The 57184-nt window shown below is 64.7% G+C and carries 53 protein-coding genes (2 of these 53 only partly in view); 27 read left to right on the forward strand and 26 right to left on the reverse strand.

Annotation, left to right across the window (positions count from 1 at the left end; translation table 11 throughout):
- The 12 genes from KBA48_RS02890 to KBA48_RS02945 all read left to right on the forward strand — a co-directional run.
- Positions 1-162, forward strand: the end of a protein-coding gene (locus KBA48_RS02890) for a Zn-dependent hydrolase (protein ID WP_292903480.1). The gene continues 1101 nt to the left of window position 1, outside the view; only the last 162 of its 1263 coding nucleotides appear in the window; its start codon lies off the left edge, out of view; it ends in the stop codon at positions 160-162.
- 114 nt (positions 163-276) lie between these two features.
- Positions 277-1425: a M20 family metallopeptidase gene (locus KBA48_RS02895; protein WP_292903481.1), complete on the forward strand. Its 1149-nt coding sequence runs from the start codon at positions 277-279 to the stop codon at positions 1423-1425.
- Positions 1426-1566: 141 nt separating this feature from the next.
- Positions 1567-1743, forward strand: a complete 177-nt coding sequence (locus tag KBA48_RS02900; RefSeq protein ID WP_292903542.1) for a type II toxin-antitoxin system RelE/ParE family toxin — start codon at positions 1567-1569, stop codon at positions 1741-1743.
- 63 nt (positions 1744-1806) lie between these two features.
- A complete protein-coding gene (locus KBA48_RS02905) occupies positions 1807-2124 on the forward strand; it encodes a DNA-binding transcriptional regulator (RefSeq protein WP_292903482.1) in 318 nt (105 codons plus the stop codon).
- A 132-nt stretch (positions 2125-2256) separates the two neighbouring features.
- Complete coding sequence (locus KBA48_RS02910) at positions 2257-2874, forward strand: PepSY-associated TM helix domain-containing protein (RefSeq protein WP_292903483.1); 618 nt, start codon at positions 2257-2259, stop codon at positions 2872-2874.
- 18 nt (positions 2875-2892) lie between these two features.
- Positions 2893-3402, forward strand: coding sequence for a DUF2271 domain-containing protein (locus KBA48_RS02915; RefSeq protein ID WP_292903484.1), 510 nt, complete (start codon positions 2893-2895; stop codon positions 3400-3402).
- 45 nt (positions 3403-3447) lie between these two features.
- Positions 3448-4263, forward strand: coding sequence for a DUF4198 domain-containing protein (locus KBA48_RS02920; protein ID WP_292903485.1), 816 nt, complete (start codon positions 3448-3450; stop codon positions 4261-4263).
- Between the two features lie 69 nt (positions 4264-4332).
- Positions 4333-5361, forward strand: a complete 1029-nt coding sequence (locus tag KBA48_RS02925; RefSeq protein WP_292903486.1) for an FAD:protein FMN transferase — start codon at positions 4333-4335, stop codon at positions 5359-5361.
- Positions 5361-6815, forward strand: coding sequence for a sulfite reductase subunit alpha (locus KBA48_RS02930; protein ID WP_292903487.1), 1455 nt, complete (start codon positions 5361-5363; stop codon positions 6813-6815). The genes KBA48_RS02925 and KBA48_RS02930 overlap by 1 nt, the downstream gene beginning before the upstream one ends.
- An 87-nt stretch (positions 6816-6902) precedes the next feature.
- Entirely contained in the window at positions 6903-7682 is a 780-nt protein-coding gene (locus KBA48_RS02935; protein WP_292903488.1) for a DUF4198 domain-containing protein, read from the forward strand.
- A gap of 85 nt (positions 7683-7767) precedes the next feature.
- Positions 7768-8877: a hypothetical protein gene (locus KBA48_RS02940; protein WP_292903489.1), complete on the forward strand. Its 1110-nt coding sequence runs from the start codon at positions 7768-7770 to the stop codon at positions 8875-8877.
- A gap of 8 nt (positions 8878-8885) precedes the next feature.
- A complete protein-coding gene (locus tag KBA48_RS02945) occupies positions 8886-9383 on the forward strand; it encodes a hypothetical protein (RefSeq protein ID WP_292903490.1) in 498 nt (165 codons plus the stop codon).
- Between the two features lie 88 nt (positions 9384-9471).
- Here the strand turns inward: KBA48_RS02945 and cysC are convergent, their stop codons facing one another.
- The 7 genes from cysC to cysG form a co-directional block, all read right to left on the reverse strand.
- A complete protein-coding gene (gene cysC / locus KBA48_RS02950; protein ID WP_292903491.1) occupies positions 9472-11340 on the reverse strand; it encodes an adenylyl-sulfate kinase in 1869 nt (622 codons plus the stop codon).
- A gap of 81 nt (positions 11341-11421) precedes the next feature.
- Positions 11422-12237, reverse strand: coding sequence for a sulfate adenylyltransferase subunit CysD (cysD, locus tag KBA48_RS02955; RefSeq protein WP_292903492.1), 816 nt, complete (start codon positions 12235-12237; stop codon positions 11422-11424).
- Complete coding sequence (locus KBA48_RS02960) at positions 12237-12962, reverse strand: phosphoadenylyl-sulfate reductase (RefSeq protein WP_292903493.1); 726 nt, start codon at positions 12960-12962, stop codon at positions 12237-12239. Before KBA48_RS02960 ends, cysD begins: the two co-directional genes overlap by 1 nt.
- Positions 12959-13468, reverse strand: a complete 510-nt coding sequence (locus tag KBA48_RS02965; RefSeq protein WP_292903494.1) for a DUF934 domain-containing protein — start codon at positions 13466-13468, stop codon at positions 12959-12961. The genes KBA48_RS02960 and KBA48_RS02965 overlap by 4 nt, the downstream gene beginning before the upstream one ends.
- Positions 13455-15173, reverse strand: a complete 1719-nt coding sequence (locus tag KBA48_RS02970; RefSeq protein WP_292903495.1) for a nitrite/sulfite reductase — start codon at positions 15171-15173, stop codon at positions 13455-13457. The genes KBA48_RS02965 and KBA48_RS02970 overlap by 14 nt, the downstream gene beginning before the upstream one ends.
- 37 nt (positions 15174-15210) lie before the next feature.
- Positions 15211-15531: a DUF2849 domain-containing protein gene (locus KBA48_RS02975; RefSeq protein WP_292903496.1), complete on the reverse strand. Its 321-nt coding sequence runs from the start codon at positions 15529-15531 to the stop codon at positions 15211-15213.
- A gap of 17 nt (positions 15532-15548) precedes the next feature.
- A complete protein-coding gene (cysG, locus tag KBA48_RS02980; protein WP_292903497.1) occupies positions 15549-16955 on the reverse strand; it encodes a siroheme synthase CysG in 1407 nt (468 codons plus the stop codon).
- Positions 16956-17292: 337 nt separating this feature from the next.
- Here cysG and KBA48_RS02985 point away from each other — a divergent pair, with 337 nt between their 5' ends.
- Positions 17293-18066, forward strand: a complete 774-nt coding sequence (locus KBA48_RS02985) for a ferredoxin--NADP reductase (protein WP_292903498.1) — start codon at positions 17293-17295, stop codon at positions 18064-18066.
- 50 nt (positions 18067-18116) lie between these two features.
- On the opposite strand, the gene cysE is transcribed toward KBA48_RS02985, so the two are convergent.
- Positions 18117-18959: a serine O-acetyltransferase gene (gene cysE, locus KBA48_RS02990; RefSeq protein WP_292903499.1), complete on the reverse strand. Its 843-nt coding sequence runs from the start codon at positions 18957-18959 to the stop codon at positions 18117-18119.
- 285 nt (positions 18960-19244) lie between these two features.
- On the opposite strand from cysE, the gene KBA48_RS02995 reads away from it, so the two are divergent.
- The 3 genes from KBA48_RS02995 to KBA48_RS03005 are packed head-to-tail and all read left to right on the forward strand — an operon-like array spanning position 19245 to position 21207.
- Positions 19245-19658, forward strand: coding sequence for an acyl-CoA thioesterase (locus tag KBA48_RS02995; RefSeq protein ID WP_292903500.1), 414 nt, complete (start codon positions 19245-19247; stop codon positions 19656-19658).
- A 4-nt stretch (positions 19659-19662) separates the two neighbouring features.
- Entirely contained in the window at positions 19663-20556 is an 894-nt protein-coding gene (locus KBA48_RS03000; RefSeq protein WP_292903501.1) for a pirin family protein, read from the forward strand.
- Positions 20557-20574: 18 nt separating this feature from the next.
- Positions 20575-21207: a glutathione S-transferase gene (locus KBA48_RS03005; protein WP_292903502.1), complete on the forward strand. Its 633-nt coding sequence runs from the start codon at positions 20575-20577 to the stop codon at positions 21205-21207.
- Between the two features lie 4 nt (positions 21208-21211).
- Here KBA48_RS03005 and KBA48_RS03010 read toward each other — a convergent pair whose 3' ends face one another.
- The 3 genes from KBA48_RS03010 to KBA48_RS03020 form a co-directional block, all read right to left on the reverse strand.
- Positions 21212-22492, reverse strand: coding sequence for an MFS transporter (locus KBA48_RS03010; RefSeq protein ID WP_292903503.1), 1281 nt, complete (start codon positions 22490-22492; stop codon positions 21212-21214).
- A gap of 229 nt (positions 22493-22721) precedes the next feature.
- Positions 22722-24956 carry a TonB-dependent receptor gene (locus KBA48_RS03015; RefSeq protein ID WP_292903504.1) on the reverse strand — a complete coding sequence of 745 codons (2235 nt, stop codon included), beginning with the start codon at positions 24954-24956 and terminating at the stop codon, positions 22722-22724.
- A gap of 17 nt (positions 24957-24973) precedes the next feature.
- A complete protein-coding gene (locus KBA48_RS03020; protein WP_292903505.1) occupies positions 24974-25855 on the reverse strand; it encodes an alpha/beta hydrolase in 882 nt (293 codons plus the stop codon).
- Positions 25856-26049: 194 nt separating this feature from the next.
- Between KBA48_RS03020 and KBA48_RS03025 the strand changes: the two genes are divergently transcribed.
- Genes KBA48_RS03025 through KBA48_RS03040 form a run of 4 tightly spaced genes read left to right on the forward strand, consistent with a single transcriptional unit; the run spans position 26050 to position 28940 of the window.
- Positions 26050-26688 carry a TetR/AcrR family transcriptional regulator gene (locus tag KBA48_RS03025; protein ID WP_292903506.1) on the forward strand — a complete coding sequence of 213 codons (639 nt, stop codon included), beginning with the start codon at positions 26050-26052 and terminating at the stop codon, positions 26686-26688.
- Complete coding sequence (locus KBA48_RS03030) at positions 26685-28169, forward strand: AMP-binding protein (RefSeq protein WP_292903507.1); 1485 nt, start codon at positions 26685-26687, stop codon at positions 28167-28169. The genes KBA48_RS03025 and KBA48_RS03030 overlap by 4 nt, the downstream gene beginning before the upstream one ends.
- A gap of 16 nt (positions 28170-28185) precedes the next feature.
- Positions 28186-28572, forward strand: coding sequence for a MaoC family dehydratase (locus tag KBA48_RS03035; protein WP_292903508.1), 387 nt, complete (start codon positions 28186-28188; stop codon positions 28570-28572).
- Complete coding sequence (locus KBA48_RS03040; RefSeq protein WP_292903509.1) at positions 28569-28940, forward strand: hypothetical protein; 372 nt, start codon at positions 28569-28571, stop codon at positions 28938-28940. Before KBA48_RS03035 ends, KBA48_RS03040 begins: the two co-directional genes overlap by 4 nt.
- A 56-nt stretch (positions 28941-28996) precedes the next feature.
- Here KBA48_RS03040 and KBA48_RS03045 read toward each other — a convergent pair whose 3' ends face one another.
- Positions 28997-29776, reverse strand: coding sequence for a class II aldolase/adducin family protein (locus KBA48_RS03045; RefSeq protein ID WP_292903510.1), 780 nt, complete (start codon positions 29774-29776; stop codon positions 28997-28999).
- A 466-nt stretch (positions 29777-30242) separates the two neighbouring features.
- On the opposite strand from KBA48_RS03045, the gene KBA48_RS03050 reads away from it, so the two are divergent.
- The 5 genes from KBA48_RS03050 (at position 30243) to KBA48_RS03070 (ending at position 35446) form a co-directional block, all read left to right on the forward strand.
- Positions 30243-31496 carry a porin gene (locus KBA48_RS03050; RefSeq protein ID WP_292903511.1) on the forward strand — a complete coding sequence of 418 codons (1254 nt, stop codon included), beginning with the start codon at positions 30243-30245 and terminating at the stop codon, positions 31494-31496.
- An 82-nt stretch (positions 31497-31578) separates the two neighbouring features.
- On the forward strand, positions 31579-32622 hold the full coding sequence (locus KBA48_RS03055; RefSeq protein ID WP_292903512.1) for an alpha/beta hydrolase: 1044 nt from the start codon (positions 31579-31581) through the stop codon (positions 32620-32622).
- Positions 32623-32718: 96 nt separating this feature from the next.
- The gene (locus KBA48_RS03060) at positions 32719-33717 is read left to right on the forward strand and encodes an MBL fold metallo-hydrolase (RefSeq protein WP_292903513.1); all 999 of its coding nucleotides are present in this window, start codon (positions 32719-32721) and stop codon (positions 33715-33717) included.
- A gap of 60 nt (positions 33718-33777) precedes the next feature.
- The gene (locus KBA48_RS03065) at positions 33778-35067 is read left to right on the forward strand and encodes a class I SAM-dependent methyltransferase (protein WP_292903514.1); all 1290 of its coding nucleotides are present in this window, start codon (positions 33778-33780) and stop codon (positions 35065-35067) included.
- Between the two features lie 139 nt (positions 35068-35206).
- The gene (locus KBA48_RS03070) at positions 35207-35446 is read left to right on the forward strand and encodes a DUF1272 domain-containing protein (RefSeq protein ID WP_292903543.1); all 240 of its coding nucleotides are present in this window, start codon (positions 35207-35209) and stop codon (positions 35444-35446) included.
- Between the two features lie 9 nt (positions 35447-35455).
- On the opposite strand, the gene KBA48_RS03075 is transcribed toward KBA48_RS03070, so the two are convergent.
- The 13 genes from KBA48_RS03075 to KBA48_RS03135 all read right to left on the reverse strand — a co-directional run bounded on the left by KBA48_RS03075 (position 35456) and on the right by KBA48_RS03135 (position 53007).
- On the reverse strand, positions 35456-36163 hold the full coding sequence (locus KBA48_RS03075) for an energy transducer TonB (RefSeq protein WP_292903515.1): 708 nt from the start codon (positions 36161-36163) through the stop codon (positions 35456-35458).
- Positions 36160-36600, reverse strand: a complete 441-nt coding sequence (gene exbD, locus KBA48_RS03080) for a TonB system transport protein ExbD (protein WP_292903516.1) — start codon at positions 36598-36600, stop codon at positions 36160-36162. The genes KBA48_RS03075 and exbD overlap by 4 nt, the downstream gene beginning before the upstream one ends.
- Before the next feature lie 5 nt (positions 36601-36605).
- Positions 36606-37382 carry a tonB-system energizer ExbB gene (gene exbB / locus KBA48_RS03085; protein WP_292903517.1) on the reverse strand — a complete coding sequence of 259 codons (777 nt, stop codon included), beginning with the start codon at positions 37380-37382 and terminating at the stop codon, positions 36606-36608.
- A 116-nt stretch (positions 37383-37498) separates the two neighbouring features.
- Positions 37499-38314: an enoyl-CoA hydratase-related protein gene (locus tag KBA48_RS03090; RefSeq protein ID WP_292903518.1), complete on the reverse strand. Its 816-nt coding sequence runs from the start codon at positions 38312-38314 to the stop codon at positions 37499-37501.
- A gap of 129 nt (positions 38315-38443) precedes the next feature.
- Entirely contained in the window at positions 38444-39223 is a 780-nt protein-coding gene (locus tag KBA48_RS03095; protein ID WP_292903519.1) for an amino acid ABC transporter permease, read from the reverse strand.
- Entirely contained in the window at positions 39220-40029 is an 810-nt protein-coding gene (locus tag KBA48_RS03100; RefSeq protein WP_292903520.1) for a transporter substrate-binding domain-containing protein, read from the reverse strand. The genes KBA48_RS03095 and KBA48_RS03100 overlap by 4 nt, the downstream gene beginning before the upstream one ends.
- 70 nt (positions 40030-40099) lie before the next feature.
- Positions 40100-41533 (reverse strand): mannose-1-phosphate guanylyltransferase/mannose-6-phosphate isomerase, encoded by a 1434-nt coding sequence (locus tag KBA48_RS03105; RefSeq protein ID WP_292903521.1) that lies wholly within the window; start codon positions 41531-41533, stop codon positions 40100-40102.
- Between the two features lie 85 nt (positions 41534-41618).
- The gene (locus KBA48_RS03110; RefSeq protein WP_292903522.1) at positions 41619-43136 is read right to left on the reverse strand and encodes a tetratricopeptide repeat protein; all 1518 of its coding nucleotides are present in this window, start codon (positions 43134-43136) and stop codon (positions 41619-41621) included.
- A 187-nt stretch (positions 43137-43323) separates the two neighbouring features.
- Positions 43324-43518 (reverse strand): hypothetical protein, encoded by a 195-nt coding sequence (locus KBA48_RS03115; RefSeq protein ID WP_292903523.1) that lies wholly within the window; start codon positions 43516-43518, stop codon positions 43324-43326.
- Between the two features lie 124 nt (positions 43519-43642).
- Positions 43643-43966, reverse strand: a complete 324-nt coding sequence (locus KBA48_RS03120) for a hypothetical protein (protein WP_292903524.1) — start codon at positions 43964-43966, stop codon at positions 43643-43645.
- A gap of 21 nt (positions 43967-43987) precedes the next feature.
- Positions 43988-45592, reverse strand: coding sequence for a sigma-54 dependent transcriptional regulator (locus tag KBA48_RS03125; RefSeq protein WP_292903525.1), 1605 nt, complete (start codon positions 45590-45592; stop codon positions 43988-43990).
- 334 nt (positions 45593-45926) lie between these two features.
- The gene (locus tag KBA48_RS03130; RefSeq protein ID WP_292903526.1) at positions 45927-46346 is read right to left on the reverse strand and encodes a hypothetical protein; all 420 of its coding nucleotides are present in this window, start codon (positions 46344-46346) and stop codon (positions 45927-45929) included.
- 172 nt (positions 46347-46518) lie between these two features.
- Positions 46519-53007 (reverse strand): hypothetical protein, encoded by a 6489-nt coding sequence (locus KBA48_RS03135; protein WP_292903527.1) that lies wholly within the window; start codon positions 53005-53007, stop codon positions 46519-46521.
- A 486-nt stretch (positions 53008-53493) separates the two neighbouring features.
- Between KBA48_RS03135 and KBA48_RS03140 the strand changes: the two genes are divergently transcribed.
- Positions 53494-55626: a peptidase domain-containing ABC transporter gene (locus tag KBA48_RS03140; protein WP_292903528.1), complete on the forward strand. Its 2133-nt coding sequence runs from the start codon at positions 53494-53496 to the stop codon at positions 55624-55626.
- Complete coding sequence (locus tag KBA48_RS03145; RefSeq protein WP_292903529.1) at positions 55626-57041, forward strand: HlyD family type I secretion periplasmic adaptor subunit; 1416 nt, start codon at positions 55626-55628, stop codon at positions 57039-57041. Before KBA48_RS03140 ends, KBA48_RS03145 begins: the two co-directional genes overlap by 1 nt.
- Positions 57042-57068: 27 nt before the next feature.
- Here the strand turns inward: KBA48_RS03145 and KBA48_RS03150 are convergent, their stop codons facing one another.
- A protein-coding gene (locus tag KBA48_RS03150) for a glycosyl transferase family 1 (RefSeq protein WP_292903530.1) crosses the window boundary here: on the reverse strand, positions 57069-57184 show its 3' end. 1729 nt of this gene lie beyond the right edge of the window; the window shows 116 of its 1845 coding nt (coding positions 1730-1845); its start codon lies off the right edge, out of view — the gene reads right to left on this strand; it ends in the stop codon at positions 57069-57071.

Genomic DNA, 57184 nt, shown 5'->3' on the forward strand with positions numbered 1-57184 from the left:
AATCACGATGCCAAGTTCATGGCCCCGCGCTGCCCCACCGGCATGATCTTTATCCCGTGCAAGGATGGGATCAGCCATAATGAAGTGGAATATGCCTCGCCCGAGGATTGCCATGCGGGGGCGGCCGTGCTGGCGGAAACGCTGGCAAAGCTGGCGGGTTAGGGCGCCGGTCGCATAAGGGGGCGGCACCCGCATGCCGCCCGCCGTCAAGGCCGCCAATGTCGCATGCGCTGACGCTGATGCGACCTGCCAAACCATGAATGTCCAGGTCCCCCCATGCCCCATCCCGTCCTTGCCATCCTGTCCGACCTGATCGCCATCCCCAGCACCTTTCCCCCGGGCGACACGGCGGCCATCTGCGCCTATGCCGCCGACCGGCTGGAGAAGGCGGGCTATCATGTGCAGATCCTGCACCGCGACCGGCCGCAGATCGCCAATGTGGTGGCGGAGTGGGACGGGGCCGCACCCGGCCCGACCCTGATGTTTAATGCCCATGCCGACACCGTGGGTATCGGCGAACGCGCCATGTGGGAGACGGAACCGCTGGTGGCCACCGTCATTGACGGGCGCGTCCACGGCTTGGGTGCGGGCAATTGCAAGGGATCGATGGCGGCCCAGCTTTGGCTGGCGGAGCAGGTGGCGCGGCGCGGTGGGCCGGCGCGCGGCCGGATTGTCTTCACCTTCTGCGGGGATGAGGAGAATCTGGGCCCCGACGGTGCCTATTACCTGCGCGAGGTCGGGGCCGTGAAGCCCGACATGCTGGTGGTCGGTACGCAGACGGAAAATCAGTTGATCACAGCCGAACGCGGGGTGATGTGGGTGGAGGTGACGGCGCGCGGGCTTTCGGCCCATGCCGGCAACCCGGCGGCGGGCGACAATGCCATCCTGCGCCTGATGCGGGTGATGACCCATATTGATGCCGTGATGGCGGAGCGGCTGCGGGATCGAAAGGTCGGCGACCAGCAATCGACCATGAATATCGGCATCTTCCGCGGCGGCGAGAACACCAATGTTGTGCCCAACCTGGCCCGCGTGGAGATCGACCGCCGGCTGCTGCCGGAGGAGAAGATCGCCGAGGCCTTTGCCGAGATCGAAGCGCTGGTCAAGGCGCATCCCGAGGCCGAGCATCTGTCCTGCCGCCTGCTGACCGGCACCAACGGCTTCCGCGCCCCGTATAAGGGACCGCTGGTGTCGGCACTCTGTGCGTCGATCGAAGGGGTGACGGGCGCGCCGGCCCGGTTCCTGAAAGATACCGGCGCCAGCGACGGCCGCTATTTCGCCGATGACGGGATCGAGATCGTCAATTTCGGGCCGGGTGCCGGCTGGCAGGGGCACAAGGCCAACGAATATGTGCCGCTGGATGAACTGGTGGCGGCGACGGCCATCCTGGAAGGGGTAGTGGAGCGGGTGTTGGGGGTGGGGTGACGTGGCTCTGGGGTATAATGCAGAGTGTTATAGTAAGGACTGTCTGACCGACGATGGGTCAATGTGCGGATATTCAGGAGCAAGTCCTTTACCCGCTTTGCCCGAAAGGCCGGCATTTCTGATGCCGACCTTGGCGGCGGCGTGATCAAGCAGCGTGTTGCCCGTCCGGTTGCTGGAAAATCCGGCGGATTCCGTAACATCATCTTGTTGAGAGTGGGGAGTCTGGCGTTCTTCGTCCATGGGTTTGCCAAGATTGATCTGGGAATATCCATCGGGATGAAGTGGATATGTTCAAGGTCTTGGCTCAGCAGATTCTGAGTCTTGACGACGAACGACTGGAGGCTGCGCTGCGGTCCGGAACATTTGTGGAGATTTCACGGGATGCCGAAGCAATATCGTAGCGACGTGATGGCGTCCATTCATGAAACCGCCGAAGGTCTGTACGGCGCTGGCCTGATAGATAAGCAGACCATGCGTCAGTTCGATGACGGATGTCTGACCCCGGTGACGCCGCTTGCACCCGAAGAGATCAAGGCGTTGCGCGAACGTGAAGGTGCCAGCCAGGCCGTCTTCGCCCGCTATCTGAACGTAACGACCGGCTTGGTGAGCCAGTGGGAGCGCGGCGAGCGTCATCCGCAGGGCGCATCATTAAAGTTGCTGTCGCTCGTCGCGCGACGGGGTTTGTCGGCGGTCGCCTGAACACGCCCTACGCCCCGCCCCACCAAACCCTTCATCTGATTTGCGAATACCCAGCCCGCCGTTTCGCTATTGCGAATAACTCGCACCCGTGCTTTCTTGCGAGCCATTATCAATCGCGGGTGAAGCGGGGACATGGCGACGGGGGTGGAGCAGCAGGGGCGGCGGTCCTTCTGGTTGAAGCATCTGCACCAATGGCATTGGGTCAGTTCGGCCCTGTGCCTGATCGGCATGCTGCTGTTCGCCGTGACCGGCATCACCCTGAACAATGCCCGCCATGTGGAGGCCAAGCCGAAGACCGTGACGGTGGAGGCTGTCCTGCCCGAGACGCTGCGTCCCGCACTGGAGATCGGTGCGGGACCGGTGCCGGCTGTCATCGTGGATTGGTTCCGGACCGAATTGCGGCTGGACGTTGCCGCCGGTGTACCCGAATGGTCCGATGACGAGCTTTACATCGCCCTGCCGCGCCCCGGCGGTGACGGTTGGGCGACGATCGCCCGCGCGGATGGCGCCGTCCTCCATGAGGTGACGGACCGGGGCTGGGTCTCCTACCTCAACGATCTGCACAAGGGACGGGGGACGGGGGCGATCTGGTCCTGGTTCCTGGACATCTTCGCCGTAGCCTGCCTGGTCTTCTGCATTACCGGCCTTTTCCTTCTGCACCTGCATGCGGGCAATCGCCCCAGCACCTGGCCGCTGGTCGGGCTGGGGCTGGTGGCGCCTGTCCTGCTGCTGATCCTTCTTATCCACTGATCTTTCAGGATTGAACCCATGCGCACGCTTCTGTCGCTTTCGCTGACCGGTCTGGCCGTCACCCCTGCGCTTGCCGGGGAACTGGCGGTGACGGTGGAGATCCCCAAGCTGGAGGTGGCGGAATATCACCGCCCCTATGTCGCGGCCTGGATCGAGACGCCGGACCAGCAGTTCGTCGCCAACCTGACCGTCCGCTATGACGTGAAGATGCGCGACAATGAGGGGACGAAATGGCTGAAGGACATGCGCCAATGGTGGCGCCGGTCGGGTCGCGACCTGACCATGCCGGTGGATGGCGTGTCGGCACCGACCCTGCCAGTGGGTGAGAACCGGCTGACCTGGGACAGCGCCAAGGCCCCCCTGAACGGCCTGAAGCCCGGTTCCTACGCCCTGGTGGTGGAGGCCGCGCGCGAGGTGGGCGGGCGTGAACTGATCCGCGTGCCGTTCGACTGGAACGGCAAGGACACCAAGACCGAGGCCAAGGGTGAGACCGAGTTGGGCCGTATCGCGGTCGAAGTGAAGGGTTGAACGCCCCACCGTCCAATTGACATCAAGATCACAGGAGCCTGCCCCATGAAGTCGCTGCTTACTCGCGCCACCCTGGCCCTGACGCTGGCCGTTTCCATCGCCGGTCCGGCGGCGGCCCACCGGCAATGGATGCTGCCTTCGGCCACCGTCCTGTCGGGCCAGGACCCGTGGATCACGGTCGATGCCGCCGTGTCCAACGACCTGTTCTATTTCGAACATGTGCCGCTGCGCCTGGACGGGTTGGCTGTCACCAATCCCGACGGCTCGGTCGGCACGGCCGAGAACCAGGCGACGGGCAAGTATCGCAGCACCTTCGATGTGCATCTGACGCAGCCGGGCACCTATAAGGTGGCGCTGGCCAGCGGTGGCGTCATGGCCAGTTGGGAAGAAAACGGGCAGCGCAAGCGCTGGCGCGGCACGGCGGAGAGCTTCGCCAAGGAAGTGCCGGCCAATGCCGAAAAGCTGCAGGTGACCGAAGGGGCCCGCCGTCTGGAATTCTTCGCCACGGCCGGCAAGCCGACAGACACGGTGCTGAAGCCCACGGGCAAGGGCCTGGAACTGTCCCCCGTCACCCATCCGAACGACCTGTTCGCGGGTGAGAAGGCCAGCTTCAAGCTGCTGCTGGACGGCAAGCCCGCCGCCAATATCGACGTCACGGTTATTCCCGGCGGCATCCGTTACCGCAACGACCTGGGCGAAATGAAGGTGAAGACCGACAAGGATGGCGCCTTCACCATCACCTGGCCTAACCCCGGTATGTACTGGCTGACCGCCCAGGCCGAGGACAACAAGACCAGCGTGCCGCAGGCGACCAAGCGGTCCGCCAGCTATACGGCCACGTTCGAGGTGCTGGCGCAGTAAGGGCTGTTACCGTTCCGCCCCTCTGCCCCGTGCATGGGCGGGGGGGCGGCAACTGCCGGCGTCACATCGATGAAGATCCATCCCAGCATCCCCCTGCGCCTGATCCTGCCGCTGGACGCACCGGCAGCCGCCCTGCCGCCGGCACAAACGCCGGTGGTGCGGTTGTCGGGCACGACCATGGGCACCTATTGGTCCGTGGCGGCCATCGCCCCGAAGGGGCCGGAGCCGCTGAGCCTGCGTCGGGGGATCGTCGCCATCCTGGACCGGGTCGTGGCGGTGATGAGCCATTGGGAACCGGCCAGCGACCTTTGCCGCTATAACCGCGCGCCGCAGGGTTGGGTGAGTGTGGACCCGATGCTGTCGGACGTTCTGTCGGCCGCACTGACGGTGGCGGCAGACAGTGGCGGGGCCTGTGATCCGGCCATCGGCGGACTGGTCGATGCCTGGGGTTTCGGGCCGCCCGGCCCCGTCACCGGCCCGCCGGAGGAGGGGTATATCCAAACCCTGCTGTCCGGTCCGCGCTGGACCGACCTGCGGGTACAGCCGGGGCGGATCTGGCAGCCGGGCGGCCTTCGCCTGGATCTGTCGGCCATCGCCAAGGGTTACGCCGTGGACCTTGTCGCCCGTTTTCTGGACGAACAGGGGGTGATGAGCCATCTGGTCGATATTGGCGGCGAGTTGCGGGGGTGGGGCATCAAGCACGATGCCACGCCCTGGTGGGTCGATCTGGAACAGGCGGCGGGCCGCGACGGCCGACCGGGCGGTCGCGCCAACCGGATCGCGCTGCATGGTCTGTCGGTGGCGACCAGCGGCGACAGCCGCCGCTTCATGGTGGGACAAGACGGGCGGCGCCTGTCCCATACGCTGGACCCCAGAACCGGTTGGCCGGTGCCCGATGATCTGGCAGCGGTGACCGTGCTGCATACCGACTGCATGATGGCTGACATGCTGGCCACGGCCCTGACCGTGATGGGCGCTGATGCCGGTCCCACCTGGGCCGCCGAACGCGGCATCATGGCCCTGTTTGTCCGGCGTCGGGGGAATGGGATCACCGAAACAGTGACGCCTGCGCTGGCAGCGCTGGTGGAGGATGCGTGATGGACCCGCTGAGCCAGCGCTATCTCTGGGCCGGGCTGGTAATGGCAATCTATGCCCTGTTCTGCGCGGTCATTTTCCGCCGGCATGCCCTGCGCAACCGCCCCGTGGGTGTGGGAGAGGGTATCCTGGTCGCCTATGCATCCCAGACCGGATTCGCCGAAAACCTGGCCCGGCACACGGTCGCTGGCCTGATCGGGGCTGGCCAGTCGGCCTGGGCCGAAGCCATCGACCGCATCGATGCGGCCCGCCTGTCGGGACTGACCCGCGCCCTGTTCATCGTTTCCACGACGGGGGAGGGTGATGCACCTGACCACGCGGCCGGCTTTGTGCGGCGGGTCATGGGCGCGTCGGCACCGCTGCCGACCCTGAAATACGGGCTGCTGGCGCTGGGTGACCGTGATTACACGAAATTCTGCGCCTTTGGTCACGCGCTGGACGGCTGGCTGCGCCATCAGGGGGCGGTGCCGCTGTTCGACATGGTGGAGGTGGATGACGGTGATGCCGGCGCCCTGCGCCATTGGCAGCATCATCTGGGACAGATCGCCGGCCACGTGCATCTGCCCGACTGGACCGCGCCCGACTATCAGGAATGGCTGCTGACGGACCGCCGTCACCTTAACCCCGGCAGTCCGGGGGCGCCGATCTTCCATCTGCGCCTGACCCCGCCCCCGGGCGCCAAGGCCGACTGGCAGGCCGGCGACATCGCGGAGGTGGGGCCGTGCAATCCCCCCGACCTGATCGCCGCCGCCCTGGTCGATGCCGGGGGCGACCGGGCCGAGACCCGTGACGGCACAACCCGCCCCCTGTCGCACTGGCTGGCCGAAACCATTCTGCCGGCGGGGCGGGAACCCTTGCCGCACCGGGAATATTCCATCGCCTCTCTGCCGGCCGACGGCACCCTGGACCTTGTGGTGCGGCGCATGGCGGGACCGGACGGACGCTTGGGGCTGGGGTCGGGCTGGTTGACGCGGCATGCCCCGATCGGCGGCCCGATCCGGCTGCGTCTGCGCCGCAATCCCGGTTTTCACCCGCCTGTTGACGACCGGCCCCTGATCCTGATCGGCAATGGCACCGGCATCGCGGGCCTGCGTGCCCATCTGAAGGCGCGGGCGGCGGCAGGCTACGGGCGCAACTGGCTGCTGTTCGGGGAGCGCACGGCGACACATGACAGCCTGTTCGCCGATGAACTGGCCGCGTGGCAGGCCTCGGGCATGCTCACCCGCCTGGACCGCGCCTTTTCCCGTGATGGCGACCGTCCCGTCTATGTCCAGCACCTGCTGGCCGCAGCCGGCGACACGGTTGCCCGATGGGCGGAGGATGGTGCCGCCCTCTATGTCTGCGGCAGCCTGGAGGGCATGGCCGCCGGAGTGCATGCGGCCCTGACCGATATTCTGGGGCCGGAGATGCTGGAAGAAATGGCCACACAGCGGCGTTATTGCCGCGATGTCTATTGATCCCCTCGTGACTCTCACTGACGGATTTGAATTGATAATAAGAATGATTCTTATTAATAAGTGAGGGCATCTTTCACGGAGACCATCATGCACCGTCCCGCCGCCGCCCTTGCCGTCCTGCTGCTGATCGCCGGCCCCGCCGCCGCGCACACGGGCTATCTGAAACCCAACCTGTTCAACACGCCGCAGCGGGATCACATCACCGTGGAGGGGGCGTTCGCGGAGGAAATGTTTGTTCCCGACGTGGTGATGAAGGCGGATGATTATCATGTCGTCACCCCCTCGGGCGCCAAGGTGAAGCTGCCCGCCGTCACCTATCTGCGCGATCTGGCCCTGTTCGAGGTGGACCTGCCGGAGACGGGTACCTACCGCATCTCCACCGGCGTGCGGGAAGGGGCGAAGCGCAAGATGGCGCTGGTCAATGGCAAATGGGAACCGCTGCGCGAGCGGGAGGGGGCGCCCGCCGGAGCCCGCGTTGCCGAAGCGCAAAGCATCACCCGGTCGGATGTCTATGTCAGCAAGGGACCTGCCAGCGACAAGGCGCTGACGCCGGCCGGCACGGGGCTGGAAATCATCCCGCTGGCGCATCCCAACCGCCTGGATGCCGGGGCCGCGCTGCCGGTGCGGTTGCTGCTGGATGGCAAGCCGGTGGCGGGTGTCGCCATCAGCCTGCACGGTCCCGGCCTGCCGGATGAGGAGCATGCCAAGGCCGTGACGGTAACCACCGACAAGGATGGCAAGGCCAGCATCGCCCTGCCCGGGGAAGGCGCCTTCCTGTTGCTGGCCCGGCACCGGGTAGAGGCCGCGGACGGCCCCGTGGCGGTGAAAAGCCACAGCGCCACCCTGACCTTCGCCGTGGGCGCGTAAAAGAGAACCGGCACCATCGCCATATACACCTTCCGGTATCGTCTCTGCTAAGCTGCCCGGAGGATCAACACCGGGAGCGGGTGGAATGCTGACGGGCACGGCCGGGTTGCTTCGGCTGCTGGGCGAGGGGAACAGCCGGGGCACGGCCGTGGTCGTGGACCTGGCGGAGGTTCCCTATGCCGAGAACCCGCTGTTCCGGCAATCCATCGTGCATCTGCTGGACAGTTTTGCAGCGCAGTTCCAGCCCGAAGTGGTGGATGTCGGCCGTTACACTCAGGTTTTCCTGTTCGAGACGACGAACGCCCATCCTTTCATCAACAAGTTGAAGGCGGTGGCCGCCGATTTTGCCGAACAGCATATGGGAGCGCCGCGCTTCACCATCCACCATCTGCCGCACGATGCCAGCCGGCTGGCCGCGCTGTTGAAGCGTGTGGCGCCCATGACGGTGGAGGAACCGCCCCCGACCCTCAGCGCGGCCGAGCAACAGCAACTGGCTGCGGTGCATAAGCTGGCGGTTTACGAGCAGGTGTTGGGCGGGGCCGACGTGTCGGCCCTGGTGCGGGAAAGCCCGGTCTGGCGCCGGGGACGGGACGGGCGCTGGGAGCTGGAATTTGCCGAGGTCACGGTGGCGCTGGACCATCTGGAACGGGCCGTGGGCACGCCGTTGCGCCGCGATCCCTGGCTGTTGCAGCAGATTACGCCCGTCCTGGACCGCCGCGTCATCCGGCATTTTCAGCATGAACCGTCACGGCTGGCCACACCGCACAGCCTGAACCTGCAATGGCGATCCGTTCTGGGACCGGTATTCCTGGAATTTGTGCGCGACCTGACCTATGACCAGCGCCGCAACATGATCGTCGAGATATCGGCCCTTGATGCCGACCTGACGGCGGATGGTCTTGCCGATGCCGTGGATACGCTGCGCCTGTGGGATTGCCGTGTCGCCATCGATCATCTGTCCCTGCGCCATACCGACCCCGGCTATCTGCCGCTGAATGCGCTGGATTATCTGAAGCTGGACATTGGCGGCCTGCCGCTGGATGCCGACGGGGCGGCACCGCCGCTGCCCGGCTGGATGGTGGCGTTCGGGGTGGACCGGATCGTCGCCATCCATCCGCGCAGCAATGAGGCGTTGCGGGCGTGTTTGATGCTGGGGCTGGGGCTGGTTGAGCAGCGTGACCGGCCGGTCGGGTGAGGGGAACGATGACGCGTTTGCTGGTGCTGCTACTTCTGTCCATAGTGGCCTCACGCAGTGGCGCGAAGGAAATTGCACCGACGCCCGAGCATTGCTTTGTCGAGAAAATATACGATACGGCGCCGGTCATGGCGTATGTCGGAGATCGCAAATGTCTGGCATTTGAACCGGCAAGAGTAATGACGGGTATCTGGATCAACCAGTTTGAAGGATCAATCTTTCGCGAAAATGCGAAGATAATGGCTGAAGCCAATGTCAGCCGGCACAATGCATGGCTGCAATTTGATGAAGAAACCCAGATGCCGGATGGTTTTAAACCTGTGGCTGGGCATGGTTACCGGCTCCGATTTATCGGCCTCATACCAAAGGCAGGTCAGTCCAGTCAGTATGGTCACTTAGGCATGTGGAAGCGGATGGTTCTGGTCGATCGCGTGATCGCCTGGGAGGACCTTGGGTCGTTCAATCCTTGTGGGGAAGCAAGGAGGGCGGCCGGGCTGTGCCAGTAACCTCGGGCTTGATGCGATAGCCAGGGTGACAATGTAAAAAAAGGCCCGTGTGGGTTTCCCCACGCGAGCCTTTTTTATCAGGTCTGGATCAGATGCCGACGGCGTGACCGTCAGCCTGGCTCAGGGCGAAGTGGCGGCGGATATGGGCGACCAGCACTTCATTGCTTGTCGGGATATCCATCTCCGACGTGTCCAGCACCAGATCGGGCTTCACCGGCGCCTCGAACGGGGCCGAAACGCCGGTGAATTGCTGGATCTTGCCGGCCTGGGCAGCGGCATAAAGGCCCTTGGGGTCGCGGGCGGCACAGGTGGAGACGTCCGCCTTGACCCAGACCTCATGGAAGCCCTCGCCAATCGTGGCGCGGGCCAGATCGCGCAGTTCGACGGTGGGGGAGATCAAGCTGACCAGCACGACGCTGCCCGTCTCCGCCATCAGCTTCGCCACCTCGGCCACGCGGCGCACATTCTCCAGCCGTTCGGCGGGGGAGAAGCCGAGATCCTTGTTCAGGCCCTTGCGCATATTGTCGCCATCCAGCACGGCCACGCGCCAGCCATCATCGAACAGACGCCGCTGCGTGCCCATGGACAGGGTAGACTTGCCGGCCCCAGACAGGCCCGTCAGCCAGATCACGCCACCACGATGGCCGTTACGCGCCTCGAACGCCTCGCGGTTGACGGAGCTGTTCACGGCGGTGACGGGGCCGGTCACGGTAACATTGGCGGCGGCCCCCAGCACGATGCAGCCGCCGACAATGCGACCACCGCGCGCCAGACCGGCACGGCCCGTGATGGGCAACTCGCCGGCATGGTCAAAGGCGATGGGAGCCGAGGAGCGCAGCACGATCTCCGCGATACCGCCCTGACCCAGTTCGGAGCCTTCGCCGTCGGTCAGATGTTCGACATCCACCAGACGCTCGAACTTCTCCACCACCACCGGATGTTCGGAAGTGGCCAGACGCAGGCTGATGCGGCTGCCGGCCGTCAGGCTTTCCGGGTCCAGCCAGAAGGCGCGGACGCGGATGGTGGTGGCGATATGCGGCATGTGGCCGGCAAGCGCGATGATCTGCCCGCGGTTCAGCGCCGCATCCTCGATGAAGGAGACGGCGACCGATTGTCCGGCCCGCGCCTCGTTCACCGGGCCCTTGCCGGCATCGATGCTGGCCACCGTGGCAGGCTGGCCGGTCGGCGCGATTTCCACCTTGTCGCCGATCTTCAGGCGGCCCGTCTCGATACGGCCCACGGCCAGACGGGTGTCACCCTTGCGGTACACGTCCTGGATGGGCAGGCGCAAGGCGGCTTCGGTGCGCGGGGCGGCGGGGACCAGCAGGTCCAGCGCCTCCAGCAGCGTCGGGCCGCGATACCACGCCATCTTGTCCGACCGGTCGGCGATATTGTCGCCATGACGGGCCGACAGCGGGATCACGTAAAGCGGTTCGATGCCCAGCTTCTGCAGATAGTCGCTGACATCGCCGGCGACACCCTTCCAGGCGTCTTCGGCATGGCCGACCAGATCCATCTTGTTGACGGCCACGATCACCTTGCGCACGCCCAGCAGCGACAGGAGATAGGCATGGCGTCGCGTCTGTTCGGAAATGCCGCGTTCGGCATCGGTGACCAGGACGGCGGCGTCGGCAGCGGCGGCCCCCGTCACCATGTTGCGCAGGAATTCGCGGTGGCCCGGCGCATCGATGATGACATAGGGGCGCTTGGGCGTCCTGAACCAGATGCGCGTGGTGTCCAGCGTGATGCCCTGGTCACGCTCGATCTGCAGCGCGTCCAGCAGGAACGACCATTCCATATGCAGACCGCGCTGCTCGGACACTTTCTTCAGTTCCGCCAGACGGCCCTCGGGCAGGCTGTCGGTATCGTGCAGCAGGCGGCCGATCAGCGTGGACTTGCCATGATCGACATGGCCGACAATGACGATGGGGTAGGGGGCCAGCGGGGCCTTTTTCACAATTCCACCTTGGGACGGTGTCGCGGCCGACAATGTATCGATCCGGAGTGCGGCGTTCGCCATAATCTTTACATCCACTTCTTACAGGTAACCAGTCGCGCGCAGCCGTTCGAACGCATCTTCGGCCTCATGGTCCATGGACCGGCCGGCGCGTTCGGGCGTGCGCGTGGTTTCAAGCTCGTCGATGATCTCGTCGATGGTGCTGGCATTGCTGTCCACCGGGAAGGTGATGCCGATTTCACCCAGCGACCGGAAGCGCTTGCCATCCTTGGCGAAATAGAGCGGCACCAGGGGGATTTCCTCCCGCTTGATGTAGCGCCAGACGTCAACCTCGGTCCAGGCCAGCAGCGGATGCACGCGGGTATGGGTGCCGGGATGGCGTTCGATCGTGTACTGGTCCCAGAATTCGGGCGGCTGGTGGGCCGCCTGCCAGGCGCCGTCCAGCCCGCGCGGGCTGAAGATGCGTTCCTTGGCGCGGGTGGCCTGCTCATCACGGCGGATGCCGGTGATCAGCCCGTCGAACTGATACTTCTCCAGGGCGGCGGCCAGACCCAGCGACTTGCGGGCCGCGATGCGCGTGCCAGGCGGCAGGGTCGGGTCCGTCATCTCGATGGGCGGGCACTCATCCTTGATCAGGTTGAGGCCCCATTCTTCGGCATAACGGTTCCGGAACTCATAGCTTTCCGGGAATTCCAGGCCGGTATCCAGGTGCGCCACGGGGAAGGGCAGTTCGCCCATGAAGGCCTTGCGGCACAGCCAGATCAGGACGTTGCTGTCCTTGCCCAGCGACCAGAGCAGGCTCAGACGCTTCAGGCGCACACGCGCCTCGCGCAGGATATAGATGCTCTGGGCTTCAAGCTGGTCGAGATGGTCGAGATGTTGATCGGTGCTGCTCATCAGGAGGCTCCCACCAGATTTGTTGCGGACGAAAGCGGCAGGTGGATTCCGCATTCCGTCTTTTCCTGACCGCGCCAGCGGCCTGCTCTTATATCTTCACCCTGCGCGACCCGGTCTGTACAGGGCATACAGCCGATGGACAGGTATCCGTCTTCTTCAAGCGGGTGACGCGGCAGGTCATGCCGGTCAAGATAGGCTTCCACATCGGCACGGGTATAGCCGGCCAAGGGGTTGACCTTGATCCGCCCGTCGGCCGCTTCGAACAAGGGTAGTTCGATGCGGGTCGTGGCCTGGTAACGCTTGCGGCCTGTGATCCAGGCCCCGAACGGCGCCAGACCGGCATCCAGCACACGCACCTTGCGGAAATCACAGCAAGCCGTGTTGTTGGTGCGCCAGAGCAGGCCGTCCTTGTCGTGCGCCGCTTCCGCCTCAACCGTCGGCGACAGTTCGCGCACGCCGGTCAGACCCAGCGTTTCGACCAGCTTGCGCTTGTAACGCAGGGTCTCGCCAAACAGCTTACGGGTGTTCACGAACAGCACGGGCAGCGCCTTGTCGATCTGTGCAACCTGATGCAACAAGATTGCACTTTCCGTGCCGAAGGATGAAACCAGCGCCAGTTGATCCTTGAACTCCGTTTCGATCAGGGGGCGCAGAAGCTCCACCCCCGTCAGATGACCATAGCGCGCGTTCAGGTCGCGGGCGCGGGCCTGAAGATCGGTGATCATGCCGGGACCGTGCCTTTCAGGTGACGGCGCAGCAGGGAGCTGCCTTCCTCCCGGCCCAGCGCCGGCTGGAACGCCACCGAGATTTCCTTCAGCGCATGCGCCCAGGCGGGGCCGACACGGTCCGCCGGCACCACCACCGTATCCACGCCCACACGGGTCAGGAACAGGTACTGGTCGGGGATGATATGGCCGAAGGCGCGAATCTCTCCCTTGTAATCGAACCGTTCCCGCAGTTCGCGGGCGGCAGAGAAGGCGCGGCCATCGCGGAATTTCGGGAATTCCAGGGCGACCAGCGACAGGGACCCCAGATCATCCGCGATTTCGGTCGCCAGTTGGTTGGATTTCAGCCGCACGCCCACGGCATCGCGACGGGCCGTCAGCGCGTCGCGTTCGGCGCGCCAGCGTTCCAGCGACACGATGACGGCGCCCTCGGCGGGGATGTCCTGGTCATCGGCAAGGTCGGTCCAGCGGTCGTCGATGGGCAGACCACGATCAAGCACGGGCATAGAGGGCCTCCTTGAACGGGGCGTGGCCGGTGCGGGCCAGCGTCTGAATAAAAATCTCGCCGGGCTGGCGCAGCTTCACGAAGGTGTTCACCACCGTTTCGACCGCATCGATGATGCCGTCATAATCGAAGCCGGGGCCGACGATCTCGCCCAGGGCCGCGTTGGTGCCGGCATCGCCGCCCAACAGGATCTGGAACAGTTCCTCGCCCTTCTTGTCCACGCCCAGAATGCCGATATGGCCGACATGGTGATGGCCGCAGGCATTGATGCAGCCGCTGATCTTGATCTTCAGCTCACCCAGATCATGCTGCCGGTCCAGGTCGGCGAAGCGTTCGGCAATACGCTGCGCCACCGGGATGGCGCGTGTATTGGCCAGCGCGCAGTAATCCAGGCCCGGGCAGGCGATGATGTCGGAGATCAACCCGGCATTGGCCGTGCCTAGGCCGGCCTTGTCCAGCGCCTGCCACAGGGCATAGAGATCGTCCTGGCGCACATGGGCCAGAACGAGGTTCTGCTCATGCGTCACGCGGACTTCGCCGAAGCTGTAAAGGTCAGCCAGATCGGCGACGGTTTCCAACTGATCCGCATCCGCATCGCCGGGAATGCCGCCGATGGGCTTCAGGCTGATGGTGGCGATGGCGTAGCCCTGGGTCTTGTGCGCCGTCAGGTTGGTGCGGGTCCAGCGGGCAAAGGCCGGGTCGGCTTCCTTGGCAGCCTCGAAGCCCTCCGACACGGCGGGCAGGTCAGCCCAGGGCGGCGGCGCGAAATGGCTCTGGATCGCGTCCACGATGGCGGGGTCGACATGGAATTTCTGCCGCGGCAGGCGGGCATATTCCTCTTCGATCAGGCCGATGAACTTATCGGCGCCCATCTCGTTCACGGTGATCTTGATGCGCGCCTTGTAGATATTGTCGCGCCGTCCAAGCTGGTTATAGACGCGCAGGATGGCTTCCAGATAGCCGATGATCTCTTCCACCGGTACAAACTCACGGGCCTTCACCGCCAGATAGGGCGTGCGGCCCTGGCCGCCACCAACATAGACGGTGAAGCCGACACGGCCCGTCTTCTCGTCCTTGCGTGCGATCAGGCCGATATCATGGACCTGTACCGCGGCGCGGTCGTTGGGACTGCCGGTGATGGCGATCTTGAATTTGCGCGGCAGATAGGTGAATTCCGGGTGCAGCGTGGACCATTGCCGCAGGATTTCGGCATAGACGCGGGGATCCACCAGCTCATCCGCCGCCGCGCCACAGAACTGATCCGTGGTGACGTTGCGGATGCAGTTGCCGCTGGTCTGGATGGCATGCATGTCCACTTCGGCCAGTTCGCGCAGGATGGCGGGCACATCCTCCAGCTTGGGCCAGTTGAACTGGATGTTCTGGCGCGTCGTGAAATGGCCGTAACCCTTGTCATAGACGCGGGCGATGCGGGCCAGACGGCGCACCTGCGTGGAAGACAGCATGCCGTAGGGCACGGCCACGCGCAGCATATAGGCGTGAAGCTGGAGATAGAGACCGTTCATCAGCCGGATGGGCTTGAACTCCTCCTCCGTGATCTCACCCTTCAGGCGGCGTTCGACCTGGGCGCGGAACTGCTCCACCCGTTCGAAGATGAAGGTCTTGTCGAACTCGTCATAGCGATAGACGGCGGCATGCGCATCGGCCGGCTGATTGCTGCGGAGGGCGGGGGCGTGCGTATCAGGCATGGGGGTCGGGCCTGTCTTTTCTGTCAATCGTGTGGGGTCAGGCGGCGGGCTGGCGGGCCTGCTTGCCCAGGTCGCGGCGAACGGTGGGGCCGATGCCCTTCAGTCGCTCGCGCAGATGGGTGGGGCGGGTGCCAGCCTCGGTGATCTCCACATCCAGCGGATAGACATCGACCACGGTCTGGCGCTTTTCCTCGGCCTTGGCGAAATCAAGCGCCTGGGCGATGGCGTCGCCTTCGAACACGGCCGCCTGGGCCACATCCTCCACCCAAGTGTTGCCGGCGCCCAGCCAGACGGCCTCCCCGTCCAGAAGACGGCTGGCAGCGACGGATTGCTGGGTTCCCTTGGCTTTGACCAACATCTCTTCGGACTTCCCTGTCAAACGGCTTCGCGCAGGTGTTCGGGCACCAGCGTGGTGATAAGGGCGGGGTCGGCCAGACGGACGACATCGCCGATGATGATGATCGCCGGTCCCACCAGCCCGTGCGCCGCCGCCAGCGGCGCCAGGGTTGCAAGCGTGCCCGTGATCAGCTTCTGATCCGGCCTTGTGCCCTTTTCGATCAGGGCGGCCGGGGTGTCGGCCGGCATCCCGGCCTCGGTCAGGCGGCGGGCGATGGTTTCCGCCGCCGACAGACCCATATAAACAACCAGCGTATGGCGCAGCCGGGCCAGCGCCTGCCAATCCAGATCCGGCTCCCCATCCTTGCCATGACCGGTCACGAAGGTGACGCCGGCGGCATGGTCACGATGGGTAACGGGGATGGCGGTGGAGGCGCCGCAGCCCAGGGCCGCCGTGATGCCGGGGACGATTTCCACCGGAATGTCGGCGGCGCGCAGGGCCTGCATCTCTTCCCCACCGCGCCCAAACAGGAACGGGTCGCCACCCTTCAGCCGGACCACGCGGTGGCCGGCCTTGGCCTCGGCCACCAGAAGCTGGTTGATGGCATCCTGGCTCATCGTGTGGTGCGACTTGGACTTGCCTACATAGACGCGGCGGGCGTCGCGGCGGACATAATCCATGATCCGCTCATCCACCAGCTTGTCATGCACCACCACGTCGGCATCCTGCAGCACGCGCAGGGCACGCAGCGTCAACAGGTCCGGGTCACCAGGGCCCGCGCCGACCAGGGCGACGGTGCCCGTCCTGGACTGGCCATAGGCCGGATTATTGACGGCGGCCAGCAGGCACTCGCGCGCGGCCTGTTCACGGCCGGCCAGGAAGTCGCGGGCCACGGGGCCATCGATCACCGCCTCCCAGAAGCGGCGGCGGGCCGTCTCGCTGTCGCGCGTGGCCTTCACGGCGGTGCGGAAACTGTCCAGCAGACTGGTCAGCCGGCCCAGGCCTGGCTCCAGGGCCGCCTCCAGCCGTTCCCGCAAACGGCGGACCAGCACGGGGCTGGCCCCACCGGAGGAGAGGGCGATGGTGATCGGCTCGCGGTCGATGATGGCCGGCATGATGAAGCTGGACAAAGCCGGCTTGTCCGGCACGTTGACCAGGATGCCGGCCTTGTTCGCGGCCTCGGCCACCGCGCGGTCGATCTCTCCGATATCGGTGGCGGCAAAAATGATCCGGTGATCTTCCACATCTTTCGGTGTGAAATCCCGGTCAATCACCTTGTCGGCCAATTTGGCGAGGTCGGGATGGATTTCCGTGGCGATAATAGTCAGGCGGCAACCGGCCTTGGTCACCAGCCGCGCCTTGCGCAGGGCCAGTTCGCCGCCGCCAACCACCAGAACCTTCTGCCCTTCCAAAGGCAGCGTCACCGGAAAACCACGTAAAGCCATTGTTCAGCTCCACCCATACCGCACCTGCGGAATAACGGAGATTTGAGCCCGTTTTTACGGCGTGTCGAGGTGAAATATTATTTCTCCAATAATCCTAGGTTAAATATAGGGATTAAATCCGGAGGAGAATTTTGATATTTATCAATGACATGAGGTTAGAGGTAAAGTAGATGTTAAGAGCACTTATCAGAGGTGTTCACGGCAGCCATGCGCCGATGGGGCATGTTGGTGTGAAATACCCGGTTGAACGCCCGACCTATGTACATTAGCTGTCGTGGCAATGCGGAATCATGGCCGGGACTCTGCGCCGGCCCCCTCGTGACGAAGGAAGTGGGATATGAGCGCGTTCATCGAAAGCAAGGTGCTGTCCGTCCATCACTGGACCGACACGCTGTTCAGCTTCACCTGCGAACGCGAACCCGCCTTTCGCTTTGAGAACGGCCATTTCGTGATGATCGGTCTGACGGTGGATGGCAAGCCGCTGACGCGGGCCTATTCCATCGTGTCGCCCAACTATGCCGAACATCTGGAATTCCTGTCGATCAAGGTGCCCAACGGCCCCCTGACCAGCCGTTTGCAGCATATAAAGGTGGGCGACACCGTCATCCATGGCCGCAAGTCGGTGGGCACCCTGGTGACCAGCAGCCTGGTCCCCGCCAAGAACCTTTACATGTTCTCCACCGGCACGGGCTTGGCCCCGTTCATGAGCATCATCCGGGACCCGGAGGTCTATGCCAAGTATGACCGCCTGATCCTGACCCATACCTGCCGTACCGTGGGTGAGTTGGCCTATCACGACTACATCACCAACGACCTGCCCAATGATGAGTTCCTGGGCGAGGATGCACGGGCCAAGCTGACCTATTACCCGACCGTCACGCGGGAGCCGTTCCGCAATCAGGGCCGCATCACCGATCTGATCCGGAACCATAAGCTGTTCGAGGATATCAAGGCCGCCCCGCTGGACCCCGCCAACGACGTTGCCATGATCTGCGGCGGCCCGGACGTGCTGGCCGAGACGGTGGAACTGCTGAAGGAACGCGGATTCACGGAAGGGGCCGGGCATACGCCGGGCAATTACGTGATCGAAAAGGCGTTCGTGGAGAAGTGAGGAAACCGGGGCACCCAAGGGTGCCCCGGTTTGGTTTTGGGATTGACCCCTCAAATATCCGCGCCCTGGTCCTTGTAGTCTGCCGCGAACACATGGTCCATGACGCGGGCGGGGTTGGAGCAGCCGGCTTCACCCACGACCTTGGCGGGCACGCCGGCCACCGTCACGCCGCGGGGCACATCGCGCAGGACGACGGAGCCGGCAGCGATGCGGGCGCAGTCGCCGACATGGATATTGCCCAGCACCTTGGCATTCGCCCCCAGCAACACGCCCGACCCGATCTTCGGGTGGCGGTCGCCATGTTCCTTGCCGTTGCCGCCCAGGTTCACGCCGTGCAGCATGGAGACATTGTCCCCCACCACCGCCGTCTCACCCACCACCACGCCGGTGGCGTGGTCGATCATCACGCCGCGCCCGAACCGGGCATTGGGGTGGATATCAACGCCGAAGACCACCGATGAGCGGCTTTGCAGATACAGCGCCATGTCCCGGCGGCCCAGATGCCAGAGGCGGTGGGCCATGCGGTGGGTCTCCAGCGCCTGGAAGCCCTTGAAATACAGGACCGGTTCGATATGCCGATAGCAGGCCGGGTCACGGTCCAGCACGGCGGCCACGTCGGCGCGGAAATCCTGGCCCATCTCCGGCTCAGCGTTCAGCGCATCGGTAAAGGCCTGTACCAGCAACTCACCCTGCACATCCTGATGTGCCAGACGGGTGGCGATGCGATGGATGATGGCCATTTCCAGCGAGGGCTGGTTCAGGATCGCGCCATAGAACAGGGCTGCCAGCAACGGTTCGTCGGCTACAGCCTGAGCCGCTTCGGTACGCAGGGCGGCCCAGATCGGATCCAGGTTGGCAAGCGTCTGGGAAACGGGGGCGACACGCGCGGACATGGGCCTGCCTCGAAATATTGGCCAATTCTTGACGGCTATTTGATCATAGCGGGGGGGCGGTGCAAGGGAGATTATCGGGCGTTTGTGGCATGGGTGGTACGCTGGAGCGTATTTGCGGTGCCCGGAAACACGCCCCAGCCTTTGTTTGCCTCAATCGCCGGGCGCCACCATCTGGCGGCTTGGCTTTCGCGGCATGGGCTGCGCTGAGGCCCTTGCCAACAGGGTCGACAGGTTACGGTCAGGCGTGCATCATGCTGTTTCAAAAAGGAAAACAGGGAGCGGGGCATGGGAGACGAGGTGATGCGGGCCAGCGACGGCTGTCCCATCGAACCGGCGGTGCGAACCATCGCCATGCCGGCCGACACCAACCCGGCGGGCGATATTTTCGGCGGCTGGCTGATGGCACAGATGGATCTGGCCGCCGGCAATGCTGCGGCCAGGCGGGCGCGCGGACGCTGTGCGACCGTGGCCGTGGACGGGATGGTTTTCCACCGGCCCGTGTCGGTGGGCGACGAGGTCAGTCTTTACGCCATCATCGAACATATCGGCCGCACGTCCATGAAAATCCATGTCGAGGCCTGGCGCCGGTCGCGGTTTGACGAGGCGCGGTTCAAGGTGACGGAGGCCCTGTTCACCTTTGTCGCCATCGACGAAAATGGCCGCCCCCGCGCCATCCCACCCGCCGAAACCCAGGAGTAGAACCATGACCCTGCCGGCCAGCAGCCCCGTTGAGCTGATCATCGTCCCCAAAAGCCATGATGTGGGCGGGTTCGAGGTGCGCCGTGCCCTGCCCAGCGTGAAGCGCCGCATGGTCGGTCCCTTCATCTTCTGGGATCAGATGGGCCCCGGCTACTTCCCCCCCGGCACCGGCCTGGATGTGCGCCCGCACCCGCATATCGGCCTGTCCACTGTCACCTACCTGACGGAAGGCGAGATCATGCACCGCGACAGCGTGGGCAGTGTGCAGGCCATCCGGCCCGGCGCCATCAACTGGATGACCGCCGGCAAGGGCATCGTGCATTCCGAACGCACCGAGGCGGGGCTGCGCGCCAACGGCAACCATCTGGCTGGTATCCAGAGCTGGGTGGCCCTGCCGCAGCGGTTTGAGGAGATCGACCCCGGCTTTTCGCATTACCCCGCCGAGGACCTGCCCATCATCAGCGACCAAGGCGTCTGGATGCGCCTGATCGCGGGGGAGCTGTTCGGGGAGGCATCGCCCGTCCGCACCCTGTCTGAGACCATTTATATGGAGATGCTGCTGGATGCAGGCGCCAAGGTGGAAATCCCCGCCAGCCATCCCGAACGCGCGCTGTATCTGTTCGACGGGCGGATCAACATTGCCGGTGATGTGTTTACCTCAGAGGGCGGGCATGGACAGTTGCTGGTCCTGCGCGAGGGCGACGCCCTGACCGTGACAGCCGAGTGCAACACGCGCCTGCTGCTGCTGGGTGGGGAGCCGATGGACGGCCCGCGTTATATTTATTGGAACTTCGTGTCGTCATCCAAGGAGCGGATCGAGGATGCGAAGTCGGACTGGCGTAATGCGAAGTTCCCCACGGTCCCAGGGGAGACAGAGTTTATTCCGCTACCGGAATGAAATCGATACGGAACCGAAATGACTGACCCCTTGCGCATCCTGGGCAAAGCCTCCTCCATCAATGTCCGCAAGGTTCTATGGACCTGCCGGGAGGTGGGGCGCGATTTTGCGCGCGAAGATTGGGGCAGCGGGTTCCGACCCGTGGACACGGATGAGTTCCGCGCCATGAACCCCAACGCCCAGGTGCCGGTGGTGCAGGTCGCCGACGGTTATCTGTGGGAGAGCAACAGCATCTGCCGCTTTCTGGCGGGGGAGGCGGGCAGGGTAGACCTGCTGCCGGTTCGGCCGCTGGCCCGCGCACGGGTGGAAATGTGGATGGACTGGCAGGCCACGGAACTGAATCCCTCCTGGCGCTATGCCTTCATGGCGCTGGTCCGCAAAAGCCCCGCCTTTGCCGATCCTGACGCCATCGCTGGGGGCGTGGCAGGCTGGAACCGACAGATGGGCATTCTGGACGGGCAATTGGCGAAGACCGGGGCCTATGTGGCGGGGCCGGATTTCACCCTGGCCGACATTGTCCTGGGCCTGTCCACCAACCGCTGGAAGATGACGCCGATGGAACAGCCGCCCCTGCCGGCGGTGGAGGATTGGTGGGCACGGTTATGCGCGCGGCCCGGGTTTCAGGAGTTCGGGGCGAACGGCGTGCCGTAACCCGTCACTCCCGATGCCAGTCGCGCGTCAGGCGGCGCGAGGCCAGGAAGAACAGGATGGCGGCCAGGGCATAGAAGCCGAGGCAGTAGAGGATGGAATAACGCAGGCTTTCATCCCCATATCCGGCGCGCAGAATGTCTGACAGCTTGCCCAGGAACCAGGTGCCGAAGCCGATCCCGATCAGATTATTGATGAACAAGAAGATGGCCGAAGCGGTGGCGCGCATGTTGGCGGGCACCAGATGCTGCACCGCCGACAAGGTGGGGCCGAGCCACATCAGGGCCAGGGCCTGCGGCACCACGAACAGGAAAAACATCAGCACGGGCGAGCCGGTATTCACCGCCCCGAAGAAGAAGGGCAGGGAGATCACGAAGGCCGTGGCGGGCACACGTGCATAATTGGCCTTGTTCCCGGCCCCCAGCCGGTCGCCCAGCGATCCGCCCAGCCAGACCCCGATCAGCCCGCCGATGAAGACGATGGCGGAGAAGAACAGGCTGCGATCCACAAGCGACATGTCGTGGCTGCGCTGGAAAAACGACGGCAGCCAGAAGGCCAGCCCATAGCCCATGATGGACGAGAAAGAAGCGCCGAAGGCCAGCAGCCAGAAGGACAGCTTGCCCGACAGGGTAGACAGGACCACCTTCAGGCTGGCGGGTTGCGGCTTGGCCTGCGCCGCGTCAAGGCCGCCGCGCGCCGGCTCCTTCACTGTCAGCTTCAGCAGCGGGGCCAGCGCCAGACCGACAAGACCGCAGATGATGAAGGCCCAGCGCCAGCCGATCTGATGCGCGATCAGACCACCGAACAGAATGCCCAGCGACATGCCGATGGGAATGCCGAAACTATAGGCCGCCAGCGCGCGGGCCCGTTCCTTGGGCGGGAAATAGTCGGCGATCAGGGAATAGGCAGGCGCGACGCCCCCCGCCTCCCCCACGCCCACGCCCAGACGGCAGAGGAACAGCTGCCAGAAGCTGGTGGCGGCCCCACACAGGGCCGTAAAACCGCTCCAAAGTGCCAGGGAAACGGTGATGATCCAGGTGCGATTGAACCGGTCGGCCAGCATGGCTATGGGCACGCCCATGGCCGTGTAGAACAGCGCGAAAGCCGGGCCGCCCAGCCAGCCCAGATCGGCATCGGTCAGATTAAGCTCTGCCTTGATCGACGGTGCCAGGATGCCCAGGATCTGCCGGTCGATGAAATTGAAAATGTAGACCAGGATCAGGACGACCAGCACATAGGTGCGATAGGCGTTGCCGCCTTGGCGGCCCGTAGTCGCGTCGCTGTTCATCACGATCCCTTTGATGCTGTTGGGAAAGCGGCGCCGCGCCCCGAAGGGACGCGGCGCCAGGCAGGGAGATAGTCACATGAAAGATCGCTCGGTCGTAGCGTGGAATGCGCGTTCGACCGGCATCGATTTACCCTCACCCTCCCTCCTCCCTCTCCCACCTTCGTGGGCGAGGGGTAGAATTTACCCCGCTCTGCCGCGTGCGGGAGAGGGGGGTGAGGGAACCTGTCTCTTAGAACCGGTACTCGACCGTCGCCGTGACGGTGCGCGGCGGACCGTAATAGCCGATGACGCTGTCGGCAAAGGTGGCGCCGGGGAAGTTGTAGCCACCGACGCGGTACTTCTTGTTGCCCAGGTTCTTGCCATGCACGCCCACCGACCAATTGTCGCTGGCGGCCGTCCAGACGGCGGACAGGTCGTACAGCGTGTAGCCATCCTGATCCAGGGCGGCGTTCCGGAACTCGAACATGGAGAAGGCGCTGCGGTGTGCGGCGTTGCCGGTCAGGGTGATGATGCCGGCATCACCTAGGTCGCGGGTATAGGTCAGGCCGAAATTCGCCGTCCATTTCGGCGTGTTCTGGAACACAGCCGTGTTGGCGATATTGTCGTATTGACGGGTGGTCAGGTTGTAACGCAGGAACTCCTTGAATTCCGCGTCGATATAGCCAACGGCGAAATTGGCCGTCAGTTCGTCGGTGATGGCCAGCAAACCCTCGGCTTCCAGACCCTTGATGGTGGAGGAGCCGACATTGTCGACGAAGCTGGCGATGGTGGTGCCCGACGGGACCTGCGTCGTCACCTGCTGACCCTTATAGTCGGAATAGAAGGCGGCCAGGTTCAAGGTGGCGCGGCCATCCCAGAAGCGGGACTTGGAGCCGACTTCATACGTATCGACCAGTTCAGGATCATAGCCGTTGCGGGTATCCGGCGTCAGTATGACGTCGCCGCGCATGTCGAAACCACCCGACTTGAAACCCCGTCCGTAGGAGGCGTAAAGCGTGAAGTCGCGGGTCGGCTCATAGGTCAGGCTGACGCGCGGGGTGAATTCGTCGAAGGTCCGCTGGTTTGTATAGTCGGAGCGGATCAGCGTGGGATTACGGGGCGTGCCGCCGAACAGCGGGCTGGTCAGGCCGGCATAGTTCACACGGTAGACCGTGCCCGTCTTCTTGTCGGACGTGTAACGCGCGCCGACCGACGCCTTCACCTGATCGGTCAACTCATAGCTGAAATCGGCAAAGGCCGCGTAGGACTTGGTGTCGACCGAACCGGAGGTCAGCGTGGTCAGGTTGGCCAGCCCGACGATGGTGTCGAACGCGCCCTCGGCATGGGCATCCATGTAATAGAGGCCGGCGACACCCTTCAGCCGCTCGCCCTCATAGACAAGCTGCAACTCTTCGCTGAACTGATCGTCCTTGTAATAGGCCGGGATGTCCAGGATCTTGGCGGGCAGATTGTCGAAATCGATCACCGTGTCGGACCGGCCGTCACGATAGGCGGTGATGGATTTCACCATGACGCTGTCGGACACATTATACTCGATGGTGCCGGATGCCCCCTGGTTCTTGACCTTCTGCTTGCCGGTCAGGCCGGCACGCGTGTCATAGACACTGTCCAGCACGGGGATGACCGGCGGGGTGGCGGCCGGGGTCGGCAGCAGGCGGTAACCATGGCGCGGGTTGCTGTCATCGACCGTCTTGTCGGCGGCGACGCGGATGAACAGGTCCTCGTTCGGCTTGAATTCCACCGACAGGCGGCCGGCCGACACGTCCTTGTCGTAATGTTCCTGGCCCGTGGTCAGGTTCTTGCCATAGCCGTCGCGGCGATACAGGGCGACCGCACCCGACACGCCCACATTCTCCGTCACGGGCGCGGAACCGGACAGGATCAGGTCGGTCTGCTTGTAGGAGCCGACCTGCACCTTGGCCTTCATGTGCGGTTCGTCATCGATACGCTTGGTCACATATTTGACGGCACCGCCGATCGTGTTGCGGCCATAGAGCGTTCCCTGCGGACCACGCAGCACCTCGATGCGCTCGATATCGAAAATGTCCAGAACGGCACCCTGCGGGCGGGCGACATAAACATCGTCGACATAGAGGCCCACGCCGGGCTCAAAGCCCCAGAGCGGGTCCTGCTGGCCCACGCCGCGGATGAAGGCGATCAGGGTGGAGTTGGAGCCGCGTGCCACCTGCATGGTCAGGTTCGGCGTGGTCTTGGTCAGCGAGGTGATATCCGGCGTGCCCATATTTTCCAACTGCTCGGCCGAGAAGGCGGAGATGGAGACAGGCACATCCTGCAGGCTTTCCGCGCGGCGGCGGGCCGTCACGACGATTTCACCCAGCATGGCGCCTTCGCTGGCGGTCTCCTGGTTCTGGGTCTGCGCCAGGGCGGGCAGGGCGGCGAGGCTGGTCAGCGCGGTCCCGGCGCAGAGCAGGGCGGTGATGGAGGATTTTCCGAACGACTTCATGATTCTCCCTTTCATTTTCATTGAGCGCCGACGGGATGGGACCGTCCGGCACCGGTTGCATCGCCATCACCCGGCGGGGGCAGGGTGGCGGCGAAACGGGTCAAGGTACTGTTGAACGGGTCGGGTTCCTCCAGATGCGGGGCATGCCCCGACCGGTCGAACCCGATGGTGATGGCGTGGGTCAGCAGGGCGGCCAGCGCCGCCGCCGTGTCCGGCGAATAAAGCCGCGACAGCTTTCCGTGCGTGACCAGCATGGGCAGGGACAACAGCGGCAAGCGGGACCGGAAATCCTGCGCCGTCAGCGAGAACCAGAGCTGGGCCATGGCGACGGGGTCGCTGGCCGCCACCTCCGCCTCTGCCCATTGGCGCAGGGCGGCCTGATCGGCCTCCCGCCCTTCCGCGAAGATGCGGCCGGCAACACGGGGGCCGACGGTGGACCAGTTGGCGATCATGGCGGCCGGCGTCTGCCGTGCCGACTTGGCCGCCGAACTGCCGCGCAGGCCCAGGTCCCAGTCATCGCCATTGATGACGCGTGGCGCCATGTCGATGCTGACCATGCCCGCCACGCGGGGGGCCAACCCGTCCAGCAGCGCCCGCCACAGCACCATGGCCCCCATGGACCAGCCGACGACCAGCAGGTCGGTCAGGTCCAGATGGGCGGCCAGTTCGGTGACGTCGCGGGCCAGAAGATCGATGGAGAGATCACCCGCCGCAACCCGCGAGCGGCCATGGCCGCGCAGATCGACGCTGATCACCCGGAACCGGTCGGACAGACCGTCCATCTGGGGACGGAAGAAGCCGGCATGCGTGGCCCAGCCATGGACCAGCAGCAGCGGCCGCCCGCTTCCCCTGTCATCATAGGCGATTTTCGCCTGATCGCTGGTGACCAGATACGGCATGCGCCGGCACATCCCCTGGGGTAAAGCTTCCATCCCGCGCCGGTGTTGTTTATCCCGCCCTGGACCGATCATGCCGGTCGTGGAAGGCTGGGGTAGATGGGGATCGTTTCATCGATCTCCCGTCCGGCTTGCACCCATGCTTGCGGCAAATCGAAACCTGAGTCAATATTCAAGTTGCAGCCAGGGAGGAAATCATGGGCAGCGAAGAGACGGCAACGTCCAAGGCCCCGCGTACCGAAAGAGGCAAGCGGACACTGCGCAAGCTGCTGGACGCGGCGGCGGCGGAGTTCGGGGAGCGCGGGTACCACGAGGCATCGATCAGCGGGATCACCCAGCGTGCCGGTGCCGCACTGGGCACCTTCTACACCTACTTCGACAGCAAGGAGCAGGTGTTCCGCGCACTGGTCGATGATATGGGCCACCTGACGCGCCAGCACATTGCCGAACGCGTGCCCGACAATGTCGACCGTCTGACGGCCGAACGGCTGGGGCTTGAGGCCTTTATCGAGTTCGTGCGCGAACACAAGGACCTGTACCGCATCGTCATGGAGGCGCAGTTCGTCGCCGAGGATGCGTATCTGAATTATTACAAGGTCTTCGCTGCCGCCTATACCCGCAACCTGGCGCAGGCCGCCGAAAAGGGCGAGATCCGGCCGGGGCATGAGGAGGAACGCGCCTGGGCCCTGATTGGGATGAGCGTGTTCCTGGGCATGCGCTATGCGGTGTGGAGCAGCGACAAGACGGCCAAGGAAGTGGCCGCCGCTGCCGCAGAACTGATCACCTTCGGCCTGTCGCCCCTGGCGCGCGGCGGGGGTCAGGGGGGTGGGTCATGATCCCCTGCATCTTCGACATCACGGCCAAACGCGCCGAACTGGGCGGTGTCGATATCGCCATGGAGGAGGTGGCGACGGGCCGCACCGTCACCTATGCCGCCCTGGATGACCGTGCGGCGCGGGCGGCCAGCCTGCTGGTGGCACTGGGTGTCAGCGAAGGCGACCGCGTCGCCATCCTGTGCCGCAACCGCATCGAATTCTTCGAGTTGCTGTTCGCCTGCGCCAAGATGGGGGCCATCCTGGTGCCGCTGAACTGGCGCATGCCGGCGGCGGAAATCCGGCCGCTTCTGGCCGATTGCACGCCCGGCCTGCTGATTTTCGGGGAAGAGGATGCAGGCACGGCCGCCGACCTGTCGGCCGATGTGCCGGTGCTGCTGGGGCTGGATACGGACTATGCGGCGCGGCGGGATGCCGGCCCGCGCCATCCGGGCCGCCGCCTGTGGCCGGCGGACGGTATCTGGTATCTGCTTTATACCTCGGGCACCACGGGCAAGCCCAAGGCCGTGATCTACACCTTCACCATGTCGATGGTGAACTATATCAACATTTCCCAGCCCATCGGCCTGACGGGGCGGGACACGACCCTGAACTTCCTGCCGCTGTTCCATACGGCCGGCATCAATCTGCACACGCTGCCCACCCTGATCGTGGGTGGGCGCGTGCTGATCATGCCGGGATTTGACGCTGAACTGATGCTGGATCTGGTCGCCGCCGGGCGGATCGATGCCATATTCGGCGTGCCCGCCATCTATCAGATGCTGGCCATGCACCCACGCTTCGCCTCGGTCGACCTGACGCGTCTGCGGTCCTGGGGCTGTGGCGGGGCGCCGTTGCCGGACCTGCTGGTGCAGCGGTTCCTGGAACGCGGTGTGCGGGTCTGCAACGGCATGGGCATGACCGAGACAGGCCCCACCGCCTTCATCATGGACCCCAACCGCGTGGCGGAAAAGATCGGGTCGGTGGGCAAGCCGCAGGTCCTGTCCGGCGTGCGCATCGTGGGGCCGGACGGGGTGGATGTGCCGTCCGGCCAGGCCGGTGAACTCTGGTTCGGCGGCCCCGGCATCACGCCCGGCTACTGGAACCGGCCCGACGCGACGGAGGCCGCCTTCTCCGCCGATGGCTGGCTGAAATCCGGCGATCTGGCCCGCTGTGATGCGGATGGCTTCTATTATGTCGTCGGACGCATCAAGGAGATGTTCATTTCCGGCGGGGAGAACGTGTACCCGGCGGAGGTGGAGAATGTGCTGGCCCAGCACCCGGCCATCCTGGAGGCCGCCGTGGTCGGCGTGCCGGATGAAAAATGGGGGGAAGTGGGCCACGCCCATATCCTGCCCCGACCCGGCCATACGCTGCCGACACCCGATGAACTGATCCGTTACTGCCGCGACCGGCTGGCGCCGTTCAAAATCCCCAAAAGCTTCATTGCCGTCACCGATTTCCCGCGCACAGCCGCAGGCAAGGTGCAGAAGCACCGTCTTTGACAAAGATCGAGGTTCCATGGCCCCGTCCCCTGACCATATCAGCATCGAACGCAGCCTGACCCAGGCCGAATTCGATCTGTTCGCCCGCCTGTCGGGTGATGACAATCCCATCCATGTCGATCCGGACTTTTCCGCCCGTACCCGCTTTGGGCGGACGGTGGCGCACGGGCTGTATCTCTGCTCCATCCTGCGCGGGCTGGCGGGGCAGGTGCGGCCGGGAAGCCGGCAGCTTTCCAAGGATGTCCGCTTTCCCGCCCCGACCTATACGGGGGAACCGATGCGGTTCTCTGCATCGGTGGAAACAGAGGCGGCGGGCGTGACCCGCATCGCGGTGAAGGCGGAGCGGGTGGCGGACGGCGTCGTCACCTGCGAGGGCATGTTCGAGATGGGAGCGGCGGCATGATCCGGCTGGGCGATGAAGCGACGGTGAGGCGTGCCTTCACGGAACAGGATCTGGCCGATTATCTGTCGCTGGGCGGTGCGCCTCTGCCGGCGGGGGAAGTGCCGGAACCGCTGATCGGTGCCCTCTTCTCCTACCTGCTGGGCGTCAAGGTGCCGGGGCCGGGCACCAATTACCTGAAACAGCAGACGCGCTTCCTACGGTCCGTTCCGCTGGGTGGTGCGTTGACGGCACGGGTCGCCGTGACCCGCATCCGGGCGGACAAAAATCTGGTGGATCTGGAAACCACCTGCCACGGCCCCGACGGCACCCTGCTGGCCGAGGGGCGGGCGCTGGTCTATGTGGAGGATGTGGCCGACAAGGGGTGGTGAGGGGCGAAACCCTTATCACTCGCCCACGAAGGTGGGAGGGTGAGGGCAATCCCCCGTCAGTCCCTATACCCGGGCGACACCCGGTCCAGTTTGCGCAGCAGGGCCGGCCAGATCAGGTGGTTGGCCGCCGGGGCCACCGCCATGCGGCCCAGCGCCATGTTCTTGTCGATCACGCCTGGTTCGGTGTCGTAGAGCGGGCGGCCCGCCATGGACAGGGTCCGCACCTGCATGGTGCAGGCCCGCTCCAGGAAATACATGCGGGTAAAGGCCTCCGCCACCGTCGCGCCTACGGTCAGGGTGCCATGGTTGCGCAGCAGCATGGTTGACTTCACCCCCAGATCCCGCTGCAGGCGCGGGATTTCCGCATGATCCAGCGCCACCCCTTCGTAATCGTGATAGGCCAGATCGGCCAGCACCAGTTGCGCCGTCTGGTTCAGCGGCAGCAACCCGTCGGCCAGGGTGGCGACGGCCGTACCGTCGGGCGTGTGCAGATGCATGACGCAGCCGGCATCATCGCGCACCGCATGCACCGCCGAATGGATGGTGAAGCCGGCAGGGTTCACGGGATAGGGGCTGTCATCCAGCTTGTTGCCGTCCATGTCGATCCGGACAAGGGAGGAGGCCGTGATCTCCTCGAACAGCATTCCATAGGGATTGATCAGGAAATGATGGTCGGGGCCGGGCAGACGCGCAGAAATATGGGTGAAGACCAGATCATCCCAGCCATATAAGGCCGTCAGACGATACGCCGCCGCCAGGTCCCGGCGGATCGCCGCTTCGTCCTTCACCGCCGCGCCGGACACGGCGCCGCCGGCAATGGCCATCCTGTCACCCATGGCATCCTCCCGTTCAAACATTTGTTTGGGGGAGCATAGCGCGTCTCGCGCCGTGGCAATACAACACCAGAATAGTGGTATTTCATTTATTTTACAAAACCCCATTGACGACATGGGAATTAATCGACAATATCCGCGTCGATGGTGTTGAACCCATCCGCGGGCATTTGACCTGACAGCTTGCGCCGCGTCACCAAACGCTAAAGCGCCACGAAGCCTCGTGGTGTCCAGACCAGAAGGAGACACCCGATGACGACCTGTTGTCCCTGACCCGTCAGGACCCGCCAGCGGCGAAATCTGCGCCGCCCGGCCATGATCTTCGATAGCAACCAAGACCGGAACCGGCGCCACAGGGCGGCCGGCGCGGGGATAACCATGCCCGCGGAAGATTGCAAGGGATGCCGCGGGTCCTCCGCCCCCCCCTTCTTCCGGCTGAAAAAACCTTGAAAAAATGAAGGGAAATCACATGACTTCGTTCCGTTCCGCGACCGCCGCCCTGTTGACGGGTGCTGCCATCGCCGCCTTTGCCCTGCCGGCATCCGCCCAGTCGGCGTCGGAAGTGGAGGCGCTGCGCGCCCAGGTGAAGGAACTGCTGACCCGTATCGAAAAGCTGGAAAAGGCCCCCAGCACGCCCGCCGGCCCGCCGGCCAGCAAGGATGCCCCCCTGGTCGCCGCCGACGCCTACAAGGCGCCGCAGATCACGCAGTCGGGCAATGCCAAGGTGAAGCTGACCCTGTCCGGTCAGGTCGGCCGTGTGGTCAGCCTGGTCGATGACGGGTTCGACAGCGACCTGATCCATGCCGACAACGCCACCGCCTCTTCCCGCATCCGTCTGGCCGGTCAGGCCAAGCTGGACGACAACTGGACGGCCGGCACGGATATCGAGCTGGAAACCTCGTCGGCCTCTTCCCGCAGCACGGGCATCGGCAGCGACGGCGGCAGCAATTTCTCCGTGAACGAGCGCAAGGTGGAATTCTGGATCCAGCATAAGCAGTTCGGCCGCCTTTGGGTGGGCCAGGGCGACACGGCCACCAACCAGACCTCCGAAGTCGATCTGTCCGGCACCGTCACGCTGCTGGGCTATTCCGACGTCGGGCAGGCCTTCGGCGGCGTGGCCTTCCGCAACAAGGCGACCCGTGCCGCCGGCGCCACCGTCAACACCGCCTTCAACAACCTGGACGGCCTGCATCGCGAGGATCGCGTGCGCTATGACACGCCGACCTTCGGCGGCGGCTTCCAACTGTCGACCAGCGTGACCGAAGGGGGCGCCACCGACGGGGCCATCCGCTACAACGCCAAGATCGGTGATACGGAAGTGGCGGCCGCCATCGCCTATGCCGACAATGACAGCCGCACCGGCTTCGACACCCAGACCAACGGGTCCGTGTCGGTGAAGTTCGCCAGCGGCTTCAACGTGACGGCCGCCGCCGGCACCCGCGACCTGGGTCCGCGCGACAGCGACTTCTGGTACGGCAAGGTCGGCTATATCGCCAAGCTGACCCCGATCGGCGCCAGTTCCTTCTCTGTCGATTACTACAAGCAGCAGGACCTGACCGTGGCCGGCGCCGATGCCAAGGCCATTGGTGCGGCCTTTGTCCAGACGGTCGATGCCTGGGCCGCCGACCTGTATCTGGGTGTGCGCAACCACACTTATGACACGCCCACGGCCGACTTCAAGGATGTGTTCGGCGTGATCACCGGGGCCCGTATCCGCTTCTGATGATCCGTCGGGGCGGGGCCGGTTCTCCCAATCACCGGCCCCGTCTCTTTCCTTCCACCCGCCTGATATCCGGAGACAGACCATGACCGGTACCGTTCTGCCCATCGCCCCCGCACCGCACCGCGCGGCGTCGTTGTGTCTGGTGCCGGAAAGGCCGGGGTTCCAGGTGGGGGCCGACCTCTCACCGGAAGTGGCGGATGTGGTCCGCGTCATCGCCGGCAGCGCTGATGGCGGCGGTGATCTGGCGGAAACAAGGCGCATCTTCACCCGTGTGCGCCGCGCCCTGGGACCGGAGGCGCCGGAAATTGCGTCGGTGCGTGAAGAAACCATCATCGGTCCCGGCGGGCCGCTGCGCCTGCGTCTCTACCGCCCCTCCTTCGGGTTCCGTCCCCTGCCGGCCCTGCTGTTCTTCCATGGCGGCGGCTGGACCGTGGGCGACCTGGACAGCCATGACACGCTGTGCCGGCAACTGGCCATTGCCACGGGCCATGCCATCGTTGCCGTCGATTACCGGCTGGCGCCCGAACATCCCTGGCCGGCGGCGATCGAGGATGGCTGGGCCGCACTCCGCTGGCTGGCCGCCTATGCGCCCTTGCTGGCCATCGACCCGCTGGGTATCGGCGTGGCCGGCGACAGTGCCGGCGGCAATATCGCCGCTGTTCTGGCGCTGAAGGCGCGTGATGCCGGTGGCCCGGTGCTGAAAACCCAGGTGCTGATCTATCCGGCGGTCGACCTGATGGCGGGCCTGCCCAGCCATTTCACCCGGGCCGAGGGCTATCTGCTGACCCGTCAGGCCTATGTCACCTATGTCCGCAACTATCTGGCCGGGCAGGAGGTGGAAGGCGACTGGCGGGTTTCGCCCCTGCGCGCCGACCGGCTGGACGGACTGCCGCCCACCGTGATCATCACGGCCGGGTTCGACCCGCTGCTGGATGAGGGGCGGGCCTATGCCGGGCGGCTGGCAGCGGCGGGGGTGCCCGTGCTGCATCGGCTCTATCCCGACATGGTGCATGGCTTCATCACCATGGGCGGACGCCTGCCCGCCGCCAACCGCGCCATCACCGATATCGGGCGGGCGCTGGCTTCCTACGATATCTACGCGTTCAGCGATGGGGGCGGGATCTAGAATCAGCCGGTTTCTGTCCGTTGAAGCCCTTGCGCGGGGGCATTGGACCGGTTCCAATGTCCCCCTTACATCTACGGGCAAGGGGAGCGATTGAGGATGGGCACCTGTGGCTGCGACCGGCGCGGATTTTTCGGTCATGCCTTCGGTTGCGGCGCCTGGGTTGCGGTGGCGCTGTCGGCCGGTACCGCCACGGCGCGTAAGGTCCAGGCCCGCACCCTGTCTGATCCGGTGGTGACCACCCCCTTCGCGCGCATCGAAAAGCTGGGCGAGGGCGTCTGGGCCGTGGTCAGCACGCCGTTTGCCCCCGATGGTGGCCGGGGTGACCGCACCACCCTGTCCAATGGCGGCATCATCGCCGGAAGAGATGCGGTTCTGGTGGTGGAAGGCTTCAACACGCCGGCCGGCGCCGCGTGGCTGTCCGACCAAGCCCTGGCCCTGACCGGGCGGCGGCCGACCCATGTCGTGGCCACTCATTACCATCTGGACCATGTCGGCGGTCTGGCCGGGTTCCGCCGGGGCGCGGAGGGGCCGGAACTGCTGATGACGGCGCGTACCGGCGCCTTGTCGGCCGAGCGCAACGGTTTGGCCCGGCCGGTGGAGGGCAGCCCCTTCGCCAAGGCGTCACCCGTGCTGCTGCCCACCCTGGTGGTGCCCGAAGCGACGGCCGTTCTGGACCTGGGCGGACGCAAGGTCCGGCTGGTGGCCCGCACCGGCCATACCGACAGCGACATGACCGTCGAACTGGACGACCCACGGGTGATTTTCGGCGGTGACCTGCTGTGGAATGGCATTTTCCCCAACTATGTCGATGCCGACCCCCTGAAGCTTTCGACTGCTGTCCGGGCGCTGCTGTCAGACCCGGCCGCCCTGGTGGTGCCCGGCCATGGATCGTTGTCGACTGCCGGGGACTTGTCCTCCTATCCCGGTGTTCTGGACGCGGTGGAGGCGGCGGCGCGGCGGGCGCATACGGCCGGTCTTCCCATGGAACAGGCGGCCGCGGCCTTCACCCTGTCGGCGGGGCTGGGCGCCTGGACCCTGTTCAATCCCGGTTTCTATACCAACGCCTTCAAGGCCTGGTACCGCGTGCTGGGGTGACGGGTCCGGGGCGGCATGCTAGGCAGGGGTTGACGTCATGATCCCCACCGGAACCGTTCCATGCCCACCCCGCACGATATACTGGCCCAAGCGACAGAGATGCTGGCAGCCGGCCGCTTCCGCGTGGTGCGCCGTCTGCTGACCCAGCCGGCATTGCCTGACGATGCCGTCGGCCTGGGTCTGCTGGGCCGTGCCCTGGTGGGGTTGAACGAGCATGCGGCGGCGCGGGACTGCCTGACCCGCGCCCTGGAAGAGAGGCCGGGCGATGCCGCCCTGCGCTTCGCCCTGGCCCGGTCACTGGATGGTCTGGGGCAGATGCATGCGGCCGTGCCCATCCTGAACGCCCTGCATGTGGCCGATCCCATGGATGCGGCCGTGACGGAGGCGCTGGCCAATGCCCTGCGCCGCGATGCCAGTTACGAGGCGGCGGTCGATCTGGTGATGGCGGAGGAACGTGCAGGCCGCCTGAACGACGCCATCCGCTATCAGCGGGGATTGTCGCTGCATTATCTGGGCGACGCGGCCGGTGCCCTGGCTGATTTCGACGCCATCGTGACGGCCGCGCCCGGCCGCGCCGCATCCTGGTTCGCCAGCCATGCCTGCGTGATCGGGATACAGGGGCTATCGGCCGCCCGTGAACGGCTGCGCCGGGCCATCGCCTGTCCGGGTGCCAACCGCAAATATGCCGGTTATCTGGCGGCCTATGACGTGCTGACCGGCGGCGCGGGCGAGGGGGTGCGGCCGGGAGACAGCCCGATCCTGGATGGTGCCCGCGCCCTGGTGCCGCATCTGGCAGCGGATTGCCGCCTGTTCGGCCTGTCGGCCGACCTGTTGCGCTTCGCCCTGGATGCGGCGGCGGTGCCGGGGCTGGTGCTGGAATTCGGTGTACGCCGCGGCACGTCCCTGCGCCACATCGCGGCGGCAACGGAACAGACGGTCCATGGCTTCGACAGTTTCGAGGGGCTGCCGGAAGGCTGGGGCAATGAACTGGCCGGCACCTTCAGCCTGGGCGGGGAGGGGACGGACCTGCCCGCCATGCCAGCCCATGTCCGCCTGCATAAGGGCTGGTTCGACGAGGTGCTGCCGGGTTTCCTGACCGGCCATCAAGGCCCCGTCCGCTTCGCCAATATCGATTGCGATATCTACAGTTCCACGGTGACCGTGCTGCGCGCACTGGAACCAAGGCTGGTGCCGGGCAGCGTCCTGGTCTTCGATGAATTCATCGGCAACCGCACCTGGGCCGAGCATGAGTTCAAGGCCTGGGCTGAGTTCACCGCGCATACCGGCATCCGTTTCCGCCACATCGCCGTCAGCCCCTTCACGGGACAAGTGGCGCTGCGGCTGGAATGACCGGGACGTAAAGGCCCGCCCGGCGATGGGGGCGCAGGAAGGCGGAAAAGGTCCGCTGCGGGTCCGGTCCCTGGCTTGTGGTGCTGGCCGGGACCGGCTTCACTGTCCGGCAGTGGCAACGGGGGGCGGAATGCTGGAGATGCGGCCGGGATGTGAATGCTGTGACAGGGACCTGCCGGCCGATCTGGCGGGTGCCTTCATCTGTTCGTTCGAATGCACATGGTGCCGGGATTGCACCGAACAGGTGTTAAAGGGCACCTGCCCCAATTGCGGCGGCACCCTGTCGCCACGCCCGCCGCGCGCCCGGATTAAATGGGACCGTTACCCGCCCTCGACCGTTCGGATTTTCAAACCGGAAGGCTGCCGGTCCGGGTTCTGAGCAGGGGGTTCAGCGCAGGCTGAATTCCACAGGCAGGACCAGTTCCATCTGGTCGGTCCCCAATTCGTCAGGGATCTCCGGCAAGGGCTGTGCCCGGGCGATCAGTTCTTCCGCCTCGCGGTCCAATACCTCCACCCCGCATCCACGCTCCAGCGTGTGCGACAGGACCCGGCCCTTGCGGTCCAGGGTCAGCCGGACCCACGCCGTTCCCTGCTGACGCCGCTGCCGGGCCGACAGCGGATAGCGCTTATGCTTGCCCAGATGGGCCATCAGCCGGCCCTGGAAGGCAGCCATGGCATCGGGTGGCGGACCGGCCCGCACCGGCGTAGGGGGGGCCGCGTCGGCCAAAGGTTCCGGCCGGGGTGCGGGGGCCGCATCCGCCACGGGCGGCATCGGCGCTTCCATCGCTGGCTGCTCCTGCGGCGGACGTTTGGGCGGGGGAGGCAGTTTGGCGGCGGCGCGATCAATGATGGGCGGCGGCTTCGGCACCGGTGCCTGCATCACCGGCCGGGGCGGTGGGGGCGGCGGCGGGGGAGGCGGTGCCAGCGGCGCCAGATCCAGAAGGATGGCGGGCGGCGGGGGCGGCGGTTCTGGTAATGGTGGTGCCTGCGGTTTCAGCGCCACAAACCCCGCCACGGCCAGATGTGCGCCCAGGGCCACGGCAAAGGCCAGCGGCCAGCGAACGCCACGGGCGGGCAGGGCCATGGTGGCACTCACGGTGCAGCCCCCACCGCCGCACCGTCCAGCCCGACCAGCGCCACCTTCAGATATCCGGCATCACGCAGGCTGTTCATCACCTCCATCAGGTCGCCATAGGCGACCGTCTTGTCGGCGCGCAGGAACACACGCTGTTCCTTGTCGCCACCCGTCACCCCATCCAGGGCGGCGGCCAAATCCGCCTTGTCCGCCACCGGCGTATCATCGATAGCCAGCGACAGATCGGCCTTCACCGACAAGAACAACGGCTTAGGCGGCCGTTCGGTCTGCGGCGCGCTGGAGGCGGGCAGGTCCACCGGCACATCGACGGTGGCCAGCGGTGCCGCCACCATGAAGATGATCAGCAGCACCAGCATCACATCGATGAAGGGCGTGACATTGATCTCGTGGTTTTCCGACAGGTCGTCATCCCCGCCGGTGCGCAGCTTAGCGGCCATCGGCCTTACTCCGCGGCGCGCAGGCGGGGTTTCACCCCGCGACGGTCCAGGTCGCGCGACAACAGCCGCAACACGGCCGCCGCCGCGTCGCCCACCTGGGCGCGATAGCCGCCGATCGTGCGCGTCAGGGCGTTATAGACCAGCACGGCCGGGATGGCGGCCACCAGCCCGATGGCCGTGGCCAGCAGCGCCTCTGCAATACCCGGCGCCACAACCGCCAGATTGGTGGTGTGGCTTTCGGCGATGCCGATGAAGCTGTTCATGATGCCCCAGACCGTGCCGAACAGACCCACGAAGGGTGCCGTCGCCCCGATGCTTGCCAGCACGCCCGTGCCACGCGAAGAGGCGCGGGCCAGCGCCGCCTCGATCCGTTCCAGACGGCTGGCGGCCCGTTCCTTGATACCATCGACGGGCAGGTCGGCGGATTGCTCCATCTCCTCCTGCACGGCCCGCAACAGCGGACCCGCCGGGTCGCGGGGATCGGACAGGCCGGCCGTGGCATCCGCCAGCCCGCGCACCGTGTCCAGTCGCGCCAGCGACTCCGCCGCCCGACGCTTGGCAGCGGACAGTTCCAGCAGCTTGGCGATGAAGATGGTCCAGGTGGCGACCGATGCGGCGGCAAGGCCGATCATCACCGACTTCACCACCCAGTCGGCGGCCATGAACATGCCCCAGGGCGACAGGGAATGCCCGTTCACCATCGGCTCTGCCAGGGCCGGTGCCACCAGTCCCGCCGACAGGGCCATACCCACCAGAACAAATCCGATTTTCCGCTTCGCCATCATCCGCCCCCCGGGAGGAAACTCTCCTCTCTGGTGTTATCGGAGATGCGACTAAGTTGCAACTGCGTTCGCGGGGTAGGTGGCGTGCGTTCCTGCGACGCAGGAACGCAGCCTGATCAGCACCCGCCGAAATATGGTTTGCGCCGCTCCACAAAGGCGGTGATGCCTTCGGCAAATTCGCCGCTGTCGATGGCGGACAGGAAGGTTTCCCGCTCCGCCGCCAACTGCTGCTGGAAATTATGTTCCAGCGACAGATAGAGCAGCCGCTTGGTCCGGCCCGAAGCGTTGGCGGCACCGCCGGCCAGCTTGCGCGCCACGCAGCGCGTCTCCTCCGCCAGCATGGGGGCCGGGCAGATGCGGTTGACGATGCCCAGTTCCAGCGCTTCCAGCGCCGTCAGGCGCCGGTCCAGCAGCGCCAGTTCCGCCGCGCGGCGCGATCCGACCAGACGGGGCAGGGCGTGTGTGGCCCCGGCCTCCGGTGTGGTGCCCAGCGGGCCATAGGCCATCTGGAAAACCGCCCGGTCGGACGCAACCACCAGATCGCTGGCCAGCGTGATGCCGATGCCCGGTCCCGCCGCCGTCCCGTGGATGCCGGCGATCACCGGCTTTTCCATGCGGCGCAGGGCCGTTACCGCCTGATGGGTGAAATCGATCAAGCGCGTGATATGATCCCGCCGCTCGGCGGGCGATGCCGACAGCAGCTTGTGGAAGGCGTGGATGTCGCCACCCGACATGAAGCTGGTCCCACGACCCGTGAGAATCAGGACACGGACCTTCGGGTCATTGGCCGCCGCCGTGGCCGCTTCCGCAAAAGCCGCTGCCATGTCCAGGTTCAGGGCGTTCATGCAGTGGGGGCGGTTGAAGGTGATCTCCGCCACGCCTTCGGCGCTGTGGCGGGTGTAAAGCAGGCAATCGGTGGTCACGGTGCTCATGGCGCGTCCTTCCCCTCTGCCGGCGCTCCTTCATTGGGAACGTCGCGTGACAAGAGTAACAGAGCTTGGCCCTTGAAGGGGAGGGGAAAGGTAATGACCGGAAGCTCACTACCGGACGGGCGTGACCGGTCAGGCGGCGCTACCCCAGCGCCGTTCCAGCCAGCGCGAAATCCGCGACAGAACCAGCAGGATCACCAGATATTCCAGGGCCAGCAGCGTATAAAGCTCCAGCGGCCGATAGGTCTGGGTCTGCAATTCCGTGGCGCGGCGGGTCAGTTCGGCCAACCCGATGGCGGAGGCCAGCGAACTGTCCTTCACCGTATGGATGAACTGCCCCACGGTGGGCGGCAGCATGCGGCGCAGCGCCTGCGGCAGCACGATGCGGCGCAGGGTCAGCCAGCGCCCCATGCCCAGCGATTGGGCCGCTTCCACCTGTCCCTTCGGCACGCCCTCGATACCGGCGCGGAAAATCTCCGACAGGAAGGCCCCGGCATTCATCGCCAGGGCGATGACCGCCGCGGTGAAGGGTGTCAGGTCGGCAATCCAGCCCAGCGCCTTGAAACCGATCCCGTCCGGGTCCAGCCCCTGCACCAGAATGGGCATGGCATAGAATACCCAGAGCAGCAGCACAAACAGCGGCAGGGTACGCATCAGTTCAACATAGGCACCGCTGACCATACGCAGGGCGCGCCAGCGGCTGCCACGGGCGATGGCGGTCAGCAGGCCGATCCCCATGGCCAGGACCAGGGCCGCGGCCGACAGGCCCAGGGTCAGGCCTGCCCCGGCCAGCAGGAAGGACAGGTTGCCCCAGCCTTCGGCCGTGCGCGGATCGACAATGTGCCAGCCATCACCGGCACAGCCCGACAGCAAGGGCACCAGTAGCAGCAGGGGCAAAAAACGGCCTGTCACGGGGCGGGCCCCGTACCCTCGAACCAGATCTTGAACAGCCGGTCGAAGAACCCGTCCGCCGTGCGCGCATCCACCCAACCATTCAGCCAATCCAGCCAGACCGGGTCACCCTGCGGCGTCATGATGGCGTTTTCTGTATCGGTGCCCGGCCGCGCACCCTGGGTCAGCATGGTCAGTTGCGGATATTCCCGCCCGATCTTGGTCAGGAAATAAAGATTGTCGGTGAAGGCGGCCTGCGCCCGGCCGGCCAGCACTTCCGTGAAATCGATCACGGGATCAGCGACCGACAGGATACGCGCCCGGGTGAAGACCTTCTTCGCCATGGTTTCCGGTGCCGTGCCCTGCTGCACGGAAATGGTCACGCCGGGCTGGTCCAGATCGTCCCAGCTTTTGAAGCGCTCCATGTCCTTTTTCAGGATCAGGGGGATGAAGGTGGGGCGCAGATAGGCCTTGCTGAACGAAACGGCCTTGGCGCGTTCCGGCGTGACGGTCACGCCGGTGGCCGCGATGTCATATTTGCGCGCCATCAGGCCTGCGACCAGGGTGGGCCAGGTCGCCTGCACCAGTTGCAGCTTCACGCCCAGATCGGTGGCCAGGCGCTCGGCCACCTGGATCTCATATCCCTGGAAACCACCCGTTTTCACATCGCGGAAGGAATAGGGGAAATAATCCCCCGTCGTTCCGACCCGCAACAGGCCGGCCTTCCGCACCCGGTCCAGCAGCGTGCCCCCTTGCTGCGCCAGCGCGGGGGACACCAGGGCCAAGGACAGGGAAGAGATCAGCAGATGACGGCGGTCCAGACGCATGGCGGCTCCGGCGGGAAGGGCGCACCATGGTTGCCGCACTGCGATATGGGGTCAATGGGGAAAGCGCCGATCACGCCCGGCCGTAATGATCCTCGATCCGCAGGATGTCGTCGGCGCTGATCTGTTCCCCGGTCTGCACCTCCACCAGGCACAGATCGCTGTCCCCCTCATTCTCCAGCCGGTGCGGCATGCCGGCGGGGATGAAGACGCTTTCATTCACGCGCACGGTGCGCCGTTCATCGCCCAGGGTGACCTTGGCCTCTCCCTGAACCACGATCCAATGCTCGGCCCGATGTTCGTGCTTTTGCAGCGAAATCTTGTGACCGGGCCGGATGGTCAGGCGCAGCACCTCGAACCCCGGCCCCTTATGCACCAGATGCGCATAACCCCAGGGCCGGTAGGTGCGGCGATGGTCCAGCCGTTCGGAGCGGCCATCGGCCTTCAGCCGGTCGACCACGGTCTTCACATCCTGCACACGTGACCGGTCAGCCACCAGAACCGCGTCGTCGGTGGTGATGACCACAAGGTCCCTCACCCCGACCAGGGCCGTCAGCCCGACCTCGCCCCGCACCAGATTATTGTGCGAATCCACCAGGATGGCATCGCCCAGCACGGCATTGCCGACATTATCCTTGCCGGCAATGTCCCACAGCGCGCTCCAGGCGCCGACATCGGTCCAGCCGATATCGCAGGGCACGATGGCGGCGCTGTCCGTCTTTTCCATCACCGCAAAATCGATGGAGATGTTGGGCGCCTTGGCGAAGGCGTCGGGGTCCAGGCGCAGGAAATCCAGGTCGTCCCGTGCGGCCGCGATGGCTTCATCCGCCGCTACCAAGGCGTCGGGCGCATGGCGTTCCAGTTCGGCCACGAACCGGTCGGCGCGGAACAGGAACATGCCACTGTTCCACAAATGGCGACCACCGGCCACATAGGCCTGCGCCACTTCCAGCTTCGGCTTCTCCGCGAACTGCTTCACCGTGAAGGCGCCGTCGGCATTCGCCACCGGCTCCCCCGTTTCGATATAGCCATAGCCCGTTTCAGGGCTGGTCGGCTGAATGCCGAAGGTCACCAGCTTACCTGCCTGCGCCGCGCGGGCGCCGATAGCCACGGCGGCCCGAAAGGCGTCGGGCGCCAGGATGGCATGGTCGGCCGGCAGCAGCAGGACCAGCGCCGCCGGATCGCGCCGCGCCGCCAGACGCGCCGCCACAGCCGCCGCCGGGGCAGTGTTGCGGCCGAAAGGTTCCAGAACCAGTTCGGTGGGCCGGATGCCCACTTCCTGAAGCTGTTCGGCGATGGCGAAACGATGTTCCTGATTGCAGATCACGATGGGATCGGCAAAGCCGAACGTGCCACCGACCCGCAGCGCCGTCTCCTGGATCATGGTCCGGTCACCGCACAGGTTCAGCAACTGCTTGGGAAACCGTTCGCGCGACACAGGCCACAGCCGGGAACCGGAACCGCCGGACAGCAGGACGGGAATGATTGCAGAAGGGGTCTGGATCATGGCGCACGCGTATCGTGGAAATGGGAAGGGCCGGGGCGGGACTACATGGCATGCCCCGGCCCTCTGGAAAAGACCGAAAATGGGATCAGGGCTTGGCCGCGATGGCCAGCAACCCCTGCACCGGCTTGCCGCCCTCATAACGCAGCACCAGGCTGGTGAGTTCCACGGGCGTCAGTCCCGCCGCCGTCAGACAGTCCCGGACATAGGCCGGATCATGGGCATAACGCCCGCCTTCATGCAGCACATAGGGCTTGTCCCCCGCGATCGTCTCCACCGAACCGATCAGCAGGCCACCGGGCCGCAGGCTGTTTCCCGCGCACCGGAAAATATCCTCGAGGTCCCCGAAATAACACAGGACGTCACTGGCGGAGATGACATCAAAACTGGCTGGCCGGGCGATGAGATAGGCCCCCAGTTCAGCCTGATCCAGGGCGGAGTAGAGGCCACGGCGCAGGGCCTGCTGCAGCATGGACAGCGACAGGTCGACACCGGTCAGGGTACGGGCATGGGGGGCAAGATGCGGTGCCGCCAGACCGGTGCCGCAGCCGGCATCCAGAATGTCCTTGTCGCCCTTGCCCGCCCCCAGATGGCGCGACAGGGCCGCCCCTACCGCCTCTGGCACGGCATAACCCAGCGATCCGATCATTTCATCGAAGCGCTTCGCAGAGGCGTCGAATGTCTGGGCGACAAAGGCGTCGCCCGCCCGCGCCGGGGTCGGGCTCTGCCCCAGGGCGGCCAGCGTATGCTGTAACTGCGCCGTTTCGCCCGCGATCTCCCGCCAGGTGTCCAGAAGGGTGGCCAGCGCCGCCTCGTCCCCGGTGCGGCGCAGGTTCGCGGCCACGGCACCCAGTTCGACCTGGGCAACCGCGCTGTCAGGGGCAAGCCGCAACGCCTTCAGGGCCGCGTCCGCCGCCATGTCCAGCCGCCCGACACCACGCCAGGCCAGCGAGATGTTGATATGCAGCGGTGAATTGTTGGGATCCATGGCCAATGCCTGGCCAAAACAGGCGATAGCCTCGTCATACCGCCCTGACTCGGCCAGGGTCAGGCCCAGGTTGGAATGGGTGATGATGATGTCGGGCCGCAGGCGCAACGCCAGTTGGAACTGTTCCACGGCTTCAGCCTGACGCCCCAGCCGGCGCAGCGTCAGGCCCAGATTGCTGGCCGCCTCCGCATAGTCGGGCCGGGCCTTCAACGCGTTGCCGTAATGCTCCGCCGCGATTTCCAGATGACCGGCATCGAAGAACAGGGTGCCCAGATTGTAATAAGCCTCCGCGAACAGCGGTTCGCGTTCCAGCGCGTTCAGGTAATGGCCGGCGGCATCATGCGGCCGGCCCTGCGCCTGGGCCACGGCCCCCTGGTTGAAATGATAGATGGGGTTGTCGGGTTCCAGCGCCGCCGCCGCCGCATAGGCCTGGGCCGCGCCATCGTAATCTTCCAACGTCTCCAGGGCGACACCCAGATCAGCCCGCAGGGTGGCATCACCGGGATCGTCCAGGATGGCCTCACGCAACAGCGCCACCGCCTCGGCATGGTTGCCGGCATCCATCGCCATGCGCCCCTGGTCAGCGGGGCCACCAACGCCAATGGAGATGTCGCTCATGCTTTTTTCCTTCCGCCAGATCACGCCCTGGGCCTCGTTTGGCGGACAAGATAACGGCTTGGAATCACAAAGGATAGGGGGAGCGCGGCCGGATACCGAAAAGCATAGGGCCGGCCATAAAGAGAAAGGCCCGGTCGAAGCTGCCGACCGGGCCCGGAAGTACGGAGAATCTTGAGATGGCGGGAATTCAGACCTGGATATCAACGATCTGGCCGCGTCCGCCCGTCGCCGCCGCCGGCTTCGCCGATCCACCAGACGCCAGCAGGTCTGTCACCTGCTGTGACTGATCGGACGAGGCGCGTACCTGCCCAACCTGAAATTGGCTGCGCGTGTTCAACAAGCCGATGGCCGACGCGTAGCCGGCAGAAGAACTGATGTCCATGATCACGATCCGTGTCTGGTTCCAGCCGCTTCAGTATAGGACGGACGCGACTGGAATCCAAGGCATACCCACTCGTTCGGCGTAATACCGACGATGGGACAGCAGCGGCGGCCCCAAGGGCCGGTTACCCCAGCGTGCTCATGATGGAAAAACAGAGCGCATCACCCTGTGCGTGGATGGTCTTCAACGCATCCTTGGGCAGCGGGATTTTCTTGTCCCGGCAATAGGCCACCATCAGACGCGCCAACTGGTAGCTCTCCACCTCCAGTTCGCTTCGTCCCCCGCCGCCTGCCGACTCACTCTGGATCCGGATGGACGGCGGGGGGCCTTCCACCACCTGGATACGGGTGATACGCCGCGAGGGGTCGAACCCCTCCAGCGGGACGGACTGAAAGACAAGTTTCAATTCGTCATTAGAGAAGATGATATGCCGGATCTCTGTGATCATGGCTTTCTTTCCGTTCCGGGCTCAGCCCGCGCGCTTCTTCTGACGACGACGATAAATGGTGCAGGGATTTATTTCCAGCAAAGCCGCTGCACGGGTGATATTGCCCTGGCACAGGCGGATGGCTTCATCGATGGCCTCTTCCTCCACCTGCCACAGCGGTCGGATGCGCCGTTCGTCGTCGGGCCAGACCTCCGCCGGAGCCGGCCGGGAAGGGGGGGGAGGTACGGGCACCGTGCCGCCGATACCCGGAATGGGCACGCCGGGAATGCCCAAACCCAGGGGGCCAGTCGGCGGCATGGCCAAGCCTGCGAAGGACTGCCCAAGCTGACTGGCCAGCGGCCCGGCAACGGCGGCCCAACGGGGGTCCTGCAGGATGGGCGGCACGATCATGGTCGGCTTGTTCAGGGGCGGCGGCAGCATGAAGGGCCGGATCTCGTCCCCGTCATTCAGCACCACCACATTGCGCACGACATTCAGCAATTGTCGCACATTGCCCGGCCAGGCATAGGTTTGCAGGATGCTCTCGGCCTCGGTCGAGAATCCCTTGAAGGCCTTGCGCTCCTCTTTCCCGTATTTTTCCAGGAAAAATCGGGCGATCAGCAGGATATCGTCCCCGCGTTCGCGCAATGGCGGCAATTCGATGGAGATCACCTGCAGGCGATAGAACAGGTCTTCGCGGAATCGCCCGGCCTGCACCTCGGCATAGGGGTCGCGATTGGTGGCGCAGACGATGCGCACATCCACCGGTTCCAGCTTCTCGCTGCCTACCTTCTTGACCATGCCCGTCTGCAGGAACCGCAGCAGCTTGGCCTGCAGCGACAGGTCCATCTCTCCGATTTCGTCCAGGAACAGGGTGCCGCCATCGGCCTGCAGGGCGGCACCGGCATGGTCGGTGCTGGCCCCGGTGAAGGCACCCTTCACATGGCCGAAAATCTCCGACTCCATCAAATCCTTCGGGATGGCGGCGCAATTGATGGCGATGAACGGGCCGTCGCCCCGGGGACTGCGACGATGGATGGCTTCCGCACACACCTCCTTGCCGGTGCCGCTCTCCCCTGTGATAAAAACCGTCGCCTTTGACGGTGCCGCCGCCTCGATCAGACGATAGGCCGCCTTCATCGGCGGAGAGGCCCCGATGAACCCATAGAACGAATATTCCGTGACGGCGGGTTCCGCCGCCGCCGCTGGCGGTTTGGCGGCACGACCCTTCGCGCCCTTGCCGCCCGCCGCGCCGGTTGCGTCACGCACGGCCGGGGCCTGGGCCAGGACGGCCGTGACAGCGCCGCGCAGCCGGTCGCTGCCCACCGGCAGCAACAGGACATCCGCCGCCCCGGCCCGCATCGCCTCCACCGCCACCTGCACGGACCCTTGCGCCGTCAGCGCGATGGCACGTGGAACAAGCCCGGCCTGGGTAAGATCACGCAGCAGTTCCACCCCGGAACCATCGGTAAGCTGCAGATTGATCAGCAGCAGATCGATTCCGGCACCCACCGCCAAGGCGCGGCGTGCGGCGGCCGCCCCTTCGACCACGGACATGTCGTACCCATCACGCTTCAGCGCACCGACATAGGCGTGCGACAGGGAAGGTGCGGGTTCGACGATCAGGATACGTGCGGCTTGCGTCATGCCAGGATGATTGCATGGGGCGTTGCGTTACGCAACCAGAACCCAGCCGTTTTACATCCTCCTTTGCAAAAGGCAAGAAGGCCTGTATCAATCGATTTCGTTTCCAATGCCGCAATCAAGGGAAACAGCCATTTTTATCCGATGCCGTATATATGGTCTGCATTTTGCTTCAATCTTACCAGATTTGGGGGGTCAGAGATGGTTTCCCCCACTGGATCGGCAGCCCCGCCGCCGTGCCCACTTTTCGGTTCAGGGCGAAGGTGCGGAAACTGACGGCACGGCGACCCGCCCCGGTCGCCGTGCCGATTCTTCATTGTGGAGGAGTGGAACCGCCTCAGGGTTCCGGGTCCTCGTCCCCATAGGGGAAGGACGTATGCTCGCTGGCATGGCTGCCGAAACGCCACACCTTCGGTTCGTCCAGCGTCAGCCGTCCAAGGGCCAACTGGTCCATGATCGCGACGGAGATATCGGCCAGCAGCCGCGCCGCCCAGGGCTTCATGGCCTTCACCCCCACATGCAGGTAGGCGGGGGAATACAGCGTATGGGCGATGCCATCGGCATGCCCCTTGAGGAAAGCCGTCACCAGCCCCGCACATTCGGCCGGTTCAAGCACGGGTTCAATCCCTGGCGCGGCCGCGGCCAGGACCGGATAAAGAAGATGTGACCGGTCGTCCAGGGAAGTGTCGCGCGACAGATTATCGGCCACCCGCGAGAGATAGGCCGCCTTCGCCGCCGGCAGCTCCCGCATAGCCATATCGAGTATCTGCCGATGATGCATGGTCCCACCCGCCGGAATTGCCCGTCACCATCCTGAACAGCCGGACGGGCGGGGGCAATGTGACCAATCGTATGGCTTGCATGCATCTGCAAAAGAAAACGGCTGGGCCACCGTACAAGTGGCCCAGCCGCTTCTCTTACCAGGATGATTACATGAACAGTGCGTTGAACTGACCAGCGTCCATCACACCGATCTGCGTCGAGGTGAAACCAGCCGTCTGAGTGGTGGTCAGGGCAGCAATGTCGCTGGTCTCCATGGCTCCGACCTGAGTGGTCGACAGCGAGGCGATCTGCGTCGTGCTGAGCCCCCGGATGTTGGTGGTCGTGAAGGCGGCAATCTGGGTCGCCGACAACACGGAAATCTGGGTTGTGGTCAAGGCCGCGACGAAGGTGGAAGAGAACCACAGGAACTGCTGCGTATCGGTCAGGGCGGCGACAGCCGTCGTGCTGAAGGCAGAGACCTGTGCAGTGGTCAAGGCCGCCAGTTGGGTGCTGGTCAAGGCCGAGGCCTGCGTACCATTGAGAACCGCGAGGTCCGTCGTCTCGATGCTGCGGATGGCTGTCGTGGACAGCGTAGCCACCTGCGTCGAGGTGATTTCGGCAACCTGCGTGGTGGTCAGCGCCGCAACCTGGGCCGTGGTGAGAGCCACAAGCTGGGTGCTGGTCAGCGCCGCCACATCGGTGGTGCTGATCGACTGGACCTGTGAGGTCGTCAGGGCTGAGACCTGCTGTGCCGTCAGCGCCCCGATCTGGGTGGTCGTAAATACCGCCAGATCAGTGCTTTCAAGGGCCCGAACCTGGGTGGTGGTCATGGCCGCGATTTGCGTCGTGGTCAGAACATCGACCTGGGTCGTGGTCAGACCCGCGATCTGGGTCGTGGTCAGAACCCGGAACTGGGCCGACGTCAGGGCAGCCAGATCGGTCGCTTCCAAGGCGCTGAACTGCGTGCTGGTCAGGGCCGCGATCTGGGTCGTGGTCAGCGAGGCAATCTGCGTCGTGGAGAACTCGATCAGGTCCGTCGTTTCGATGGCCCGGACCTGCGCCGTGGTCAGCGTCACCAACTGCGTGCTGGTCAACACGCTGATCTGGGTCGTGGACAGAGCCGCCACCTGGGTGGTGTTCAGGCCACGGATCTGCGTGGTGCCCAACTGTGCCACCTGCGTGCTGGTCATCTCACCCAACTGGGTGGTGGTCAGCGCATTCACCTGCGTGGTGGTCAGGGACACAAGCTGGGTGCTGTTCAGGGCCGCCAGATCGGTGGTGTTGATCGCCTGGATCTGCGCGGTGGTAAGCGAAGAAACCTGCGAAGCCGTCAGAGCCCCGATCTGGGTGGTGGAGAAGACGGCCAGGTCGGTGCTTTCGATGGCCCGGATCTGGGTCGTGGTCATGGCCGCGATCTGGGTGCTGGTCAGCACATCGACCTGGGTCGTGGTCAGACCCGCGATCTGGGTCGTGGTCAGCACCCGGAACTGGGCCGTGGTCAGGGCGGCCAGATCGGTTGCCTCAATGGCGCTGAACTGCGTGCTGGTCAGGGCCACAATCTGGGTCGTGGTCAGCGAAGCAATCTGCGTCGTGGAGAACTCGATCAGGTCCGTCGTTTCGATCGCCTGGATCTGCGCCGTGGTCAGGGCGACCAACTGCGTGCTGGTCAACACGCTGACCTGGGTCGTGGACAGTGCGGCCACCTGGGTGGTGCTCAGGCCACGGACCTGGGTCGTGCCCAACTGGGCAACCTGCGTGCTGGTCAGTTCACCCAACTGGGTCGTGGTCAGCGCATTCACCTGGGCCGTCGTCAGGGCCACAAGCTGGGTGCTGTTCAGGGCCGCCAGGTCGGTGGTGTTGATGGCCTGGATCTGCGCGGTGGTCAGCGAAGAAACCTGCGAAGCCGTCAGAGCCCCGATCTGGGTGGTGGAGAAGACGGCCAGGTCGGTGCTTTCGATGGCACGGATCTGGGTGGTGGTCATGGCCGCGACCTGGGTGCTGGTCAGCATATCGACCTGCGTCGTGGTCAGACCGGCGATCTGGGTCGTGGTCAGCACCCGGAACTGGGCCGTGGTCAGGGCGGCCAGATCGGTTGCCTCAATAGCGCTGAACTGCGTGCTGGTCAGAGCCACGATCTGCGTCGTGGTCAGCGAGGAAATCTGCGTCGTGGAGAATTCGATCAGGTCCGTCGTTTCGATGGCCCGGATCTGCGCCGTGCTCAACGCCACCAACTGCGTGCTGGTCAACACGCTGACCTGGGTCGTGGACAGCGCCGCCACCTGGGTGGTGGTCAGGCCACGGATCTGCGTGGTGCCCAACTGGGCAACCTGCGTGCTGGTCAGTTCACCCAACTGGGTGGTGGTCAGCGCGCCAACCTGGGTCGTCGTCAGGGCCACAAGCTGCGTGCTGTTCAGGGCCGCCAGATCGGTGGTGTTGATCGCCACGATCTGCGTCGAGGTCAACGCGGAAACCTGGGCTGCCGTCAGCGCCCCGATCTGGGTGGTGGAGAAGACTGCCAGGTCGGTGCTTTCGATGGCGCGGACCTGGGTCGTGGTCATGGAAGCGATCTGGGTCGTGGTCAGAACATCGACCTGGGTCGTGGTCAGACCCGCGATCTGCGTCGATGTCAGGGCACGGAACTGGGCGGTGGTCAATGCCGCCACGTCAGTGGCCTCGATGGCGCCGAACTGCGTGCTGGTCAGGGCCACGATCTGCGTCGTGGTCAGCGAGGAAATCTGCGTCGTGGAGAACTCGATCAGGTCCGTCGTTTCGATGGCCTGGATCTGCGCGGTGCTCAACGCCACCAACTGTGTGCTGGTCAACACGCTGACCTGGGTCGTGGACAGCGCCGCCACCTGGGTGGTGGTCAGGCCACGCACCTGCGTGGTGCCCAACTGGGCCACCTGCGTGCTGGTCAGTTCACCCAACTGGGTGGTGGTCAGCGCGCCAACCTGCGTGGTGGTCAGGGCCACAAGCTGCGTGCTGCTCAGGGCCGCCAGATCGGTGGTGTTGATGGCCACGATCTGCGTCGTGGTCAGCGCGGAAACCTGGGCTGCCGTCAGAGCGCCAATCTGCGTCGTGGAGAACACGGCCAGATCGGTGCTTTCGATGGCACGGACCTGGGTCGTGGTCAGCGAGGCGATCTGGGTGCTGGTCAGCACATCGACCTGGGTCGTTGTCAGACCCGCGATCTGCGTCGTCGTCAGGGCACGGAACTGAGCGGTGGTCAGCGCCGCCACGTCGGTAGCCTCGATGGCGCCGAACTGCGTGCTGGTCAGGGCCACGATCTGCGTCGTGGTCAGCGAGGAAATCTGCGTCGTCGAGAACTCGATCAGGTCCGTCGTTTCGATGGCGCGGATCTGAGCGGTGGTCAATGCCACCAACTGTGTGCTGGTCAACACGCTGACCTGGGTCGTGGACAAGGCCGCGATCTGGGTGGTGGTCAGGCCACGAACCTGCGTGGTGCCCAACTGGGCAACCTGCGTGCTGGTCAGTTCATCCAACTGGGTCGTGGTCAGCGCGGCAACCTGCGTGGTGGTCAGGGCCACAAGCTGCGTGCTGCTCAGGGCCGCCAGATCAGTGGTGTTGATGGCCACGATCTGCGTCGTGGTCAGCGCGGAAACCTGCGTCGCCGTCAGCGCCCCAATCTGGGTCGTGGAGAACACGGCCAGGTCGGTGCTTTCGATCGCCCGGACCTGGGTCGTGGTCATGGCCGCAATCTGGGTCGTCGTCAGCACATCGATCTGGGTCGTCGTCAGACCCGCGATCTGTGTCGTGGTCAGTACCCGGAACTGGGCGGACGTCAGAGCGGCCAGATCGGTGGCCTCGATGGCGCCGAACTGCGTGCTGGTCAGGGCCACGATCTGGGTCGTGGTCAGCGAGGCAATCTGCGTCGTCGAGAACTCGATCAGGTCCGTCGTTTCGATCGCCTGGATCTGCGCGGTGCTCAGCGCCACCAACTGCGTGCTGGTCAAGACACTGATCTGGGTCGTGGACAGCGCGGCCACCTGGGTGGTGCTCAGGCCACGGACCTGCGTCGTGCCCAACTGGGCCACCTGCGTGCTGGTCAGTTCACCCAACTGAGTGGTGGTCAGCGAGGAAACCTGCGTGGTGGTCAGGGCCAGAAGCTGCGTGCTGCTCAGGGCCGCCAGATCGGTGGTGTTGATCGCCTGGATCTGCGCCGTGCTCAGCGAGGAAACCTGCGAAGCCGTCAGCGCCCCAATCTGCGTCGTGGAGAACACAGCCAGATCGGTCGTCTCCAAACCACGCAACTGGGTCGTGGTCATGGCCGCGATCTGCGTGGTCGTCAGCACGTTGACCTGGGTTGTGGTCAGGCCGGCGATCTGGGTCGTGGTCAGCACCCGGAACTGGGCGGACGTCAAGGCGGCAAGATCGGTGGCCTCGATGGCGCTGAACTGCGTGCTGGTCAGGGCCGCAATCTGGGTCGTGGTCAGCGAGGCAATCTGCGTCGTCGAGAACTCGATCAGGTCCGTCGTTTCGATCGCCTGGATCTGCGCGGTGCTCAGCGCCACCAACTGCGTGCTGGTCAAGACACTGATCTGGGTCGTGGACAGGGCTGCAATCTGGGTGGTGTTCAGGCCGCGGACCTGCGTCGTGCCCAACTGGGCCACCTGTGTGCTGGTCAACTCACCCAACTGGGTGGTGGTCAGCGCATTCACCTGCGTGGTGGTCAGGGCCACAAGCTGCGTGCTGCTCAGGGCCGCCAGATCGGTGGTGTTAATCGCCTGGATCTGCGCGGTGCTCAGCGAGGAAACCTGCGAAGCCGTCAGCGCGCCGATCTGCGTCGTGGAGAACACGGCCAGATCGGTCGTCTCCAAACCACGCAACTGGGTCGTGGTCATGGCCGCGATCTGCGTGGTCGTCAGCACATCGATCTGGGTCGTGGTCAGACCTGCGATCTGGGTCGTGGTCAGCACCCGGAACTGGGCCGTGGTCAGGGCGGCCAGGTCGGTCGCCTCCATGGCGCCGAACTGCGTGCTGGTCAGGGCCACGATCTGGGTCGTGGTCAGCGAGGAAATCTGCGTCGTCGAGAACTCGATCAGGTCCGTCGTTTCGATGGCCTGGATCTGCGCCGTGGTCAGAGCCACCAACTGCGTGCTGGTCAGCACACTGATCTGGGTCGTGGACAGGGCCGCGATCTGGGTGGTGTTCAGGCCACGGACCTGCGTCGTGCCCAACTGGGCAACCTGCGTGCTGGTCAACTCACCCAACTGGGTGGTGGTCAGCGCATTCACCTGCGTGGTGGTCAGGGCCACAAGCTGCGTGCTGCTCAGGGCCGCCAGATCGGTGGTGTTAATCGCCTGGATCTGCGCCGTGCTCAGCGCGGAAACCTGCGAAGCCGTCAGCGCGCCGATCTGCGTCGTGGAGAACACGGCCAGATCGGTGCTTTCGATGGCACGGATCTGAGTCGTGGTCATGGACGCAATCTGGGTGGTCGTCAGCACATCCACCTGGGTGGTGGTCAGGCCGGCAATCTGCGTCGTGGTCAGGGCGCGGAACTGGGCGGACGTCAGGGCCGCAATGTCGGTCGCTTCAATGGCGCCGAACTGCGTGCTGGTCAGGGCCACGATCTGCGTCGTGGTCAGCGAGGAAATCTGCGTCGTCGAGAATTCGATCAGGTCCGTCGTTTCGATGGCCTGGATCTGCGCGGTGGTCAGGGCGACCAACTGCGTGCTGGTCAGCACACTGACCTGGGTCGTGGACAAGGCCGCGATCTGGGTGGTGGTCAGGCCACGCACCTGCGTGGTGCCCAACTGGGCAACCTGCGTGCTGGTCAGTTCACCCAACTGGGTGGTGGTCAGCGCGCCAACCTGGGTGGTGGTCAGGGCCACAAGCTGCGTGCTGCTCAGGGCCGCCAGATCGGTGGTGTTGATCGCCGCCATCTGCGTCGTGGTCAGCGAGGAAACCTGCGTCGCCGTCAGCGCCCCGATCTGGGTGGTCGAAAACACGGCAAGATCCGTGCTTTCGATGGCACGGATCTGGGTGGTGGTCATGGCCGCGATCTGGGTCGTCGTCAGCACATCGATCTGGGTGGTGGTCAGACCCGCGATCTGCGTCGTGGTCAGCACCCGGAACTGGGCCGATGTCAGAGCCGCCAGATCGGTCACTTCAATAGCGCTGAATTGCGTGCTGGTCAGGGCCACGATCTGGGTCGTGGTCAACGACGCGATCTGCGTCGTCGAGAATTCAATCAGGTCGGTCGTTTCGATCGCCCGAACCTGCGCCGTGCTCAGCGACACCAATTGTGCTGTCGTCAGAGCCGCAACCTGGGTGGTCGTGAGCGCCGCGATGAAGGTGGTGGTCAGGCCACGCACCGATGTCGTTGAAAGGCCCGCGACCTGCGTCGTCGTCAGAGCTTCGAACTGGGTGGTCGACAGCCCGACAATGTTGGTCGTGCTGATCGCGTTCAATTGCGTGGTCGCAAGAGCAGCGACGGCGGTGGTCGACAAACCGCTGATCTGCGTCGTACCAAGTCCACCAACCTGCGTGGTGGAGAGAACCGCGACCTGCGTGGATTCCAACGCACCGGTCTGGGTTGAGGACAATTGCCTCAGATCTGTTGTACTCCACGATGCGATCGTCGTCGTGGTCAGCTGCGCGATCTGCGTGGACGTGAGGAACGAGATGATCGACATGGCGGACTCCAGAGTCATAAATCTAGTGGACGGTAAGGTTGATCATCCCTGCCCGGAAGATCACTACCCTTGTCACGTCTCTGCTGGTTAACCTTGCAAGGCTTGTGCCAGTTTAACGTGAACACCCACAAGAATCTGGAGCCGAGTACCGGAAAAGTACACAACCAAGGAGTCGCGCAGAAGCGACGCCAGGATGGCCGAGTTCGTTCCCCTTTTGGTATAGGCACCCAAATTTTTTGGGTCATTCCGGATACAATACCGATCCAAAGAATGAGTCAAGCCACATTCGACGTACCTCACGCTCACCGGACGGATTCAATAGGCTCCAACCACATGGTTAACACCTAAGTGGTATGCCCTTGGCCATTCATGCCGGTCGGAGGCGGCGATTTTACGGCGGGGACGCGGTTTTTTGTCGTGTGATCGGAAGAATCGCATTACGTTCCGGACTTCAGACGGACCCCTACTTGCCGATGGACGTAGCGATTGTCCCCTTATATGACCGCGTTGCGGTGCCTTTTCCTGATTGCCTTGCACCATGGCGTGCAGTTGGCGCCGGATGAGCTGCCCCAGGAAAGCCAGGGCGATCACGTCACCGGTGTGCTGAAGGCCATGCGCTCGGCCGGGCTGAAGGGCCGCCGTGTGCGCATGACCTGGAAGTCGGCCTGCCAGCTAGGCAGCGCTTACCCGGCAATTGCGATCATGAAGGATGGTAACTGGGTAATCCTTGCCTATGCACTTCCTGCCGAGGGCGGGATCATGCATGCCGCCGTCCTCGACCCGCGGCACGAAGCAGAGGGCATCCGCTTCGTGCCGGAAAGCGAGTTCGTGGCCAACTGGACGGGGGAGGTCATCCTCTCCAAGCGCGTCTGGGCCCTGATGGACGAAAACCAGCCGTTTGGGTTTAGCTGGTTCTTCCCCGAGATCCTGCGGAACGTGAAGTTCTTCCGCGGTGTCGCGATCGCCGCCTTGATGGCCAACCTGATCGGGCTGTTCATGCCCATGATGTTTCAGGTGCTTGTCGACAAGGTTGTGCCCCATCACAGCTACCAGACGCTGTTCGTTATCGTCATCCTTTATGTCGTCCTGACATTGTTCGACGGATTCTTCGGCTATGTGCGCCAGAATCTGATGATCCTGGCGTCGAACAAGATCGACGCGAAGCTGACATCCCGCACCTTCGAGCATCTTCTGTCACTGCCGCTGCATTTCTTCGAGCGAAACAGCGCCGGCGTTCTGACGCGCCACATGCAGCAAACCGAGAAGCTGCGCCATTTCCTGACCGGCCGGCTGTTCCAGGTGTTTCTGGATGCCATCACGCTTCCCATCCTGCTGATGCTGCTATTCTTATATAGCGGGCTGCTGATGGCGGTTGTGCTGGGCTTCTCCCTGGCGATTGCCGGGATCATCGGTCTGATGGTGCCGATATTCCGCCGCGAACTGGGCCGGCTGTACGAAACGGAGGCCGGCCGCCAGGCGCACCTTGTGGAGACCCTGCATTCCATGCGTGCCGTGAAGTCGCTGGTGCTGGAGAACAGCCGCCAGCGGTCCTGGGACCAGAAGGTCGCGCAGGCGGTCCGCCGGCACGCGGCCGTCGGCCGCATCGGCGTGCTGGGCGGGGTGCTGACCACGGGGTTGGAAAAGATCATGCAGATCAGCGTGCTTGCCATCGGCGCCGTCCAGGTGTTCGACGGGCATATGTCGTTGGGTGCGCTGATCGCTTTTAATATGTTGTCGGGCCGCGTCACGGGCCCCTTGCTGCAGATGGTGGCCCTGATCAACGAGTATCAGGAGGCCGACCTGTCAGTCCGGATGCTGGGCAATGTCATGAACAGCGAGCCGGAGCGCAGCGGCCACAGCCGGCAGTCGCGGCCGCTGATCACCGGTCAGATGACCTTCGATGAGGTCACCTTCCGCTACAATCCCGGCGCCACCCCGGCGCTCAACCGCGTTTCCTTCGATATCCAGGAAGGACAGGTGGTTGGTGTCGTCGGTCGGTCCGGATCGGGCAAGACCACCATCACACGTATGGTGCAGTCAATCCACCTGCCGCAGGAAGGCCTGATCAAGCTGGATGGCGTCGATCTGCGTCATATCGACCTGAACCATCTGCGCAAATCCATCGGCGTGGTGTTGCAGGACAATCTGCTTTTCCGCGGCACGATCCGGGAAAACATCGCTGCCGCGCGGCCGGATGCCCCCCTGCAGGATATCCTGCAGGCGGCCCAGATGGCCGGCGCCGACGAGTTTATCGACCGGCTGCCCATGTCCTATGATACGATGGTCGAGGAAAATGCCTCCAACTTCTCTGGCGGGCAACGGCAGCGTATCGCCATTGCCCGCGCCCTGATCACCCAACCACGCCTGCTGATCTTCGACGAGGCGACAAGCGCCCTGGATCCGGACAGCGAAGCCATCGTCCAGCGCAACCTGACCCGCATTGCCCAGGGCCGCACCATGATCATCGTCTCGCACCGGCTGTCCTCGCTGGTGCAGGCCGACAAGATCATCGTGCTGGAACAGGGCAGGCTGATCGACTGCGCTCCCCATTCCACCCTGCTGCAACGCTGCGACATCTACCGGCACCTATGGGAAACCCAGACAAAGCACATCCATTGATGCGGCCCTTCCGGGACCTTCGGGCGCGGTGGCGGCGGTTCGTCGGCACGCCGGTGCCACGCATGCCCGTGGCACCGGAGGCGCTGGAGTTCCAGACGGAACTGGAGATCATCGTCCGCGAGCCGCCGCCGCCCATATTGGGGGCGCCGCATCTGATCGCCGTTGGCATGCTTGTCCTCATCGCCATCATCGCCTGCTTCGTGCAGGTGGACAAGATCGTGGTGGCGCCCGGCAGGCTGGTCACCCAGGCGCCGTCCATCCTGCTGCAGCCCATCGAACGGGCGGTGGTCCGGGAGGTGCGGGTGCGGCCGGGCGATGTCGTGCGCAAGGGACAGGTTCTGGCCACGCTGGACCCCACCTTCGCGCAGGCCGATCGCGCTGCCCTGTCGTCCCGGCAGCGCAGCCTGTTCGCACAGCTTCAGAGGCTGGAACTGGAAGCCGCCGGCAAACCCGTGCCGGACAGCATGGCTGCGGATCCGGACCCGGACATCACGCTGCAGACCAGCCTGATGCGCCAGCGCAAGGCCCAGTATAATTCGCGTCTCGCCAGCTTGGATGGCGACATTGCCAGTCTTGAAGCCTCGCTGCGTTCCACCCTTGACGAGCAGAAGGCGTTGACGGAACAGCTTACCGTCTATCGCGACGTAGAGAATGTGCGTGCGCAGCTTTACAAGGCACAGACCGGTTCGCGCCTGCAGCTCCTGGAGTCACAGGCGGCCCGCATGGAGGCGGAGCGGACCCTGCAGACCATGGGCAACCGGCTGGGGGAACTGCGCGCCACGATCGGCGCACGCCGGGCGGAACGGCAGAACTTCATCGATGACTGGCAGCGCCAGTTGCTGGAATTGCTTGTCACCACCCGGCACGAGGCAAGCCAGGTTGATGAGGAGCTGGCCAAGGCCGTGCGCCGCAATGACCTGGTCGAACTGTCGGCCCCGGCCGACGCCGTGGTTCAGGAGGTGGCCCGTATGTCCGCAGGCGCCGTCGCCCGCGAGGCGGAGGCCCTGATCACGCTGGTCGCCCTTGACACGCCGCTGGTGGCCGATGTCACCATCAGTTCCAGCGACATCGGCTATGTGAAGGCCGGGGATCCGGTCGAGGTCAAGGTCGATCCATTTCCGTTCCAGCGCCACGGCATGCTGAAGGGGACGCTTCGTTCCGTCAGCCGCGAAAGCTTTGCGCCGGGAACCATCGAACAATCCGACGCACTGCGATCGCCCATTGTGTCGGCCAGTTATGTCCACCGTGCCCAGGTCGATCTGCTTTCGACACAGTTGGACCGCATGCCGGCGGGGACCATGTTGACGGCCGGCATGTCGATACAGGCGGAAATCAAGGTCGGCAGCCGCAGCCTGATGAGCTATTTCCTTTATCCCATCCTGCGCGGCCTGGACGAGGCCTTGCACGAACCGTGATAGGACAGCGCGATCAGGCGATCAACATCATCGCCTGATCGCCACACGCTCCAAGGTTTCTTCGAACAGGCGGGAGAAACGACCGGTATCGCCCAGGGTGGCGTGCCACTGGTCCGGACTGGTCCGCGCCCGGATCGCGGCAT

This window comes from Niveispirillum sp. (assembly GCF_017996735.1).
Taxonomy (GTDB): Bacteria; Pseudomonadota; Alphaproteobacteria; order Azospirillales; family Azospirillaceae; genus Niveispirillum.

Coding starts and splice junctions, on each gene's coding strand:
- KBA48_RS03120 (WP_292903524.1), bottom strand. CDS start 43,966: ATGATCACAGAGATCCGGCATATCATCTTCTCTAATGACGAATTGAAA.
- KBA48_RS03100 (WP_292903520.1), bottom strand. CDS start 40,029: ATGCGTCTGGACCGCCGTCATCTGCTGATCTCTTCCCTGTCCTTGGCC.
- KBA48_RS03010 (WP_292903503.1), bottom strand. CDS start 22,492: ATGAACAGCGACGCGACTACGGGCCGCCAAGGCGGCAACGCCTATCGC.
- KBA48_RS02935 (WP_292903488.1), top strand. CDS start 6,903: ATGCACCGTCCCGCCGCCGCCCTTGCCGTCCTGCTGCTGATCGCCGGC.
- exbB (WP_292903517.1), bottom strand. CDS start 37,382: ATGGCGAAGCGGAAAATCGGATTTGTTCTGGTGGGTATGGCCCTGTCG.
- KBA48_RS03000 (WP_292903501.1), top strand. CDS start 19,663: ATGACCCTGCCGGCCAGCAGCCCCGTTGAGCTGATCATCGTCCCCAAA.
- KBA48_RS02940 (WP_292903489.1), top strand. CDS start 7,768: ATGCTGACGGGCACGGCCGGGTTGCTTCGGCTGCTGGGCGAGGGGAAC.
- KBA48_RS03050 (WP_292903511.1), top strand. CDS start 30,243: ATGACTTCGTTCCGTTCCGCGACCGCCGCCCTGTTGACGGGTGCTGCC.
- KBA48_RS02895 (WP_292903481.1), top strand. CDS start 277: ATGCCCCATCCCGTCCTTGCCATCCTGTCCGACCTGATCGCCATCCCC.
- KBA48_RS02930 (WP_292903487.1), top strand. CDS start 5,361: ATGGACCCGCTGAGCCAGCGCTATCTCTGGGCCGGGCTGGTAATGGCA.
- KBA48_RS03065 (WP_292903514.1), top strand. CDS start 33,778: ATGCCCACCCCGCACGATATACTGGCCCAAGCGACAGAGATGCTGGCA.
- KBA48_RS02985 (WP_292903498.1), top strand. CDS start 17,293: ATGAGCGCGTTCATCGAAAGCAAGGTGCTGTCCGTCCATCACTGGACC.
- cysD (WP_292903492.1), bottom strand. CDS start 12,237: ATGAGCAGCACCGATCAACATCTCGACCATCTCGACCAGCTTGAAGCC.
- KBA48_RS03025 (WP_292903506.1), top strand. CDS start 26,050: ATGGGCAGCGAAGAGACGGCAACGTCCAAGGCCCCGCGTACCGAAAGA.
- KBA48_RS02920 (WP_292903485.1), top strand. CDS start 3,448: ATGAAGTCGCTGCTTACTCGCGCCACCCTGGCCCTGACGCTGGCCGTT.
- KBA48_RS03125 (WP_292903525.1), bottom strand. CDS start 45,592: ATGACGCAAGCCGCACGTATCCTGATCGTCGAACCCGCACCTTCCCTG.
- KBA48_RS03130 (WP_292903526.1), bottom strand. CDS start 46,346: ATGGCTATGCGGGAGCTGCCGGCGGCGAAGGCGGCCTATCTCTCGCGG.
- KBA48_RS02970 (WP_292903495.1), bottom strand. CDS start 15,173: ATGCCTGATACGCACGCCCCCGCCCTCCGCAGCAATCAGCCGGCCGAT.
- KBA48_RS03015 (WP_292903504.1), bottom strand. CDS start 24,956: ATGAAGTCGTTCGGAAAATCCTCCATCACCGCCCTGCTCTGCGCCGGG.
- KBA48_RS03090 (WP_292903518.1), bottom strand. CDS start 38,314: ATGAGCACCGTGACCACCGATTGCCTGCTTTACACCCGCCACAGCGCC.
- KBA48_RS03070 (WP_292903543.1), top strand. CDS start 35,207: ATGCGGCCGGGATGTGAATGCTGTGACAGGGACCTGCCGGCCGATCTG.
- KBA48_RS03115 (WP_292903523.1), bottom strand. CDS start 43,518: ATGGACATCAGTTCTTCTGCCGGCTACGCGTCGGCCATCGGCTTGTTG.
- KBA48_RS03020 (WP_292903505.1), bottom strand. CDS start 25,855: ATGCCGTATCTGGTCACCAGCGATCAGGCGAAAATCGCCTATGATGAC.
- KBA48_RS03040 (WP_292903509.1), top strand. CDS start 28,569: ATGATCCGGCTGGGCGATGAAGCGACGGTGAGGCGTGCCTTCACGGAA.
- KBA48_RS03145 (WP_292903529.1), top strand. CDS start 55,626: ATGCGGCCCTTCCGGGACCTTCGGGCGCGGTGGCGGCGGTTCGTCGGC.
- KBA48_RS03055 (WP_292903512.1), top strand. CDS start 31,579: ATGACCGGTACCGTTCTGCCCATCGCCCCCGCACCGCACCGCGCGGCG.
- cysE (WP_292903499.1), bottom strand. CDS start 18,959: ATGTCCGCGCGTGTCGCCCCCGTTTCCCAGACGCTTGCCAACCTGGAT.
- KBA48_RS03035 (WP_292903508.1), top strand. CDS start 28,186: ATGGCCCCGTCCCCTGACCATATCAGCATCGAACGCAGCCTGACCCAG.
- exbD (WP_292903516.1), bottom strand. CDS start 36,600: ATGGCCGCTAAGCTGCGCACCGGCGGGGATGACGACCTGTCGGAAAAC.
- KBA48_RS03110 (WP_292903522.1), bottom strand. CDS start 43,136: ATGAGCGACATCTCCATTGGCGTTGGTGGCCCCGCTGACCAGGGGCGC.
- cysG (WP_292903497.1), bottom strand. CDS start 16,955: ATGGCTTTACGTGGTTTTCCGGTGACGCTGCCTTTGGAAGGGCAGAAG.
- KBA48_RS02975 (WP_292903496.1), bottom strand. CDS start 15,531: ATGTTGGTCAAAGCCAAGGGAACCCAGCAATCCGTCGCTGCCAGCCGT.
- KBA48_RS02915 (WP_292903484.1), top strand. CDS start 2,893: ATGCGCACGCTTCTGTCGCTTTCGCTGACCGGTCTGGCCGTCACCCCT.
- KBA48_RS02960 (WP_292903493.1), bottom strand. CDS start 12,962: ATGATCACCGATCTTCAGGCCCGCGCCCGCGACCTGAACGCGCGCTAT.
- KBA48_RS03135 (WP_292903527.1), bottom strand. CDS start 53,007: ATGTCGATCATCTCGTTCCTCACGTCCACGCAGATCGCGCAGCTGACC.
- KBA48_RS03060 (WP_292903513.1), top strand. CDS start 32,719: ATGGGCACCTGTGGCTGCGACCGGCGCGGATTTTTCGGTCATGCCTTC.
- KBA48_RS02910 (WP_292903483.1), top strand. CDS start 2,257: ATGGCGACGGGGGTGGAGCAGCAGGGGCGGCGGTCCTTCTGGTTGAAG.
- KBA48_RS02965 (WP_292903494.1), bottom strand. CDS start 13,468: ATGCCCGTGCTTGATCGTGGTCTGCCCATCGACGACCGCTGGACCGAC.
- KBA48_RS02995 (WP_292903500.1), top strand. CDS start 19,245: ATGGGAGACGAGGTGATGCGGGCCAGCGACGGCTGTCCCATCGAACCG.
- KBA48_RS03005 (WP_292903502.1), top strand. CDS start 20,575: ATGACTGACCCCTTGCGCATCCTGGGCAAAGCCTCCTCCATCAATGTC.
- KBA48_RS03045 (WP_292903510.1), bottom strand. CDS start 29,776: ATGGGTGACAGGATGGCCATTGCCGGCGGCGCCGTGTCCGGCGCGGCG.
- KBA48_RS03030 (WP_292903507.1), top strand. CDS start 26,685: ATGATCCCCTGCATCTTCGACATCACGGCCAAACGCGCCGAACTGGGC.
- KBA48_RS02945 (WP_292903490.1), top strand. CDS start 8,886: ATGACGCGTTTGCTGGTGCTGCTACTTCTGTCCATAGTGGCCTCACGC.
- KBA48_RS02905 (WP_292903482.1), top strand. CDS start 1,807: ATGCCGAAGCAATATCGTAGCGACGTGATGGCGTCCATTCATGAAACC.
- KBA48_RS03105 (WP_292903521.1), bottom strand. CDS start 41,533: ATGATCCAGACCCCTTCTGCAATCATTCCCGTCCTGCTGTCCGGCGGT.
- KBA48_RS02925 (WP_292903486.1), top strand. CDS start 4,333: ATGAAGATCCATCCCAGCATCCCCCTGCGCCTGATCCTGCCGCTGGAC.